Below are 56,396 nucleotides of genomic sequence, written 5' to 3'. Positions count from 1 at the left end.
AACGCTCGCAGTTCTGGAAGGACACCGCGGAGGGCTTCTTCTCCGCCAACCGGCCCGGCAACAAGGTCACACAGGGCAACAAGGACGCCTTCTGGTACATGGCCATGGCCCAGACCATCGAGGGCGGCGTACGCTGCGTGGACGCCTTCGCCTACACGAACTTCACCGACGACCTCAAGAAGTTCGACATCCCCACCCTCGTCGTCCACGGCGACGACGACCAGGTCGTCCCCATCGACGCCACCGGCCGCAAGTCCGCCGAGATCATCGCCGACGCCGAACTCAAGGTGTACGAGGGCGGCTCCCACGGCATCGCCATGGTCCCCGGCGACAAGGAGCGCTTCAACGAGGACCTGATCGAGTTCCTCCGCCGCTGACCCGGCACGGGCCAGTATGGGGGGCTGACTGCCGCGCCGGTGTGCCCGCGGGCGCGGTGAGCGCAGGCTGCGGGTCGCCGCCGTCGCAGCGCTGGCGACGGCGGCGACCACCGCCAGCCGCACGCGGCGGGCACGGGGCCACCCAGGCGGCCTAGGACTCGGTCGTGCGGGAGGGTCCGCTTGGTGGTACCGCTCTCGCCGAACTTGGGCGGACCGCGTGGGCGGGGCGCGGGGCGTGCGGGCACTGCGCATGCAGGGACCCGCCGCCTTCCTCAAGCACGGCGTACGGCTGCGTCCAACCGGTTCTGTCCAGGCTGTCCGAGAAAAAGGGGGTTACCGCGGTTTCCTCACGTGCTCACCACGCCCTCGGCCCCACCGACAGACGTCCGGTACGGCACGGGACACGACAGCCACGGCTCCGACTTCCCCGCGGGTACTCCGGTGGGTGGCTGGGCGCTGTGCGGGTGATCCCACACCCGGGCCCGCATTTCGTGACGTACGGCCCCGTAACCGCACTCGTACGGAGCTCCCCGGCAGATCAGCTCCGCCTGCTCGGCCGTGTCGACGCCGGTGAAGCCGCGCAGGCAGACGCCGGCAGCCGTGTGCAAGAGAGGGTTTCGGCGGTGGGCGTGTGGCAGCGAGGTCGCACCGCAAGTGCGCGAAGTATGCGTCCGGCGGGCGTCCCCCGTCGGTTGGCCGCAGGCTGGTGAGCAGGGGTTCACCCGACCGGGGCGTGCGGCGTTGGCGTTGTCGGTCCCGCGTGCGGGGAGGCCGGACGTCTCGGCGGTGCGTTCTGCGGCCGGCGTGCTCACTCTCGTTCGTCGACGCGGGCGAGCCAGGTCGTGAGCAGTGATTCCAGCGTCCTGGCCTCGTCCTCCGTCAGCAGATCCAGCAGGCTGCGCTCGTTGCCCATGTGGTCGCCGAACACCTGGTCGATCAGGTCGCGGCCGGCCGCGGTCAGGGCGACGATCCTGCCCCCGCTGGTCGCCGTCCGACCGTCGGCGCGTGACGAGCCCGGCCCGCTCCAGGCGGTCGATCCGCCTTCGTCATCGCGCCGGTGGTGACCATGGTGTGCGCGGCGAGTTCGCCCGGTACCCGTTCGCAGGGCTCGCCGGCGCGCCGCAGTGCGCACAGGACGCCGAACCTTCCCTCGCTCAGGCCATAGCGGTCGTAGACGCGACACAGTTCTCCGGTCAGCCGGCCGGTCAGACGGTGCATGCGGCCGATCGGGCCTTCTTCCTTCCCGCGTTCGCCGCACTCGGCGACTCGGCCTCCCGGGCCTACTACGACAAGAAGATCGCCCAAAGGAAGCACCACACCCAGGCCCCTGCTCCGCCTCGCCAGACGCCGGGCCGACATCCTCTTCGCGATGCTCCGCGACGGAACCTTCTACGAGCCCCAACCCACTGCGGCCAGGTGAGGAGTCCAGACTGCTCGATCAGTCCTCCGGCCGAAGCCGCTGACGCGCCGCCTCAAGCCGCTGGTCATAGTCAGGCGCGAACAGCTCAGGAAGCGCCTTGTCGAGCGCTCCGGCGATCCGATGGATCGGCGCCCAGACCGCCGGATCGTCGACAACCCGGCTGAAGTCCGTCATCCGGAGCTTCTCCAGCCAGTGCGACAGCACCAGCGCCTCGTCACTCGTGAGCTTGATCGTCACCTGTCCATCACTCATGCACACCCCTACGGCTCGGCCCGCCCTCGACCGCACGAACCTACTGGCCTTTGACCTTGACCAAACACATAGGGGCACCCCCCGACCGGGCTCTGCGAACGGCGGTCCGGCCCGAAGACCGGCGACCAGCCACACGACGGCACGCCGGACGCGGCGGCCCGGGCAGGGTCGGCGCGACAGCATGGGGAGCAGCGCATCATGACCAACCTCGGGGCAGCAGCGGACGCACGACGGCAGAAAACATGACGCGAGCGGCCAGCCCGGCGGCGTGCCAGGGCCAGCTGCGCGGTCCGGCACTGAGGGCCCGTCACCCCCTGGCGGAGGTGGAGGCAGGCCGCCAAGGAGCGTGGTGCCCCGGAGAGCACCGAGGGTTCCAGCAGCCGCCTGCCTGTGGGTGGCGTCGCGGTGGAGTCGCGCTGGTACGGCGGTGTCCGACGGACCGGTCGAGGGTGGTACAGCGGACGGCCCGAAGGGGTCATCGGGACCGTCAGGGTGACTGACAAAGATGTCATTAACGCTTCTAAGCTCGAAGAAGTCAAGAGCTCAGAGCATCTGGCTTGCCCTCACCCTGCCCCGAGACCGAACCCCGGTCGGTCCGGCGCGGGCAGGCACCCCCGAATCGCCCCCTGAAACCCGTCCGGGAGAACCCGTGATCAACACCCGCGGGCTCACCCGCAGCTTCCGCGCCGAAGGAGAGACCGTCGAGGCCGTGCGCGACCTGGACCTCGATGGCGAAACCGGCTCCGTGGTCGCCTTCCTCGGCCCGAACGGCGCTGGGAAGACCACCAGCCTCCGGATGCTGACCACCCTGCTCCCCCCGACCTCGGGCACCGCCGTCGTCGCTGGTCACGACATCCTGACCGACCCCTCCGGCGTCCGCCACCGCATCGGCTGCCTCGGCCAGGGCAACAGCGCCGGCAGCAATTACCGGGTCAGTGACAAGATGATCGCCCAGGGCCGCGCGTACGGCCTGAGCCGCGCGGAGTCTCGTACCCGGGCGGAGCGTCTGCTGACAGCGCTCGAACTGGAGGGCCTGGCCAAGCGGACGGTGGGCACCCTCTCGGGTGGCCGGCGCCGCCGCCTGGACATCGCCATGGCCCTGGTCCACCAGCCGGAACTCCTCTTCCTCGACGAGCCCACCACCGGGCTCGGCCCGCACAGCCGCGCCAACGTCTGGGAGCATGTGCTGCGGCTTCACAAGGAGCTCGGCACCACGATCGTCTTCACCACCCACTACTTGGAGGAGGTCGATCTCTGGGCCCGTCGGGTGATGGTGGTCGACCACGGCCGGGTGATCGCCGACGACTTCCCCGAGATGCTGAAGGCCGACCTCGCCGGCGACCGCATCACGCTGGGAACCGTCGACCGTGCCGACGCCGAGCGGGCCGTGGAGCTCGCCCGCGCCCTGCCCACCGTCCAGGAGGTCACTGCGGACGGCACCGAGGTAAGGGTCCGCCCCCACACGGCGACGACGCCGCGTTCCCTACGCAGTCCGGGCGCCGCACCGGCGGCCTCCTCAGGCTCAACGTCGATCAACTCGGGGGCCGTCACCCCTGTCGTCCCGCAGGACGGACAGCCGGCGCCGGTATTCGTCCTCGTCGATCTCGCCACGGGCGAACCGTTCGGCGAGGAGCTGGTCGGGGGAGGCACCCGGCGGTCGGGCACCGACGCGGCCGCTGTCCCCTCCCAGCCTCGCCACGGAACGGTACAGAAGGACACCGAAGGCGATGAGCAACGCCCAGAAGACGACCATGCTCACGGACATGGCCAACAGGCCCCAGCCACCGGCACCGCGGCCGTACCAGAACATAACGGCGGCTCACCTCCTGGACGGCACCGGGAGCCACAGGCTCGGTACCAGTGCTCGAAGTTCTGCCCTTCACCCTTGCCGCACGACTACCCGCAGGTCATGAGCCGATCAGGCCAACCCCAGGGGCCGTTCGGCCTTCGTCCCGGACACACGTGCTACGGGTCGCCGCAGGCCCCCTGCATGGTTGGGCGCGGTCGGAACGGGCGCAGGCCGGTCGGCGACCTGCGCCGCGCACTCGCACGGACGGCGCACCAGGCTTTGCTTCGTCCGGGCAGGAAAGGATCTGTGCCGCGTCGGTATGGGATCCTCCCGGGTTCGCCGATGGAAGCACCGCTGCCGCGAGGCCGTTCGGCCTCCTCCGTGCCCCGGTCAGCCCCTGCGCCGCCGGGGCCCGTCGCCGGACACTGGAGGCGAACCTCCCGGACGGAGAGCTCGTGATGACCGACATCCAGGAAACCCCGGTGCACGCTCTGCTGACCGACGGAACCACTGTTCGCATACGGCGGGCGGGGCCATCGGAACACGCACAGGTACAGCGGTTGTACGAAGAGATGTCACCGGAGAACCTGCGGCTGCGGTTTTTCGCGCTCAGCCCGGCCTCGGCCCGGCACGCCGCGGAACGAGTAGCCTCTGACCTCCCCGGATACTGCGCGCTGGCCGCCGAGTACGGCGGGCGACTGGTGGGACTGGCCGAGTACGAGGCCGAGCCCGGAGGCAGCACAGCGGAGATCTCAGTGGCCGTGGCGGACCAGTGGCACCACCGTGGTGTGGGCACCCTCCTTCTGGAGCACCTCGCTGACGCCGCGCGTAGCGCCGGCATCACCGCTTTCAGCGCCGACGCCCTGGCCGAGAACCACTCGGTGCTGGAGGTCTTCCGGGATCTGGGCTTGCGTGTCGTCCGCCACTTCGACGGGCCTGAAGTGCACTGCACGGTCCAGCTCGCACAGGACGAGAACTACCTGAGCGCCGTGGACGCCCGCGGCCGGGTCTGTGACGTCATCAGCCTGGAGCCGCTGCTGCGACCCGGAACGGTCGCAGTGATCGGCGCTGGCCGCAGGCCCGGGTCCGTAGGACGCGCCATCCTGCGCAACATCCACAACGGTTCTTTCACCGGGCGGCTGTTCACCGTGCACCCGGAGGCCGGCGCGATCGCCGGGGTGCACGCCTGGCGGTCGGTCACGCTCCTGCCGCGCGTGCCCGATCTAGCCGTGATCGCGGTGCCGGCCCGTGCCGTCCCCGAGGTGGCCGAGGAGTGCGGACGGGCCGGTGTGCGCTCCCTGCTGGTGGTGTCCGCCGGCCTGGACAGGGACCAGGCCGGCGCTCTTCTGGACGCGTGCCGGCGTTTTGGCATGCGGCTCGTCGGCCCGAACTGCCTGGGTCTGGCCAACACCGAGGAGGCCGTCCACCTCGACGCCACCTTCGCCGCCCGGCACCCCGGGGCCGGCACCGCCGGGGTGGCGGTGCAGTCCGGAGGCGTCGGCATCGCCCTGCTGGACGGGCTCGCCAGGCTGGGCATCGGCGTGTCGACGTTCGTCTCGCTCGGTGACAAGGTCGACGTCAGCGGCAACGACATGCTCCAGTGGTGGGAGAGCGACGGGCATACCGGCCTGGCGCTGCTGCACCTGGAGTCGTTCGGCAATCCCCGTGCCTTCTCACGCACCGCCCGCCGGGTCGCCCGTACCATGCCGGTCCTCACCGTGGACGCCGGCCGGTCGACGGCCGGACGACGGGCCGCCGCCTCGCACACCGCGGCGGCAACCACCCCGACGATGACCCGGCAGGCCCTGTTCACCCAGGCCGGGATCACGGCCGCTCGCACCATCGGGGAACTTCTCGATACGGCCGCGCTGCTGCACGCCCAGCCGCTGCCGCACGGCAGGAGGGTCGCTGTCGTCAGCAACGCGGGCGGGGTGGGTGTCCTGGCCGCCGACGCGTGTGTGGAGGCCGGACTGGTCGTTCCGCCACTGGCGGCCGGCCTGGTGGACGAAGTCCTCTCGCTGTTGCCCGACGGCGCCACCGCCGGCAATCCCGTGGACGTCACGGCAGCGGTCGGCGAGGACCAGCTGCGAAGGTGCGTCGGTCTGCTGGCCCGGCACGGCGCCGTCGACGCCGTTCTCGTGAGCCTGGTTCCCACGGCGGTCGCCGACGCCACCGGCGAGGATCTGGTGCGTGCCCTGACGGCCGCCACCGTCCCGCTCCCCCGGCCGGTCGTAGCGGTGCTGCCCGCGCGGCCCGGCCGTGTCGAGCTGCTGCCGACCGCCGACGGGAGAGCCGTCCCCGCCTATTCCGATGCCGAGGACGCCGCTCGCGCCCTGGCGCACGCCGCCGTCCGCGCGGACTGGCTCGCCCGGCCACCGGGCGTCGTCCCGGTGCTGCCGGACGTGAGCACCGGACGCGCGAAAGACCTGACCACCGCATTTCTGGGCCGCGTCCCGGACGGTGGCTGGCTCGATCCGCGGACGACGGCCGCCCTGCTCGGCTGTTACGGCATCCCGCAGATCCCCTGGGAATGGGCCCGGGACGAGGACGAGGCGGTCGCTGCGGCCGAACGGCTCGCCGGGCCGGACGGGCGCGTCGTCATCAAGGCCTACTGGCCCGGCCTGCTGCACAAGAGCGAGCAGCACGCCCTCCACCTTGATCTCCAGGGCGCCGCCCGGATCAAGGCCGCCCACCGGGATCTCGTGGCCCGGTTCGGCGACCGTATGGCAGGGGTGGTCGTCCAGCCGCTCGCCGAACGGGGTACCGAACTGCTCGCCGGTGTCGTCCAGGACGAGGTCTTCGGGCCGCTCGTGATGCTCGGTCTCGGCGGCACCGCCACCGAACTCCTGGCCGACCACGCGGCCCGGCTCGCCCCGCTCACCGACCTGGACGTGCACGACCTGCTAACCGCTCCGCGCTGCTCACCCCTGCTGTACGGCTACGCCGGGGGGCCGGCGGCCGATGTCGGCGCTCTTGAACAGCTGTTGCACCGGCTGTCCCGGATGGCCACCGACCTACCCGAACTGGTGGAGGCCGACCTCAATCCGGTCCTGGCCGGGCCGCACGGTATCACCACGCTCGACGCCCGTGTCCGACTCGTGCCGCGCCGCCCCCACAACCCCTACTTGCGCAGGCTGCGCTGACAGGCGCACGGATGCCGGGAGCCGGCCGGTCCGCGTGTGTGGCCGCAGGGCCCCGCCGCACCACGCGATATGTGCCGGACGGCCCGCGGTCGGGCCTCAGTGGCCCGTGGTGGCGCCTCCTGAAGACGCGCACGCTGGGACGGCAGTCCAAGAAGGGAGTCGGCGCGATGACCTCCCCGACCGCCATGAGCACGGTGCTGAAACCTGTGGAGCGCGAGCGACTGATGCGTCTCGCCCGCGACGTCTCCTTTCCGCCCGGGACCCGCCTGCCGCCCGCTCGCTCCGTCCGGCCGAACGGCTTCGGGACGCAGGCATGGAGAGCGGCCCGCGCCGGGTGGGTGACGTGATGACGCGTGCTGTTGTCACGGTGGGCCACGAGGCCTGTTCACGGACATCGTCGAGCGCTTGGAGGAGTGGAGGATCAGCGCCCTTCCCGTTCTGGAGGGTGACGGACGCGTCATCGGAGTGGTGTCCGAGGCCGACCTGCTGCCGAAGGAGGAGTTCCGGGACAGCGACCCGGACCCCTTCGCCCACCTGCGACGGCCGCCCGACGCGGCCAAGGCCGGGGCGTTGTCCGACGAGGAGTCAATGAGCACCCCGGCCGTCACCGTCCATGAGGACGCCGCACTCGCACAGGCGGCACGGATCAGGGCCGTACGGCATGTCAAACGGCTGCCCGTGGTGAACGCCGAGGGTGTACTCGAAGGCGGTGGTCAGCCTTCAGCCGCAGTGATCCGCTGAAGGTCTTCCTCCGTACGGACGACGACCTGACGGAAGAGATTCGGCGGAACATCGTCGACGTTCCGTTCCCGGCGCCGGTGGAGCCCGTGCGCAACGTCGTCCGCGGCGGCGCCGCGACCTTCACGGGACGCGTCACGGACGCCGCGCGGACTCCGCTCGCCGCGCATGCGGTGCAGGGGGTGGAAGGGGTCGTCGGCGTGGACTGCCGGCTCACCGCCGCCGAATCCGCCGTCCGATGACGCCCGCCCCGGTGCAGGGGCCCCGCTCCGGCGGGCGGTCGGCCGCCGTCAGGCAGGTGCAGCCGGCCGCGTTTCCGGCAGGTCAGGGTCGAGATCCGGGCGGCGGGGCGGGCCCGTGAGTGAGCAGTGCACGTCCACCACGCCGGGCACTGCCCGCGCGAGGCGGGCGGCGATCGGTACCAGGGCCGTGTCGGGCACCCGGCCGGCGAGGGTCACGACACCGTCGCGTACCCGCACCCGGACGGTGTCGGCGTGCGTGCCGAAGAGCCCCGCGACCACTTCGCGCCGCACTTCGTCTGCGATGTCCGTGTCGTCCCGGAGGAAGACCTTCAGCAGGTCGGACCGGCTGACGATGCCCTGAAGGGTGCCGTCGGGGGCGACGACCGGCAGCCGCTTGATCCTCCGGTGGGCCATGACGCGCGCGGCACGGGCGAGGGAAGCTCCTGACACCACAGTGACGGCCGGGCTGGTCATCAGCTCGGCGGCGGTCAGCGCATCGGCCTTGACGGCATCGGCGCTCCGCCCCACTCGCGCCTGCCCGCCCAGGTCGCCCCTGTACTCCTCCTTGGGCAGCAGGTCGGCCTCGGAGACGACGCCGACGACGCGTCCGTCGTCGTCCAGCACGGGGAGGGCGCTGACCCTCCAGTCCTGCATGGTTCGCACGATGTCCTTGAAGGCCGCTCCTTCCCGCAGGGCCACGACCTTGCGGGTCATCACGTCGTTCACGGTGGCGGGAGTGCCGTTCATGGCGTCCTCCAAGGGCTGGGTGTCGTGCCGCGACACCTTCAGGGTGCGCCGACGACGCTTGTCAGGACAGGGCCGAGTGGCCCGTTGCCCGGTCCCCGTGGTCCGTGCCTTCTGGCGGCCGGCCATCGGCGCCACCAGGGCTCGCCGGTGCCACGGGCCGCTCGAACGCCTATGAGGAAGGAAGGGGCACCCGCCAGCGCAGGACGGTACCGCTGCCGCCGGGTGTGGACACATCGAAGTGTCCTCCGAGTTGTCCCGCTCGCTCGGCCATGTTGCGCAGGCCGCTGCGCCGGCCGTCGGGCGGGATGCCCACACCGTTGTCGGAGACGGTCAGGGAGACCTCGCGACCGTCGGTCGTCAGGTCCACTTGTGCCCGGTCGGCGTGGGCGTGCCGGGCGACATTGGTGAGGGCTTCCGAGAGTACGGCCATGATCTGGTCGGCGATCTCGTGGGGCACGTTCGTGTCGACGAGGCCCTCCACCCGTACGCCGGGCGTGAATCCCAGCGTCGGGGTCTCCTCGCCGACCAGGCGCACGACCCGGGCCCGGAGACCGGCGTCGGCCGCTCCCGCACGCGTGCGCAGCCCGAAGATGGCGGAGCGGATGATTCTGATGGTTTCGTCCAGGTCGTCCACGGCCCGCGCCACGCGCTCGGACGCCTCCGGATGCTCGATGAAGCGGCCGGCGCTCTGCAGTGTCATGCCGGTGGCGAAGAGCCGCTGGATGGCCAGGTCGTGCAGGTCCCGGGCGATCCGGTCGCGGTCCTGGAGCACGGCGATCCGCTCGGCGTCCTCGCGCCGCTCGGCCAGTTCCATCGCGATGGCGGCCTGCGCGGCGAATCCGCCCAGCATGTCCGCCTCCCGTTCCGAGAACACCGGCCGGCCGGCTTCACGGGCCACCAGCACCGCGCCCCGGACTCCGCCTACCCCACTGCCGATCGGAACGGCCACGGCAGGGCCGAGCCCGTGGAAACGCGGGTGTTCGGGCGAGATCCGCCGGTCCCGGTGCACATCGTCGCTCATGACCGGAGCGGCGGCGCGGAACGCAAGGCCCATCAACGTTCCCGACAAGGGCAGCACCAGTCCGCGGTGCACCCGCGCGTCCGCACCCACCGCGATCTCCACCGTGAGGCATTCCGTGTCCCGTACCGGAAGCGCGACCGCCGCCAGCGCCGATCCCATGATCTCGCGGGCTCGTTCCGCGATCAGTTTCAGGGCCTCGGCAGGGTCGTTGCCGGACATCAGGCAGTGCGTGATCTCCACGTTCGCCCGCAGCCACCGCTCCCGCAGCCGGGACGCCTCGTACAGACGAGCGTTGTCGATCGCCACGCCGGCCGCCACGGCCAGCGTGGAGAGCACCACCTCGTCCTCGTCGTCGAACTGCGCGCCGTCACGCTTCTCGGTCAGGTACAGGTTGCCGAAGACCTGGCCGCGCACCCGTATGGGAACGCCCAGGAAGCTGTCCATCGGTGGGTGGTGGGGCGGGAAGCCGTACGAGGCGGGGTGCTGGGAGATCTTCTCCAGCCGCAGGGGCTCCGGACGGCGGATCACCTCACCGAGGATCCCGTGGCCCTGCGGGAACGGGCCGATCTCGGCGATTCGCTCTTCGGACACCCCGACGGTGTGGAAGGCCGACAAGGTTCTGCCGCCGGGAGCGATGACCCCGAGAGCCGCGTACTCCGCGTCGACGAGCACGGCGGCGGCCTCCACGATGGACCGCAGTACCTGCTCCAGATCCAGTTCCCGGCCGACGGAAAGCACCGCCTCCAGCAGGCTGTGCACCCGGTCCCTGGTGCCGCGGGCCTCGTCGATGCGTGCCTGCAACTCCTCCAGCAGCTCGTCGAGCCTCAGTTCTGGCAGCCGTACACGGGGCTCTTCCGCGTTCGCCACGACGCTCCTCCATGTCCCCCCGTACGCGAGACCGGACAGTGGCGGTCTTTGCCCACGGTAACCATGCTCCGCCGGGAACGGCAGCCCGGCCGTACCCAGAACAGCAGATCGGCATTCCCACGGCGGGGCCTTGCGTACCCGGGGCCGGTCGGCCCAGCCCTGAGGGCCGAGTGCACCTGCCCCGGCCCGTGGCTCTGTACCAGGCTGGGGAGGTACGGAGACGGCACGGCCGAGGAGTGGCTCATGGTCCGTTATGTGTACGACTTCGAGGACGGCGGCCGTGACCTGGCCGGCCTGCTCGGCGGCAAGGGCGCGAACCTGGCCGAGATGAGCCGGCTGGGGCTGCCGGTACCACCGGGTTTCATCGTCACCACCGAGGCGTGCCGGGCCTTCCTGGCCACCGGTGAGGAGCCGGAGGACCTGTGGGCGTACGTGTCCGGACACCTCTCGCGGCTGGAGACGGCTGCCGGGCGGCGGCTCGGGCAGGCGGACGACCCGTTGCTGGTCTCGGTCCGCTCCGGGGCCCGTTTCTCCATGCCCGGCATGATGGAGACCGTCCTGGACATCGGTCTGAACGACGCGTCCGTGCACGGCCTCGCCAGGGTGTCCGGCGACGAGCGCTTCGCCTGGGACTCCTACCGTCGGCTCCTGCAGATGTACGGCACCACGGTGATGGGAGTGCCGCAGAGCCGCTTCCACGAGGCCATGACGCGTTCGAAAAAGGCCCGCGGCGCCCCGGACGACCTTCATCTGGACGCCTCCGATCTGGCCCGGCTGGTGGAGACGTACCAGCGGCTCGTCCGCGACGAGACCGGCCGGGACTTCCCGCAATCCCCCGCCTCGCAGTTGCGGGAGGCGGTCCTCGCCGTCTTCCGGTCCTGGAACGCCGAGCGGGCGCGTCTGTACCGGCGGCGCGAGCACATCCCGGACGACCTGGGCACCGCCGTCACCGTCCAGCGGATGGTGTACGGCAACCTCGGACCGGACTCCGGCAGCGGTGTCGCCTTCACCCGGGACCCGGCCACCGGACGCCCCGGCCTGTACGGCGACTACCTGCCGAACGCCCAGGGCGAGGACGTGGTGTCGGGCGCCCGGAACGCCCTGCCGCTGGCGGAGCTGGAGCGGCTGGACCCCGACTCGTACCGGCGGCTGCGCGACCACGCGCGCACGCTGGAGCGGCACTACCGCGACCTGTGCGACATCGAGTTCACCGTCGAACGCGGCACACTGTGGATGCTGCAGAACCGGGTGGGCAAGCGCACCGCGGAAGCCGCCTTCGCCATCGCGGCCGAACTGGTACGGGAAGGACTCATCGGTCCCGACGAGGGCCTGGCACGTGTGAGCGACGACGGGCTGGCCCGGCTGATGTTCCCCCGCTTCGACGCCTCCGCCGCGGGTGCGGCACTCACCCGGGGTGTGCCCGCCTCGCCCGGCGCCGCGGTGGGCGAGGCGGTCTTCGACTCCGCCGAGGCGATGCGACGCGCGGCGGACGGTCAGGGCGTGATACTCGTCCGCGAGGAGACGACACCCGACGACCTGCCCGGGATGATGGCCGCCCAGGCCGTGCTGACCGGGCGCGGCGGCAAGACCAGCCACGCGGCCGTCGTCGCCCGCGGCATGGGGAAGGTCTGCGTGTGCGGGGCGCACGGCATCACCGTGGATGCGAGGGCACGGCGTTTCATCGCCCGGGACGGCACTGTCGTCGAGGAGGGCACCGTCATCTCGGTCGACGGCTCCACCGGTGCCGTGTATCCCGGATCGATCCCGCTGGTGGAGTCGGTGACCATGCGCTACCTGGAGGGCGGCGGCGGTGAGCAGGGCGACAGCACGGTGTCCGCAGTGGCTCACGCCCTGGAGCACGCCGACTCCGTGCGGCGGCTGGAGGTCCGCGCCAACGCCGACACCCCCGAGGACGCGCGCCGGGCCCGGCGGTTCGGAGCCCGGGGAATCGGGCTGTGCCGGACCGAGCACATGTTCCTCGGCGAACGGCGGAAGCTGGTCGAGGAGATGATCCTGGCCCGGACCGATGCCGGGCGCCGCCGGGCGCTGGCGGCCCTGCTGCCACTCCAGCGAGAGGATTTCACGGACATCCTGGAGGCGATGGACGGCCTGCCGGTCACCATTCGGCTGCTCGACCCGCCGCTGCACGAGTTCCTTCCCGACCGCACCGACCTCGCCGTCCGCATCGCCACGGCCGAGGCCACGGGCCGGCAGCCCGACGCGCACGACACCGAGCTGCTCGACGCGGTGAACCGGACACACGAGGAGAACCCGATGCTCGGACTCCGCGGCGTGCGGCTCGGCCTGGTCGTTCCCGGCCTGGTCGCCATGCAGATCCGGGCGATCGCGGAAGCGGTCGTCGCGCGCACCCGCGCGGGTGGCTCTCCACACGCGGAGATCATGGTGCCGCTCGTCGGCGCCGTCGAGGAGCTGCGGCTCACCCGCGCGGAGGTGGCGCGCGTCCTCGCCGAGGTGGCGGAGGAGACCGACGTGACCGTCCACTGCCCCGTCGGAACGATGATCGAACTGCCCCGGGCCGCGCTCACGGCCGGTCGGATCGCCGAGGAGGCGGAGTTCTTCTCCTTCGGCACCAACGACCTCACCCAGACCACCTGGGGCTTTTCCCGCGACGACGTCGAGGCCGCGTTCTTCCCGGCGTACTTGGACAAGGGCGTCTTCGCCGCCTCTCCGTTCGAGACGCTCGACCGGGACGGGGTGGGCAGGCTGGTCCGGATCGCCGTCGAGCAGGGGCGAGCGGCCCGCCCGGAACTGGAGACCGGGGTATGCGGGGAGCACGGAGGCGATCCGGAGTCGATCCACTTCTTCCACGCCGTCGGCCTGGACTACGTCTCCTGCTCGCCCTTCCGGGTCCCGGTGGCGCGCCTCGAGGCCGGCCGGGCGGCGCTGACAGGCGCGGACCCCGGTGACAGCCGGTGAGACGTTATCCGCAGGGTGATGAGGTGCAGCCATGACCCACTACCAAGAGCCGTCGCACCGGCGCGTCGACCTCGACCAGGACGAGGCACTGCGGTTGCTGGGCAGCGTGTCGCTGGGCAGGGTCGTCTTCACCCGGCAGGCACTGCCCGCCGTCCGTCCGGTCAGGCACGTCCTGGACAACGGAGATGTCGTCGTCCTCGCCCACGATGCCGCGGCCCTCGCACCGCAGGCCCTGCGGTCCGGCGACGAGGGCGTCATCGTCGCGTACGAAGCCGACGCCATCGACCCCGACACCCACCTGGGCTGGAGCGTGGTCGTCACGGGGTACGCCCAACTGGTGAGCGACCCGGCCGAACTCGGGCGCCTCTACGAGCTGTCGTGGCCCGAGGCCGCCGTGGAGGGCGGGGAGCAGGCCGTGCGCATCCATCCGGAGCTGGTCACCGGTGTGCTGGTGACGGAGTCGGGCGGCGCGGCGAGGGCCGCCCGCTGAGGTCCTGGGGAAGCGAAAGGCCGCCCGACGACCGCCGAGCGGCCTTTCCTTTTCCCACTCAGCCCGCGGGAACGGCCAGTTCCGCGTGGTGCTCACCGCCGAGGACCACCTTCAGCGCGCCCGTCTCTCCCGCGTGGGAGAAGACGTCGTACGCCTCTTCCATGCGGCCGAGCGGGAAGGTGTGGGTCACCAGTTGTCCGGTGGGCAGCCAGCCCGCGGCGGCCATCCGCAGCAGCTTCGGCGTGGAGTAGGTGTCCACCAGGCCGGTCGTGATGGTGAGGTTCTTGATCCAGAGGTCTTCCAGGTGCAGCGTGACGGGCTTGCCGTGTACGCCGACGTTGGCGACATGGCCGCCGGGCCGGACCATGCGGGTGCACAGTTCGAAGCTCTCCGGCACGCCGACCGCCTCGATCACCACGTCCGCGCCGAGCCCGTCCGTCAGATCGGCGACCAGCTCATCAGGGGCCTCCCAGAAGTCCGCTATCACGTCGGCACCGAGTCGATGGGCCGCCTCCAGCCGGGCCGGAGCCAGGTCGACGGCGATGATCCGTTCCGGCGAGACCATGCGGGCCGTGGCGATGGCCGCCAGCCCGATCGGGCCCGCACCGACGATGACGACGGTGTCGCCGGGACACACATGACCGTTGACGACGCCGACCTCGTAGGACGTCGGGAAGATGTCCGCGAGCAGGACGGCGTCCTCACCTCGCATGGCGCCGGGCAGCAGATGGACGGAGAGGTCGGCGCAGGGTACGCGGACGTATTCGGCCTGGGTGCCATCGATCAAGTGGCCGAGGATCCAACCTCCGCCACCCCGGCACTGGCCGTAGCTGTTGTCCCGGCAGAACCGGCACCGCCCGCAGGAGGTGATGCAGGAGATCAGCACCCGGTCTCCGGGACGTACCGAACCAACGTCGCCGCCGACTTCGACGATCTCCCCGACCGCCTCGTGACCGAGCACCGTTCCCGGACGCACCTCGGGCACGTCGCCCTTGAGGATGTGGAGGTCCGTCCCGCAGACGGTCACCGCGTCGACCTTGACGATGGCGTCGGTCGGTTCCTTGATGCCGGGATCCGAGACGTCCTGCCAGGACGCCTGGCCGGGTCCGTGGAAGACAAAGCCTTTCATCGCGCCGCTCACCCTGTTTCGGTCGGCTGCGGGACCGGTGTTCCGGCGCGTACGACGAGGACGCGGGCCGGGCTCCGGCACGGTACCGGGAAACGCCCCGCACCTTCAGGCTGCGCGGTACCCGGTTGCCCGCGCTTGGGCCGTCCGGCCCTCCTGCATGGCCGGTCGGCGCCGAGGGTCCGGGACAAGCGTCCTCGGGAGGGGCTACGGCCTCTGCCGACCCGGAAACCGGGCCCGAGCGGCCCTCGGACGAGGCGGTTCGGCCCCTGTGAACGCTCCCCTGACCGGAGCCACTGTCGTCATAGTCACCACGACGAGGAGGTGTTCCGCTATGAACACCACACGACGGATGTGGCGGTGGCGGAGCAATCCGCTGCGGCGGCGCGAGGACGTCGTCGAAGCCTGGGTCGTGCTGGCCGTCTGGGTGATCGCCGTGGTCGGCAGTGTCCTCGCCGGGCTGGTGACGGCACACGCCGCCGAACAGCGATTCGCGGAGCAGCGCGCCCACAGGCACGCTGTCCGGGCGGTGCTGGTCACCGATGTGCCGCACGGCGCCGCGGCGAAGTGGGCGGCGGACGGCCGTACTCAGGGCTCGGTGCGCTGGACGGCTCCCGACGGTACCTCACGCACCGGTCGGACCCTGGTGGCCGGGGGTCTGGAAACCGGAGCCCTGATCACGGTCTGGCAGGACGACCAGGGGCGTCTCATGCCTTCCGCACCGACGAGCCGGAGCGAAGGGCATGTGGTGGCCGCTCTCTTCGCCGGCGCGGCGGCCCTCGCCGTCGCGGCCCCGGTCCTCGGCGCGGGCGCCGTCGCACGGGCACGGCTCGACCGGCGCCGCATAGCCCAGTGGGGCCAGGAATGGGATCTGGTGGGACCACGGTGGGGCCCGAAGGCCGGATGAGCGGTGAGAGGCGGCCGGTGCCCAATGCTCCGCGCACAGGCCCATACGAACACGACGGCCCCGGGGGACATGCTCCCGTCGGGACATCGTCACCGCCGCCGCGCCCAACGAGCCGGTGCCCGACCTGGTGCCGCGTTGCGGACGAGCACCACACGCCGGACAGTGGGGCTCGGCGAGGGGCACCTCGTTGGCGTCCTGACCGCCGCCGTGCTCACCCTTGCCCGGCCCAGCCGACCACCCCCACCGAACCGTGCTCCCAGCGCAGGCCGGAAGTTCAGGCGGGTTCCGGCACGACGGCCACCGGGCACGGCGCGTGGTGGAGTACCCCGTGGGCGACGCGGCCGAGCTGGAGCCCGAAGTGCCCCTGACGGCGCCGCGCGCCGACGACGAGCAGATCGGCGTCACGGGAGGCGGCCAGCAGAGCATCGCGGGCGAAGCCCTCGATCGTGCGGCGTCGCACCCGCAGACTGTCCGGAACGGCCGCCAGCGCCTCCTCCACCAGCTCTGCGGCCTGCGCCTCCTGGACGTGCGCCGGCTCTCCGACGATCAACGGGTGTGCGCGCGGCTCGTGCAACGGCCGGCGCCAGGCCCGTACGGCCTCCAGTGCGGCTCCGCGTAGGAAAGCCTCCTCGGCCGCGAACCGTACGGCGGCCGAGTCCGCCGGCTTCTCCCCCACACCCACCACGATCCGGCCGGCCCGTCCCGGGCGGACCTGGTTGTCGTTGCTGCCGCGCAGGACGATCAACGGGCAGTGCGCGTGGCCGGCCACCGTGACGCTCACGGAGCCGAGCAGCGCCTCGGTCACCCCGCTGCGGCCACGGCAGCCGAGGACCATCAGCAGGGCGCTGCGACTCTCCCTGATCAGGGCGTACTCCGCTTCCTCGGGCAGGATGTCGGTGGTGACCCGCAGGTCCGGCTGCCGTCGGCGGGCGCGCCGCTCGGCGGTCGCGACGATGTCCTCGGCCATCACCTCCTCCGAGGGCTTGCCGAGCTCCCCAGTCAGGGCTGTGCCTTCGTAGCGCTCCCAGAGCGAGGCGTACACCAGCCGGAGGGACGCCCCGCGCAGGACTGCCTCGTCGGCAGCCCACTCCACGGCTCTCAGGCTCGGCTCGGAACCGTCGACACCGACGACGATCCGGAGGCGGGCGGGGCTTTCGGAAACCGGTGTGTCCGACGTCTTCATGGGCCTCTCCTCGGGGGATGGCATCTCAACTGTGCGCCACTACGGCGACAGGTGCGGCGGCGTGGTGGAGGACGGAGTGGGTCACATGGCCGATGCGGGCCCCGAAGGAACCGGTACGCACGCGCCTGCCGACGACCACGAGGCAGGCGTCGCGGGAGGCGTCGGCAAGGACCTGTGCCGCGCTGCCGGACCGGCTCCCCTCGATCACCTCGACGTCCGGGAACTTCTCCCGCCAGGGTCGCAGCACCTTGCCGAGGAGCGAAGCCTGCCCGCGCGCGAGTTCATCGTGGAATTCGGCGTCCGTGGCGAAACCGTGCAAGGAGGTCGGCGGCTCCGGCCAGACGTGGGCAGCCCGCAGGACGGCCTTCCGCCGCGCCGCCGCGTCGAAGGCGAACTCCACGAGTGTGTCGTCCGGCTCACCGGCGTCCAGGCCGAGCACGACCGGACGGAAGGGCGTCGCGGCGCAGGGCACTCCCGCCGGGTCCATCCGGTGCTCGTCGGCAGCCTGCTCGCCCGATCGCACCAGCACCACCGGACGTTCGGCCCGGGCGACCACGGCCAGACTCACGGAACCCACGACGAACCCGTGAAGTGCGCCGAGGCCCCGCGAACCCAGCACCAGCAGCTCGGCGGGCCCGGCAGCTTCGCACAGGACGTCGGCCACGGTCCCGGTGAGCTGCTCCGTGATCACCTCGACACCCGGATGACGCAGCCGGATGCCGTCCGCGGATTCGTGGGTCAGCCGCCGGGCCCAGTGCCGGTAGCTGTCCAGGTCGAGCAAGGGAGTCCGGGCCGCATATGCCGGCGTCGGCTCGTGGACGTGCACGATCTTCAGAGGCAGACCGCGCAGCGACGCTTCACGCGCCGCCCACTCGGCCGCGGCCCGGCTCTCGGACGAGTCGTCGAGTCCTACGGTGACGGTGCGGGGCATCGGCTCCACCTCCCGGCGCGAAGTCTTCGAGACCAGCGTGTCGCCTTGGCCGCGCTCGGCTCAGGGGCCATACGGCCCGGTCGGGGGCCGACCGACCCTCTGTGCGACGAACGCCGGAAGAGCCACCGGGCCACAGGTCCGCACGAGGGACGGGCGGACACGCCCGGGACGGTTACTGGGCCGGTCGGCCCTGGCGCGACCGGCGTGGAGGAACGATGATCGAGCCTTGGGGCAGCAATCGCTGTGGGCCGTCCGCGGAATGAGGTCGCCATGACCGAGACACGCACCTTCAGCGAGCGGGAACCGATCCGCGTGTTCCTGCTCGACGACCACGAGGTCGTACGGCGCGGCCTGACCGATCTCCTCGACGCGGAACCGGACATCTCGGTGGTGGGCGAGGCGGCCACCGCCGGACACGCGCTCACCCGCGGCCCCGCCCTGCGCCCGCACGTCGCCGTGCTGGACGTGCGCCTGCCCGACGGCGACGGCATCACGGTCTGCCGGGAACTGCGCGATCGCGTGCCCCGACTGGCATGTCTCATGCTGACCTCCTTCGACGACGAGGAAGCCTTGCTGGATGCCATCATGGCTGGTGCGTCCGGCTATGTGCTGAAGCAGATCAAGGGCTCCGACCTGGTGTCGGCGGTGCGGGCCGTCGCATCGGGCCAGTCGATGCTGGACCCGGCGACGACCGCCCGGCTCATGCGGTCCCTGCGGGCCGACCCGGCCGAGGCCCCCTCGCCGCCCGCGGAGCTGACCGGGCTCTCCGCCCGGGAACGCGACATCCTCGCCCTGATCGGCGACGGCCTGACCAATCGCGAGATCGGCAAGAAGCTGTACCTGTCGGAGAAGACCGTCAAGAACCACATCTCCCGGCTGCTGGCCAAACTGGGCGTGCAGCGCCGGGTCCAGGCCGCGGTGCTCGCCTCACACCTGGACCGGCACGATTCCCACGGCTCTGGACGCCCCCTCGGCTGATCGGCCGATGGCGTGCCCGAACTTCGACGGGCGGGAGACAAGACGCGACCGGTCCACCTCCCGTAGCGGCGCGACGCCCGCCGGGGCGGCTGCGGGGCCCGTTGCACGGTACCCCCGCCCGCACACCCGGCCCAACGACCAACGACCATGTACCGGCGGCGATCACCATGTCCGACGTCACGACCACCGACCTGTACGAAGTGACGATGGCCATGTCCTACCTCCGGGAGGACATGCGGTCACCGGCCACCTTCAGTCTCTTCGTCCGCGGCCTTCCGCCCGGCCGCGGTTTCCTGGTGGCCGCTGGTCTGGAGGCCGCCCTGGACTTCCTGTCCGGCTACCACGTGGAACGACAGGACGTCGAGTGCTTCGCGGATGCCCTGCGCCGGCCTGCCCGGGATCTCGAACCGCTCCTCGGCCTCTCCTTCGAGGGTGAGGTGCGCGCCGTGCCCGAGGGCCGTGTCGTGTTCGCCGGCGAGCCGCTGCTGGAGGTGACCGCCTCCCTGCCGCAGGCCCAATTGGCCGAGACGTATCTGCTCAACCAGCTTTGTCACCAGACGGCCGTGGCGTCCAAGGCGGCACGCTGCGTCCTGGCCGCGGCCGGACGGCCGGTCGTGGACTTCTCGCTGCGCCGCACGCATGGCCCCTGGGCGGGCCTGCAGGCCGCCCGGCTGGGCGCCCTGACCGGATTCGCCGGCACCAGCAACGTGGCGGCGGCGACGGCCCTCGGCGTCCCGGCCTCGGGCACCATGGCCCACTCCTACATCGAGGCGTTCCCCGGCGAGGAGGATGCCTTCCGGGCCTTCGCCCGCGCCCATTCCGGCCCGGTCACCTTCCTCGTCGACACCTACGACACCGAGGAGGGCGTCCGCGTCGCCGCCCGGGTCCTGACAGAGCTGCGGCGCGGTCTCGGCTGCGCGATCCGCCTGGACAGCGGCGACCTGGACGCGCTCTCACGACGGGCACGCGCCGTCCTGGACGCCGCCGGACTGACCGACGTAAGGATCGTGGCCAGCGGCGGCCTCGACGAGTACGGCGTCGACCGGCTGGTACGCGCCGGCGCGCCGATCGATGTGTACGCGGTGGGTACGCGCGTGGGCGTGGCCGCGGACGCGCCGTACCTGGACGCCGCGTACAAGCTCGTGGAGTACGACGGACGCCCCATGATGAAGCTGTCCTCGGCGAAGGTGACGGACCCGGGTCGCAAACAGGTCTTCCGCCGTCCGGGACAGCCCGATGTGATCGCGCTGGCCGGGGAGAGGGCTCCGGATTCCGCTCGGCCACTGCTGCGCACCGTGATGCGCGGCGGGCGGCGCACGTCGGCACCGGACACCTGGCAGGATGCGCGCGGCCGGTTCCGGGACGACCTCGCCGGCCTGCCCGCGCGAGCACGCCGCATCGAGGACCCGGAACCCGTTGTGCCGGTACGGTCGGAAGCGCTTCAGCGGTTGACCGCTTCGGTTCGCGCCGGCATCGAGGCACGGTTGCGCGCCACGTCAGCGGGTACCCCGGTGAGCTGACCGGGTCCGGGGCCGGCAGGGCCGGCCGAACCGCTGCGGGGACCAATGGCCCCTGGCCGGCCGACGGATTCGGGCCTTCCATGGAATCGGCGGCGTCTCTCCACGCCCCAGCGAGGAAGAAGCGAGGACCACGGCCGCTCCGACGCCCCGTGGCCCCCAAGTCCGGCATACCGGGCTCGTCGGTCCTCCGGCCTGACGGCCGACCGCCTTGAGCCGCTTGCGGACGGCTCGACCGGGCCCCGCCCTCACATGGCAGGCCGAAGGGAATCCACCGTGACCGCACAACCTCCCGACGTGGAAACCGTCACCGCACTCGTGGCGGACGCCTCCAGGGCTCCGTCGCTGCACAACGCACAGCCCTGGTCCTTCCGCTACCTGCGCGACATCGGCGTCCTGCGCCTGTACGCGGACCCGCGGCGCGCACTGCCGCGAACGGATCCGGACCACCGTGGTCTGCACATCGGCTGCGGCGCCGCGCTGCTCAATCTGCGCGCGTCCGCCGCTGCGGCGGGCCTGGCGCCGCTCGTGCGGCTGCTGCCCGAACCCGCCTACCCCGACCTTCTGGCCGAAGCGCATCTGTGCGCGACCGGACCACCCGATGGGGAGCTGGCCCTGCTGGGCCCTGCGGTCCGGCGCCGCCATTCCAGCCGTCTGCCCTTCCGCGACGAGCCGGTCCCCGCAGCCGCACGGGAGAGACTGTGCGAGGCGGCCGCGGTGGAAGGCGCTCAGCTGCTGTTTCCCGGTGCCTGGCACATCGACTCGATCCTGGACCTGGTGCGGGACGCCGAGGAGAGAGAGGCGGTCGACCCGGAAGTACGCGGGGAGACCGAAAGATGGACGCATCCGGAGCCGACGGGCAGCACCGGCACCGCCGACGGCATCCCCGGCGAGGCGTTCGGCCCACGGCAGCGCGGTACCTCCGTTCCGGTACGTGACTTCGCTACCCAACGCCCGGTGCAAGGGCGGGGCTGGGCACCGTTCGAGAAGAGCCCGAACATCGCTCTGCTCGGTACGGCCCACGACAAGCCGGTGGACTGGCTGTGCGCCGGCCAGGCGCTGGAGCGGGTCCTGCTCCGGGCCACCGCCGACGGTCTCGTCGCCTCGGTCACCTCGCAGCCCCTGGAATGGCCGGAGATCCGATGGGCCGTCCGCGACCCCGTGTCGGCCATGGGACACGTACAGATGGTGATCCGTCTCGGTTACGGCCCCGAGGGCCCGGCCAGTCCACGGCGACCGGTGGCTGATCTGCTCGACGTCCTCTGACTGGGACCCGCGGCACGGCAATCCGCTGATCAGGACGTGTCACTCCGGCGGGCTGATCGACGGGGGCGTGCGCGTCCGATACGCCAGGCGTGTTCGGCCAGCAGCACGGAGGAGGCGGTGGCGAGACAGATCGCCCACTGGGCGGCACTGAGCGGAGCGGTGTCGAAGACGCCCTGGGCCACGGGCACCTGCACGGCCACGCCCTGCAGGATGAACACCACGGCGAGGCAGATCCACAGGGTGGGGTTGTGCAGCTGGTGTCGGCCGAATACGGGTTCGTCCTCGCTGCGGGCGGCCAGAGCGTTGCACAGCTGGAAGAGGACGAAAGTGGTGAACGCCATGGTGGCCGCGGTCGTGGCATCGGTGAGATGCCGGGCGACAGTGAAGACGGCCACGGTGCCCGTGGCCATGACCGCGCCGACGCGGACGATGGCGGTCAGGCGGCGGGCGTTCAGAATGCGTTCGGCGGGCGGGCGGGGCGGGCGGCGCATCACGTTCTCGCGAGGTGGGTCGACGCCCAGGGCCATGGCGGGCGGACCGTCCATGATGATGTTGACCCAGAGCAGCTGGATCGCGGACATGGGGGCGGGCAGCCCGGCCACCACGGTGGCGAGCAGGGTGAGGATGGCGCCGATGTTGGTGGCCAGCTGGAAGCGGACGAAGGTGACGATGTTGTCGTAGATGGAGCGTCCCTCCCGGATCGCTCGGACGATGGTGGAGAAGTCGTCGTCGGTGAGAACCATGTCGGCGGCTTCTTTGGCCACGTCGGTTCCGGTGATGCCCATGGCGACGCCGATGTGGGCGGCGCGCAGGGCGGCGGCGTCATTGACGCCGTCGCCGGTCATGGCCACGATGTGGCCACGCTGGGCCAGGGCGCGCACGATGGTCACCTTGTGTCAGGGGCGACGCGGGCGAAGACACCGATGTCCCCGACGCGGCCCGCGAGGTCGTGCTCACTCATCCGGGCCAGTTCGGTGCCGGTGACGGTGTCGCCGGTGATGCCGAGTTCGCCGGCGATGGCGGCAGCGGTGTCGGCATGGTCTCCGGTGATCATTTTGACGGCGACGCCGGCGGTCCGGGCCAGGGTGACGGCGTCGCGGGCCTGGGGACGGGCCGGATCGGCGATCCCTGCGATCGCTGTCAGGGTCAGTCCCCGCACCTCGTCCTGGTACGGCCGGCTCCTGACCGTGGTCGCGGCGCCCAGGACACGTAGCCCCTGTCCGCCCATGCGCCGGACGACGTCCTCGACCGACTGACGGTGCCGGGCATCGAGGGGGGCAGGGCCGTCTCCGGTCAGGATGTGGGTGCAGCGGTCCAGCAGAACGTCCACGGCTCCCTTGACGTGGACACGCACCCGGCTGCCGCTGCCTTCCGGGTGGAAGGTGGCCATGAACTTGGCGGCCGGGTCGAAGGGAACCTCGCCGGTGCGCGGCGTGCCGGTGCGCAGGGCGTCGGTGTCGAGGCCGGCCTTGACGGCGAGCACGAGGAGCGCCGCTTCGGTAGGGTCACCGATGATCCCTCGGTTGTCGGGTGTGAGGCGGGCGTCATTGCACAGCGCGAACGGCAGCACCGCCTCCCAGAGGTCCGTGGACACAGCCCCCTTGTCCACAGGGCGTACGGTGCCGGCGGTGTCGTAACCCTCACCGGTCACCTCGTACGAGCGCCCAGCAGCCCAAAGGACGCGGGTGGTCATCTCGTTCAAGGTGAGGGTGCCGGTCTTGTCGCTGCACACCACGGTCGCGGAGCCGAGGGCCTCGACGGAGGCCAGGCGTTTGACGATGGCGCCACGGCAGGCCATGCGGTGGACGCCCAGGGCCAGGGTGAGGGCAAGGACGGCGGGCAACCCCTCCGGGATCGCGGCGACGGCCAGGGCCACCGCGCGCAGCATGAGGCCGGCAAGGTCATCGCCCTGTATGAAGGCGACGAGTGCGTAGACGGCGACGGCGATGCCGCTGACCACGGCCAGGCGCCGGCCCAGGCTGTCCATCTGCACCTGCAATGGGCTGGGCGGCTCCCGCCCGGTGCGCAGGGCCTCGGCTATGGCGCCGACCTCTGTGTGCATCCCGGTGGCCGTGAGGATCATTTCGGCGCGACCTCGGGTGAGCGCGGTGTTCATGAACAGCATGCTGGTGCGTTCTGCGACGGGTACCGGTTCCTCGCCTGTGGCCGCGATGGGGGCGGTCGTCTTGGCCACCGGGTGGGACTCCCCGGTCAGCGCGGCCTCGGCGGCCTCGACCGACTCGGCGATCACCAGACGTCCGTCGGCCGGGACGCGGTCGCCCGCTTCCAGCAGGACCACATCGCCGGGCACGAGGGTGCGCGCGGGCACCGCCTGGACCTGGCCGTCGCGGCGTACACGGGCGGTGGGCACCAGCATCTGGCGCAGAGCTTCCAGGCTGCGCTCGGCACGGCGTTCTTGCAGGTAGCCGATGGTGGCATTGATGAAAAGGACGACGGTGATGACGATGGCGTCCTTGATTTCGCCGATGATTCCGGCGACGACCGCGGCAACGAGCAGGATGCCGATCAGCCAGCTGCGGAACTGGTCCAGCAAGCGCAGCCAGCGCGATCGGCGGACGGGTTCGGCCAGCTCGTTCGCCCCGCAGGCGGTCGCCCGCTGCCCGGCCTCCGCCGTGGTCAGGCCCATGGCCGGGTTTACGCCAAGCAGGCTCGTGACCTCGACTGCCCCCCGCTGGTAGGCGTCTTTCAGGGGTTCCGTCCGGCTGGTTGACGCCTCGGGTCCGGTGGCAGTGGGGGGCCACGGGGGCATACTCACTGCTGGCCCCGAACGTCGGTGGCGGGACGGCGGGCGTGGTGAACGATGGCCTGGCCGACCGAGGCACGCGTCGCTACGCGGTGCGCCATCGACTCCAGGCCGTGGCCGACCAGATTCCACGGCAGCGAACCGACCGGCAGGTGCCCTGGCGCGTGGCCGAACGCCCGCACGCTCGGCGGCGCAGCCCCGCGCGGGCAGCCCTCCCCAGCCTCGACGTCGGCCGCGCCAGGGCTCGGAGCGGAACCGGGCAGCCCGAACGTCACCGGATCACACATGACACACGCTCCTTCCCACAACGGCGTCGGCGAGCAGCCGCTTCGGTTGCCGGCCTCGGTCCGCTCGCTCCTGGATGCCGGCCCCGGTCGTGTGAGGGGTCACTCGGCTCGGCCGCCGATGCCCGGGCCGTCAGGACACCGGCTGCCAACTCGTACGGGTCAGCCTGGTGTCGAGTACCCGTCGGAATGTGCCGAATATCTGTGCACAGCGGGGCTCGCCCAGGTCCCGCACGCGCGACTGACGGAGTGATGCACGTGGACGTCAACGAGGTGCTGCTGCCCGGTGTCGGGCTCCGGTACGAGTTCGTCAACCACGAAGGTGACCGGATCGGCGTGGTCGCGCAACGTTCGGGGGACTTCGAGGTGGTCGTGTATCCCGGCGGCGACCCGGACGAGGCACGCCCGGTCGTGCGACTCACCAGTCAGGAGGCCGACACCCTCGCCGAGATCCTCGGCGCCCCGCGCATCGCGGAACGCTTCGCCGACCTGACCCGCGAAGTGCCCGGCCTGAGCGCCGGGCAGGTCGAAGTGCGGCACGACAGCCCGTTCGCCGGCCGCGCCCTGGGCGACACCCGGACGAGAACCCGCACCGGCGCCTCGATCGTGGCCGTCGTCCGCGGCGACGGCGTCATCGCCTCGCCCGGTCCAGGTCAGATGCTGCAGGCCGGAGACGTCCTCGTGCTCATCGGCACCCGCGACGGCATTGCCGACGCCCGGCGCATCATCCAGGGCTGAGCCGTGCGGACCCCCATCGCCCTGCTGCTGGAACTGGGGGCCATCCTGACCGGGCTGAGCGTGCTCGGCGCCTTCTCGCGGCGCTACGCCCTCTCGCCCGTGCCGTTGTACTTGCTGGCCGGGCTGGCCCTGGGGGACGGTGGCCTCGTCCCGGTTCCGGCCGCACGCGATTTCGTCGGCATCGGCGCCTCGATCGGCGTGATCCTGCTGCTGCTGACCCTCGGCCTGGACTTCACCGTTCGGGAGTTCGCCGTCAGCCTGCGCCGCCACCGCGTCTCTGCGGCCATCGACGTGGCCCTCAACGCCACCCCGGGCGCCGTGACCGGCTGGCTGCTCGGTCTGGACGCGGGCGGGATCCTGGCACTGGCCGGCGTCACCTACGTCTCCTCCTCCGGCATCATCGCCCGCCTGCTCGGTGACCTGCGCCGGCTGGGCAACCGGGAGACCCCGGCGGTGCTGTCGGTCCTGGTGATGGAGGACTTCGCCATGGCCGCCTACCTTCCCCTGCTCGCCGTCATCACCTCCGGCGGCACCTGGTGGCAGGCACTGCTCTCCGTCCTGGCGGCCACCGCGGTCGTCGCCGGCGCGATCGCTGCCTCCGCCCGCTGGAGCCACCACGTCGGCAGGATCCTCACCCATCCCGACCCCGAGCAAGTGCTCCTGCGGATCCTCGGCATCACCCTGGTCGTCGCCGCGCTCGCCGAGACCGTTCACGTCTCCGCCGCCGTCGGTGCCTTCCTCATCGGACTCGCGCTGACCGGCACCGCCGCCGACCGGGCCCGGGCCGTGCTCCACCCGCTGCGCGACCTGTTCGCCGCCCTGTTCTTCCTCGCCATGGGCCTGTCCGTCGACCCGGGCGACCTGTTGTCGATGCTGCCTGCCGCCACCGTTCTCGCCGTGGTCACCGCGTTCACGAAGCTGATCTCCGGCTGGTACGCGGCCGGCCGGGACGGGGCGGGCTACCGCGGTCGGCTACGGGCTGGAACCGCCCTGATCGCCCGTGGCGAGTTCTCCGTCGTCATCGTCGGCCTCGCTGGTGCCGCAGACCAGCGAATCGGCGCCCTGACCACCACCTACGTGCTGCTCCTCGCCGTGTGCGGCCCCTTCCTGACGCGCTTCGCCCCCACCCGCCCCGCAGCCCCTCGAACGGCGCCTGCGACCGTCGACGAGCCGCCTCGTCTGCCCGCGTCACCGTCACCGGGCAGTACGCACGACGCGGCGAAGCCCGACTGACCGATCCCAGCAGGAGGCCGGCGAATCCGCGACGTCCTCGCGCGCATCAGTCCCCTTCACCAGCAGTGCAGCACGACTTTGAGGGCGCCCGTGCCGGTGCCGTGGGCGAACACCTCGTAGGCTTCCTCCATCCGGTCGAGACCGAGGGTGTGGGTGACCAGCGGGGAGACGGGCAGTCGACCGGACCGCATCAGCTCCAGCAGCCATGGCGTGGAGGACGTGTCGACCTGCCCCGTGCTGATGGTCAGGTTCTTGCGCCACAGGGACTCCAGATGCAGTGTCGCCGGTCTGCCGTGGGTCCCTATGTTGGCGATGTGCCCTCCCGTGCGGACGGCCCGCGTGCACAGCAGGAAGCCGTCCGGTTCCCCGGACGCCTCGATGACCACGTCCGCGCCCGGCCCCTCGGACAGCTCGGCGATCATCTTTCCCGGCGATTCGGCGGCATCCGCCCCCAGCCGGACGGCGGCCTCCAGCCGGGCGCCGGCCAGATCGACGACGATGATCCTGCGGGGAGAGTACAGTCGCGCGACGACAGCCGACGCGAGACCGACGGGCCCGGCGCCCACCACGACGACGGTGTCCCCGGGGCCGACGTGTCCGTTGCGCACCCCGACCTCGTAAGCGGTGGGCAGGAGTTCGGCGAGCAGCACGGCATCGTCCAGCGGGAGACCCGCGGGGCACCGGGTGGTGGAGTGGTCCGCGAAGGGTACGCGCACCAGCTCGGCCTGGGTGCCGTCGATCAGGTTCCCCAGGATCCACCCGCCGCCGCCCCGGCACTGCCCGTACCGGGCGTCATGGCACTCCCCGCAGTCGCCGCAGGCCGAGACGGACGACACGATCACCTGGTCACCGGGGCGCAGGTGGTGCACCTCCCCGCCGGTCTCCACGACCTCCCCGACGGCCTCGTGGCCCAGCACCCTCCCCGGCCTCACCTCGGGGAAGTCGCCCCGCCGGATGTGCAGGTCGGTACCGCAGACGGTGGTCGCGTCCACGCGTACCAGGGCGTCGGTCGCCTCCTCGATCACAGGGTCGGGGACGGTGTCCCAGGAGGTCTGTGCCGGGCCGTGATAGACGAGCGCTCGCACTTTACCCACTCCCTCGCTGCCGACGTGCCGCCGGGCGACTCAGTCCGGCTCCATGTAGGGACGTCGGAAGACCGGAGCCTGGCCGGTGCCCCACGGGCGTACAGCCGTCAGCGCCTGGGCCACCGCGGTCTCCAGCGCACCGCTGGTGTCGATGGGGACGGCCCCCGGCCATGCGGGCTCCTTGGCCGCCATGGCGGCGGCGATGTCCGGACCGGCGTCGGAGGGCCCCGGGGCGCGCGTGCGCAGGCGGGCCGTGGACACGGCGTCCGGCACGTGGCAGTGCAGGGCCACGAGGTCGGCGCTGGTGCGTTCGGCAATGCGTGCGGCGGCTTCCCGCTGCGGGGCGTCCGACCAGCTGGCGTCCAGGACGACGGACTCCCCGGAGGACAACAGGACGGCCGCACGTTCCAGCAGGGCGGTGTAGGTCCTGGCCGTCCATTCGGGTGTGTAGAGCCCTTCGCCGTAGCCTGCCGCGGCGGACTGTTCCGCGGGGATGCCCGCGAGTTCCTTGCGGATGCGGTCGCTGCTGAGCAGGGTGACGCCCAGCCGGTCGGCCAGCGCTCCGGAGAGGGTGGACTTCCCGCTTCCGGGCAGGCCGCCGACCACGGTGAGGGAAACGGCGGAGGTGCGCAGGTGGCGCAGCGTCAGGGTGGCGAGCCGTCGCGCCGCCGCTTCCGCGCCCGGCGTGCCCTGGCGCGCCTGGATCAGCGACACCTTGGCTCGGACGAAGGCACGGTAGGCGACGTAGTGGTGCCACAAGGAGGGGGGTGCGGGGTCCGCGGAGTACTCGCCGTACCGGGCGAGGAACCAGGCCGCGGCCTCCGGGGCGCCGAGCCGCTCCAGGTCCATGGCGAGGAAGGCGGCGTCGTCCAGACCGTCCACGTAGCGGAGGCGGTCGTCGAACTCCAGGCAGTCGAGGATTCTGGGCCCGTCGTCGAGGCAGAAGACGTCCTCGGCGAGCAGGTCTCCGTGGCCGTCGACCACCCTGCCCTGTTCGATCCGGGCGTCGAACAGCCGCTCGCGGCCGGCCAGATACCGTCGTACCAGCCGCTCGATCTCGGTCAGGCAGCCGGATGCGAGTCCCTGCGCGGGCATACCGTGCAGCTGCGCGAAGCTGGCCTCCCACCGCGCCGACAGCGCGTCCCGCCTGCCCTGCTCCTCGACCTCCGGGCCCCGGGGTGCCGTCGCGTGCCACGCGGCCAGACGCCGTGCCACGGTGCCGAGGACGTCGTCCACGGTGACCCCTGCCCGTACGAGGTCGGAGAGGCGGCGGTCCTCCGGCATGCGGCGCATCACCACCACCGGCTCGGCATCCTCCGCGTCGGGACTGCGGAACTCTCCCAGGCCGACATACACGTCCGGCGCGAACCGGCGGTTGAGGGCGATCTCCCGCTCGCACGCGGCCCGGCGGGCTTCGACGGCGGTGTAGTCCAGGAAACCCAGCGCCACCGGCTTCTTGCTCTTGTAGGCCCGGTCGCCGACGAAGAACAGCGTGGCGGTGTGGGTTTCGCACACCCCGGCACGCGAGGACGGCTGTGCGGCACCCGACCGGACCGGTGAGGCGTCGACTCCGGAGGGGTGAAGGCCGGTCCCGATCATGAGGCGGGACGGCGCCGGGACAGCGCCGGTGAGGCATCGTGTCCTGGGCCGCCGGCGGGCGGGCGAGCGGGCAGCGGCCGGGGTCTTTGGCGTACCGCGCAGATCGCGGTGGCAAGCAGTGGCATGGCGACTGCCTCCGTCTCGTTGGAAGCTGGAGGGGCGGCGAAGCCGTCCGGCCGGATGCTCGATCCGGAAGCCGCCCGCGGAAGGTCGCGACGGGTTCCTCCCTTCAGAGGATCCCCCGGCTTCCGCCCGGACGCATGCGGACCGTGGCGGAGTGGCTGGCGAATCCGCGGAGCCCTGCCGAAAGGAGGTGGACCAGGTGGCGATTCCCCTGGTGGTGGGGGTCGACGGATCCGAGCCGAGTCTGGAGGCGGTCTCCTGGGCCGCCGCCGAGGCGGCCCGGCACGGGCTGCCGCTGCATCTGCTGCACGCGACGTCCGCTGACCAGGAGGCGTCCGCCGCCATCCGCGCCGCCTGCACGCGCGCCGAGGCGACCGCTCCGACTGTCCCCTTGTCGAGCGAGGTCTCGCAGGAGGACGCGGCTTCCGCGTTGGTCGACAAGGGGCGCAACGCCTTCGCGCTGGTCCTCGGGTACAGGGGACGCGGGGGCCTCGTCGGCATGCTGCTGGGGTCGGTGAGCCTCGCCGTGGCCGCACGCGCCGACTGCCCGGTCATCGTGGTCCGCGGCACCCCGGAGCATCTCGACGCCCGCTTCGGGAACGTCGTCGTGGGTGTGGAGGACGGTGAGGGCAGCGAGAGCGCCGTGGACTTCGCACTGCGCGAAGCCCACGTGCGCCGGTGCCGGCTCGTGGCCGTGCACGCCTGCGGCACGACGCCCGGCGGTCGTGCGGCGTCACCGTCCACGTCGGGATTCGCGGGAACCCACCGTCGTCCACCGGCGCAGGTGCTCGACGACGCCCTGCGCCAACCTCTCCTGGGGTATCCGGACACCACGGTGAACCGGTTGTTCGTCGAGAAGCCGGGGCGCCCGGCACTGCTGGAAGCCGCGTCGACGACGGATCTGCTGATCGTCGGCGCGCGACGACGGCTCGGCCATCCGGGCCTGCAACTGGGACTGGTCAATCACGCGCTGTTGCACTACTCGCCGTGCCCCGTCGCCGTCGTCCCACAGCTGTGACGATCAGGAACCTTCGCCGGACGAGGTCCGGCGCCCCGGACGTTGACAGCCGCTGCCTCGTTCAGCCGGTGGACAGGCGCTGCGGGCCGGTAACCGGCGCACACGGGTGCGTACACCGCTCACACGGGGTCCCTCTTCTCAGGTACCGGCGGTGGTGTCCCGGGCGTCATCCGTCCGGTAGGCCAGGTGCGCGGAGACCGACACCACGCCGTCGACGCCGCGGCACAACTGCTCGACGACAGGGATGAGACTCCTGTACTCGACGGTGCCGGACAGGGTCACCCGCCCGTCGCGCACCTCCGCCGTGACATCACGTGGGTCGAGTCGCAGGGTGCGCCGCAGCAGGTCTGCGTCGATCTCCTCACGGATGGCCTCGTCACGGCGGAGGAACACCCGCAGGAGATCGCCGCGGCTGACGATGCCGAGGAGGCGGTCCGCCTCGTCCACCACAGGCAGTCGTTTCAGGTTCTGGGTCTCCATGAGGCGGGCGGCCTCGACCACGGTCCATTCCGCTCGTGCGCACACGGCGGGAGCCGACATCAGCTCCTCGGCGCGGGAGCCCTCGGCCTTGGCGCGCTCCCACGCCTCCAGATGCGGGATGGGGACCCGGCCCGTGGGATCGGCCTGCTCGGCGCACTTGCGCAGCAGATCGGCCTCGGAGACGACACCCATCGGACGGTTCAGGCCGTCCACCACGGGGAGGGCGGTGACGTCGTTCTCCTCCAGCAGCCTGACGAGTTCCTTGAACGGTGTGTCAGGCCGTGCCCGGACGACATCGCGGCTCATGAGTTCCTCGACCGTTCGGTGATGCATGTCGCCTCCCGGGTACGGGCCGTCCGCCTCGCAGGTCGGAGGGCTGCCGTCCCGTGCGGCCGTGCGGCCCGCGTGGCAGGTTGGATACAGCACCATTCTGAGGAGAGGGCGGCGATCATGCGAGCTCACCTCGGAGACCAGCTCGTCATCGAGAACGCGGCGACCGGAGCGGCCAGGCGCGACGGCGAGATCATCGGGCTCCACCACGACGACGGAACACCCCCCTACGACGTGCGCTGGTGGGACACGGGCGAGGTGACCCTGATGTTCCCCGGCCCCGACGCCCGCATCCGTCATCCGGAACATGAGCGACAGGAGCCCGCAGGCGAGGCGGAGCCGACTGCCACGACCACGGCGCGTCCGGCCGGAGCGGCCGATCCCGGCGACATCGGCCGGCGCATCGCGGCCGAGCGTCGGCGGCTTGGGCTCAGCCGGGTCGAGACGGCGCGGCGCGCCCGGATGTCCCCCGGCTACCTCGCGTATGTCGAGGAAAGGCCCGGCGACCCGACCCTCGCGACTCTCATCAGGCTGGCCGACGCGTTCGGCACCACGGTCGCCGCACTGCGGGGCGGGGGCATGGAGCTTCCGCCCGGGCAGGGCCACGCGCTGCTGCGTCCCGAGCTGCGGGACCTCGGCCAGGAGGAGTGCCGCACCCTGCTCTCCACACACGGCGTGGGCCGCGTCGCGGTGTCCGGGCCCGACGGCCGTCCCGTGGTCGTCCCCGTCAACTACGAGGTCGTCGAGGACGCCATCGTCTTGCGGACCGCGCCCGAATCCGTCGTCGCCAGGGCGGCGGAGACGGAAATCGCCTTCGAGGTCGATCACGTGGACGAAGCCCTGAGCCAGGGCTGGAGCGTCCTCGCCGTCGGCCCCGCGAGCGTGGTGACGGATCCGGAGGTCATGCGCGAACTCGGCCGGAAGGCGCACACCACACCGTGGGCCGGCGGGGAACGCGACATGTGGGTGTCGATCCGGCCCACGCGTCTCACGGGCCGCCGGATCACTCCGGCTGACGGATAGGCCCGCGTTACGCGCCGCGTCGTCCGTCACCGCGCGGCCGCGAGCGGGCCCGTACAGGGCCCTTCGCCACGGAGCCGGGAATCGACACCCACTACCCCCTCCAGCCCTCCGACAAGGCGTTCGGCGACCCAGATGAGGGAGGTGTCGTGGACGGGCCCGCGGAGGGTGACGACCCCGTTCAGTACGGACACGTGGATGGCGTGGGCGTGCCGCGGGAACAAGTAGGAGACCACCGTGCGGCGGACCTCCTCCTCGATGTCCTCGTCCGGCCGCAAGAACACCTTCAGCAGGTCACCACGGCTGACGACGCCGCACAGCCGGCCCTCGTCATCGATGACGGGCAGCCGTTTGACGTGGTGCACGGCCATGAGACGAGCCGCCCGGGCCAGGGTCTGCCCCGATCCCACCGTGATGGCGGGCGCGGTCATCACCTCCTCGGCGGTCCTGCCCTCCGCCTTGATCGCTCCCGGGCCACGTCGGCCCCGTTCGGAACCGGCGGCCTCGTGGCACCGGGACTCCTCCTTGGGCAGCAGGTCCGCCTCGGACACCACGCCGACGACCCGGCCGTCACCGTTCACGACCGGCACGGCGCTCACATGCCGCCGGACCATGACGCGCACGATCTCCTTGAACGGCGTGCCGGATCCGACGACCACGGCGGGCGCGGTCATCACGTCACTCACGATGTGCGGCGCGGCGACGGGCATGTCCTCGGCCTCTCATTGCCGTGCGGAAGGCGGCCGGCTCGCCCCTGCCTCCAGCATCACCGCGGCCGGGACCACCGCAAACCGGCCGCACCGCCGGCCCGGAAGAGCCGCGTGTCGCGGCACCGGGCGGGCGGTGCGACCGTAGTCATAAGGGCCCCGCAGCCGGACGACGAAAGCGGTGACTGCCATGAACCTCCCGTTGGTCGTGGGCGTCGACGGCTCCGACTCCAGCCTGGCGGCCGTCGACTGGGCGGTGGACGAGTCGGCACGGCACGGACTGCCTCTTCGTCTGCTCCATGCCTCCCTCTGGGAGAACTACGAGGTGACACGTCCCTCCTTCAGCACCGTCCGGCATGCCGAGAAGGTCATGGCCGACCACATCGTGGCCTCCTGCGTGGAGCGGGCCCGGCGGCGGAATCCCGAACTGCGGGTCTCGGGGGAGGCCGTGACCGAGGATGCCGTGTCCGCGTTGTTGCGCGTGGGGCCGGAGGCGTTCGCTCTGGTCACGGGCTCACGCGGGCGCGGCCAGGTCGCGGGGATGCTGCTGGGGTCCGTCAGCCTGACCGTGGCCGCTGGCGCCGTCTGCCCGGTCGTCGTGGTCCGGGGCGAGGGGCCCGGCCGACGGGAAACCGCGGGCCGGGTCGTGGTGGGTGTCGGTGACGCGCCCGGCGGTGCGGGGGCCGTGCGGTTCGCCGTCCGGGAAGCCGAGCTGCGGGGCTGTGCCCTGACCGCCGTACGCGCCTGGCGGAGCCCGTCCCAGGAGCCCGTGGACCACATGCTCATCGCCGACGACGCCGCCCGGTCACGGGAGCAGCGGGCCGCCGCCGACCTCGACGCCGCGCTGCGCGAGGCGGTACGGGAGCATCCCGGGGTCGACATCGATCTCCGGCCTGTCGAAGGCCCCGCCCACCGGGTTCTCCTGGACGCCTCGGCCGGGGCCGACCTGATCGTCGTGGGCGCCCAACGCCGCCACGGTCACTTCGGCCTGCAGCTCGGCAGGGTCGCCCACACCCTCCTCCACCATGCGCCGTGCCCCGTCGCCGTCGTCCCCCAGCGGGTCTGAACCCCGGGCCGCGGCCGTCGGCAGGAGAGGCGAGGGTGGCTGATGTCTGAATGGACATGGGAGTGGAGGGGTCACATACCCGCCGCCGAGCAGCTGCGTGAATCCCTCTGCGCTCTCGGCAACGGCTACTTCGCCACGCGCGGGGCGCTCCCGGAGTACCGCGGCGGCCTGGTGCACTACCCGGGGACCTACGCGGCCGGGTGCTACAACAGGCTGGAGTCGACCGTGTCCGGACGGCGAGTGGTCAACGAGGACCTGGTGAACCTGCCGAACTGGCTGCTCCTCCGGTTCCGCCTGCGGAGGGCCGACGTGTGGGGGCCGTGGGTCTCCCCAAACTCGTATGCCGTCCTCGATCACGGACACGTGCTCGATCTGCGCCGTGGCACGCTCACGCGCACCTCCCGCTATCGGCTCGACGGCACGGCCGTGCTCGGCGTGGAGCAGATCCGCCTGGTGCACATGGCAGACGCGCACCTGGCCGCGCTGCGCACGATCATCACGACCGACGGCTGGTCGGGGCAGATCGAGATCGAAAGCTCGATCGACGGTGGCGTCTTCAACGGCAATGTGCACCGGTACCGCGCCCTCAACCGCCACCATCTGGCACATGTGCGGACCGGCGCCCAGGAGCCGCACACGGTCTGGCTGAGCTGCCGGACCAGCACATCGGACATCTCCGTCGCCCTGGCGGCCCGGACGACGGCCGGCAGCACCGACGCTCCCTCGGTCTCGTCGGTGCTCTCCCCGGCCGGCCACCAGGCCGTTCACCGGCTGGTGGCGACCGTCGCTCCGGGACAGCCCGTGACCGTGGACAAGACCGTGGCACTCCACACCTCCCGGGACACGGCGATCGGCAACCCTGTGAGCGAGGCCGTCGACCGGGTATCGGCGGCACCCGGCTTCCCCGTCCTGCTGGACTCGCACGTGGCCGCCTGGAAAGGGCTGTGGCGGCGAGCGGACATCCGGGTCCCCGGTGAAGCCGGCCGCATACTGCGCTTCCACCTCTTCCACGTCCTGCAGACACTGTCACCGCACACGGCGGATCTCGACGTGGGTGTTCCCGCCCGTGGACTGCACGGCGAGGCGTACCGGGGCCACGTCTTCTGGGACGAGCTGTTCGTTCTGCCCTACCTCAACCTCCACCTGCCGGAAGTCTCCCGGTCCCTGCTGGACTACCGACACCGGCGACTCCCCCGGGCGTGCGGAGCGGCGGCGGCCACCGGCCGGGCCGGGGCCATGTACCCGTGGCAGAGCGGCAGCGACGGCCGCGAGGAGTCCCAGGAGTGGCACCTCAACCCTGCCTCGGGACGCTGGCTGCCGGACCACTCCCGCCTGCAGCACCATGTGGGTTCAGCCATCGCCTACAACGTGTGGCAGTACTGCGCGGCCACCGGCGACACGGAATACCTTCATACGAAGGGGGCGGAGATGCTGCTGCAGATCGCCCGCTTCTGGGCCGGCTTCGCCGTCTTCGACCCGACCTCCGACCGTTACCGGATCCGCGGCGTCGTCGGTCCCGACGAGTACCACGACGGCTACCCCGGTTCGCCCCGGCCCGGACTGGACGACAACGCCTACACCAACGTCACCGCGGCCTGGGTCCTCACCCGTGGTCTGGACCTCCTGCGGCGTCTTCCCTCGTGGCGCAGGGAGGAACTGCTGGACCGGCTCGGGCTGGGCGCCGACGAGCTGACGAGGTGGGAGGAGGTGTCCCGGCGTTTGCGCGTGCCGTTCCACCAAGGCGTCATCAGCCAGTTCGAGGGCTACGACGGCCTCGCCGAACTGGACTGGGAAGCCTACCGCGCCCGCTACACCACCATCCGCCGACTGGACCGCATCCTGGAGGCCGAGGGCGACACGGTCAACCGCTACAAGGCGTCCAAACAGGCCGACGTCCTCATGCTGGGCTACTTGTTCTCACCCCCCGAACTGCGCCACCTGTTCCAACGGCTCGGCTACGACTTGGACGACGACGTCTGGAACCGAACGGTCGACTACTACCTGCGGCGCACCAGCCACGGCTCCACACTCAGCGAACTCGTCCACGGCTTCGTCCTCGCCCGGGCCCGGCGGGCCGACGCGTGGCAGTACGTTCACGAGGCCCTGAAGGCGGACATCGCCGATATCCAGGGCGGGACGACGGGCGAGGGCATCCATCTGGGCGCCATGGCCGGGACGCTGGACCTGGTGCAGCGTGGTCTGACCGGTTTGGAGACGCGCGCGGACTCCCTCCGCCTCGACCCGGTGCCGATGCCCGCGCTCTCCGAGTACGGCTTCACGGTGCACTACCGCGGCCACTGGGGCGTCGGCGTACTCAACCGGAGCGGACAGCTCGACATCAGCGTGCCCGACTCCGACGAGTCGCCGATCCGCGTGGTGCTGGCCGACCGCGCTGTGACCATGGCGCCCGGTGAGACCTGCACCCTCGCGCTGTCTGACGGTTGAACTGTGTGGAGAGGTGAGACGCATGGGTACGGAAACTGCCCGGCCTCGTGTCGTCGTGGGCGCCGACGGTTCGCCGGACTCGCACGCCGCGCTGCGGTGGGCCGTGCGATACGCCGAGCTGATCGACGGCACCGTGGACGTGGTGGTGGCCTGGGACATGCCCGGTGCGTACGGCTGGGCGGCCCTGGCCGTGGACGCGGATTTCGACGAGGCCGTCGCCCGGCAACTGCTGAGGAATGAGCTGCGCGAGGTGCTGGGGGCGGAGCAGGGCGACTCGGTCAGGGCGCTCGTGGCCCGTGGTAACACCGTGGAGGTCCTGCTGACGGCCGCCGAGGGAGCGGCTGCGTTGGTCGTGGGCAGCAGGGGGCGCGGCGGGTTCGCCCGCGCTCTGCTGGGGTCTGTGAGCCAGCACGTCGCTCACCACGCGAAGTGCCCCGTCGTCATCGTCCGCCCCTGATCATTGCGAAGGACGGTGCCGGCAAATCTGGCGGACGCCCCCCGGGCAGCCGGCCGGTCAGCTCAGCAGATACGGGGCAGTTGTTCGCCCAGTGGCATGTCGATGAGGCGCTGGGCGCCGATGAGGGTGCGCAGGACGACGCGGCCCGCGGGGCCGTCGGTGACATCGCCGATGCGGGTGGCGTGCCGCCCTTCGGGAAGGGCACGCATCAGGCCGAGTGCCTCGTCGGCGGATTCGGGGGCGACGAAGGCGACCATGCAGCCTTCGTTGGCCACGGTGAGGGGGTCCAGACCCAGCAGGTCGCAGGCACCGGCGACGGGTTCGGGGACGGGGAGGGCGGTTTCGTCGATGCTGACGTGGACCCGGGAATCGCGAGCGATTTCGTTGAGGGAGGCGGCCAGGCCGCCACGGGTGGGGTCGCGCAGGGTGTGGACGTGTGCGCCCAGCGGGGCGAGGGCGTCGACCAGGCGGTGCAGGGGCCGGGTGTCGGAGGTGATGTCGGAGGCGAAACCCAGGTTGTCGCGGACGCTGAGGACGGCGGTGCCGTGGGCGCCGAGCGGTCCGCTGAGCAGGACGGCGTCGCCGGGCCTGGCGCGGGCGGCGGAAGGGTTCAGACCGGGCAGACGGCGGCCGATGCCCGTGGTGGTGATGAAGAGCCCGTCGGCCTGGCCACGGCCGACGACCTTCGTGTCTCCGGCCACCACCGGTACCCCCGCTTCGGCCGCCGTCTTGCCCAGGGAGGCGAGAATGGTGTCCAGCCGGGCGAAGTCCAACCCTTCCTCGATGATCAGGGCCACCGTGAGGGCGAGCGGCCGGGCTCCGCGCATCGCCAGGTCGTTGACGGTGCCGTTGACGGCGAGGGTGCCGATGTCGCCGCCGGGGAAGAACAGCGGGCTGACGACGAAGGCGTCGGTGGTCATCACCAAGGTGTCGTCGCCCGGCAGCGGGGCGGCGTCCTCCAGCGGCCCGCCGGTGGCTGCCGCGGCCGGGGCGAGGGCCGGGAGAACGTGGGCCTCCAGGAGTTCGGCCGACAGGCGTCCGCCGGCGCCGTGGCCAAGGAGGACGCGGTCGTCCCCGGTCGAGGGCAGGGGGCAGGTCGTCATGCGGGGCTCCCGGAGGACGTGTCGATGCCGGCGGAGGTGCGGCCCGCGGCGTGGAAGGCGGCGCAGGTTCCCTCGGAGGAGACCATGGGGGCCCCGAGCGGGGTGAGGGGCGTGCAGGCCGTTCCGTACGCGGTGCAGTCGGTGGGCAGCTTGGCGCCGGTGAGGATGGCACCCGAGATGCAGGCGGGCTCTTCGGCGGAGCGGAGGGAACCGACGTCATAGCGGCGGGCGGCGTCGAAGCGGGCGAACTCCTCGGCGAGGGCGAGACCGCTTCCGGGCAGCGGACCCAGGCCGCGCCATACCTGGTCGCAGACGCGGAACACGTGGGCAACGGCGGTCTGTGCGGCGGTGTTGCCCTCGCGGCGCACGGCTCGGGCGTACTGGTTCTCGACCTCGGCACGCCCCTCTTCGAGCTGGCGCACGGCCATGTGGATGCCTTCCAGCAGGTCCAGGGGCTCGAAGCCGGTGACGACGATGGGCACGCCATGGCGCGCGGCGATCGGTTCGTAGGCGGTCCAGCCCATCACCGTGCAGACGTGGCCTGCGGCGAGGAATGCCTGGACCTCGCAGTCGGGGGATTCGAGGAGTGTCGTCATCGCGGGCGGGACCATGACGTGGCTGACGAGGACACTGAAGTTGGTCAGACCCAGACGGTCGGCGTGGAGGACGGCCATGGCGTTGGCCGGTGCGGTGGTCTCGAAGCCGATGGCGAGGAAGACGACCTCGCGGCCGGGTTCGGCACGGGCGATCTCGACGGCGTCCATCGGTGAGTAGACGACGCGTACGTCCGCGCCGCGGGCCCGTGCCGACAGCAGGTCGGTGGTGGTTCCCGGTACGCGGAGCATGTCGCCGAAGCTGGTGAAGATCACGTCCGGCCGGGCGGCGATGGCCATCGCCCGGTCGAGGGTCTCCAGCGGTGTGACGCACACCGGGCAGCCGGGACCGTGGATCATCCGGATGCCGGCGGGCAGCAGTTCGTCGATGCCCTGGCGGACGAGGGTGTGGGTCTGGCCTCCGCAGACCTCCATGATCCGCCAGGGGCGGGTGGCGATGGCCCTGGTCTCTTCCAACAGGTGCCGGGCGAGTACGGGGTCCCGGTACTCGTCGAGATAGCGCACCGGCGGGTTCCTTTCACGAGCGGAGCGACGGTCTCAGAGGTGCTCGACCGTGAGGTCGAGGAAGTGCGCGGAGCAGGAGATGCACGGGTCGTGGTTGCGGATGGCGCGTTCACACAGCAGGCGCAGCTCGTCGTCGTCGAGGTCGTCCGCCCCTGGCCGGCTGTCGAGGTGGGCCTGTACGACGGAACGGAGGTGGCCCTCGATCGCATCCTGGTTCTGGGCGGTGGGCGGGACGAGGGAGGCATCGGTGACGGTGCCGTCGGCGGTGAGCCCGTAGCGGTGGTAGAGCAGGCCGCGTGGGGCCTCGGTGGCGCCTCGGCCGGTCCCGGCACGGGGTGGCACGGGCACGGCCGGAGCAGAGGGCGGCTCGTAGGCGTTGATCAGGCGCAGCGCCTCGTCCAAGGCGTAGACGACCTCGACGGCGCGCACCAGGATGCTGCGGAAGGGGTTGCGGCAGACGGCGCCGGCGCGCGGGTCGCCCAGTCCGGCGGCGTGCGCGGCCTGGAGGGCGAGGGGGGACAGCCAGCGCCCGCTGATGGCGTACCGGGCCAGGCAGCCGGTCAGGTGCGGACGGCCGTCCAGGGCGGAGTACAGGGCGGTGGAGTGCGGAAGCTGGCGTTCGACGACGTGCTGCTCGAAGTCGTGGAGGGGGAAGGTCCGGGTGGGCAGGGCGCGGATGCTGTCCGGGGTGAGGCCGGCGGAGGCAGGGGCGGGCATGACCGTCGGTGTCCCGCCCTCGATGGCGTAACGGCCGGGCTCGGCCAGCGCCAGCAGCTGCGCATCGCAGCCGGCGTCGGGGAAGTCGAAACCGGCCGCCCACTCCACGGTGTGCAGGGCGTCTTCCCGTGCCCGGCGCAGGCGTTCGGCCAGCGGCGCGAGTTCCGCGCGGGCGGGGGTGCGGTGGAAACCGCCGAGCCGGACGTTGATCGGATGGATCGACCGCCCGCCGAGCAGCGCGACGATGGCGTTGCCCGCCTGTTTGATCCGCAGGCCGCGTTCGACGTCGGCGCGGTGGCGGCGGGCCATGGTGATGGCGTCGGGGTAGCCGAGGAAGTCGGGGGCGTGCAGGAGGTGGATGTGCAGCGTCTGGCTCTCGATCCACTCCCCGCAGTACAGCAGTCGCCGCAGGGCGGCGACCGGACCGGAGACCGTCACCCCGCAGGCGTCCTCCACGGCTTTGCACGCGCTCATCTGGTAGGCCACCGGGCAGATGCCGCACACGCGGGAGGTGATGTCCGGCGGTTCGGTGTGGGCACGCCCGCGCAGGAACGCCTCGAAGAAGCGCGGGGGTTCGTAGATCCGCAGTTGGGCGACGGTGACGCGGCCCTCGTCCACGCGGAGGTGGAGGGCGCCCTCGCCCTCCACGCGGGAGAGCCCGCCGACGTGGACCACCCGGGAGCCCCGGTGCGTCACCGCTCCCCCTCAGACCGCTCGACGGTGTCCCGGCCGGGGTGCTCCAGCGCGGTGGAGGCTTCAGCGAAGTCGGGCGCGGCGGCGTTGAAGGTGCGCAGCACCCGCACCACATCGGTGTCCGTCATGCCGTCCCGGCGCAACAGCGGGACGAAGGCGGGGAGGTTGGTGGAGGCGGAGGGCCCGAAGCAGCCGTAGCAGCCGCGCCCGTACGACGGGCACAGGGCGCCGCACCCGTCGTGGGTGACCGGTCCCAGGCACGGTACGCCCTTGGCGACGGGCAGGCAGACGGTGCCGCGGCGCTTGCAAGGGAAGCACACGGAGTGGTCGGGGATGTCGGGGCGGCGGCCGGTCAGGAAGGCCGTGATGACCTCCAGCAGCTGCCCGCGGTCGATGGGACAGCCGCGCAGCTCGAAGTCGACCGGCACGTTGAGGGCGATGGCGGTGGACTCGTCGAGGGTGTCGATGTACTCGGGGCTGGCATAGACGACCGCACGGTACTCGGCGACATCGGCGAAGTTCCGCAGTGCCTGGATCCCCCCGGCGGTCGCGCACGCGCCGATGGTGACCAGGTGGCGGGAGACGGCCCGGATGTGCTGGATACGCGCGGCGTCCTGCGGGGTCGTGATGGAACCGTCGACCAGGGAGAGGTCGTACGGTCCCGGTCCGGCGGTGCTGGTGGCTTCCAGGAAGTAGGAGACCTCCAGCTGCCCGGCGAGCGGCAGTAGTTCGTCCTCGCAGTCCAGGAGGGTCAGCTGGCACCCGTCGCAGGAGGCGAACTTCCATACCGCCAGGGTCGGTCGGTGGCCGGCTCGGGGGCGGGGTTCGTGGTCGTCGGTGGTCACTCACAGCTCCCGTACGGAGAGGAGGGGTTCGGCCCGGTCCCAGGTGGCGACGGGGCCGTCCCGGCACAGCAGCAGCGGGCCGAGCTGGCACTGGCCGCAGTGCCCGGTGCCGCAGCGCATGGTGCGTTCCAGAGAGAGGAACACGTGCGTGGCGGGAACACCGCGGTGGGCGAGGTCACGGGCGGTGGCACGCATCATCACCTCGGGGCCGCACAGATAGGCGGTGGTGCGCGGGGGGTGGAAGGGCACTCGGTCCAGCAGCGCGGTGACGACGCCCACCTCCCCGTTCCAGTGTTCGTCCGGGCGGTCCACGGTGACGGCGACCCGGGCCCGCCCGCTCCAAGAGCCGTACTCGGAGCGGTAGAGCAGGTCGGCGGGGGTTCGCGCACCGATCAGAAGGGTGATGCCGGTGTGGTGCTGAGGCTCGGCGAGTGCCGCCTGGAGCAGCGGGCGCAACGGGGCCAGTCCGAGACCGCCCGCGATCAGCAGCAGCTCCCGGCCGTGGGCCGCCGTCAGGTCCCAGGGGGTGCCGTAGGGGCCGCGCACCCCCACCTGCTGTCCGGGCCGCAGGTCGTGCAGCGCCCGGCTGACGGGTCCGACGGCGCGCACGGTGTGGGTCAGGCCGGCCCCGGAGGAAGGGGTACCGGCCAGTGAGAGGGGGACCTCGCCGCAGGGGAAGGCGTAGACCATGGCGAACTGGCCGGGGCGGAAGGGGGGCAGTGCCGCCTCTCGAGATCTCAGGCCGAGGGTCGCGGTGTCGGGTGTCTCCTGATCGCGGCGCACCACCTCGTAGATCCGGGGAAGGCTCACCGCACGCCTCCGTGGGGTGGCCCGTACAGGTCGAGGAGCCGCATCCGGGTGGCCCGCAGGCGCTGGCCCACCACCGCGGCGACCGCGCGCGCCACGACGTATCCGAAGCCGGTGTCCCGCTCGCAGGCGGCACGCACGGCGGACGCGTCGAACTCCTTGGCGTCCACGGGGGCGAGGGCGCGGGCGCCCAGGTGCCAGCGGTAGGGTTCGAAGAGCCAGGACCAGCCCAACAAGTCGCCCTGCCCGAGCGTTTCGATGACGGGCGCGGGACGCCCCGGAACCTGGATGTCGAGCGCCACCGAGCCCCGGGACAGGATCCAGAACCGGTCCGCGATCTGCCCTTCGTCGAAGAGCCGGTGCCCGGGCGGGAAGGACACCGGGCGGGCCAGGGTGTGCAGTGTTTCGCGCTGGTCCGGGGTCAGGCCCTCCGCGAAGCCGACCGTGTCCGTCACGGGTTTCCCTTCCGCTCGGGCGTGTCCGCCTCGCCCTGTGCGCACGCCGTTCGCTCGGCCTGCAAGGCGTGCGCCTCCTCGGTGATGTCGATGGCGACCGGGCACCACACGATGCACCGGCCGCAGCCCACACAGCCGGACATGCCGAACTGGTCGTGCCAGGTGCCGATCTTGTGCGTGAGCCACTGCCGGTAGCGGCTGCGCCCGCTTTGCCGGACCGATCCGCCGTGCATGTGGGTGAAGTCCAGGTCGTAGCACACGTCCCAGCGCCGCCAGCGCTCGGCGTGGTCGCCGGTGAGGTCGGTGACGTTCTCGGTAGTGGTGCAGTAGCAGGTCGGGCAGACCATGGTGCAGTTTCCGCAGGTCAGGCATCGGGCAGCTACGTCGTTCCAGCGCTCGGCCTCGCGCGAGTCGCGCATCAGGTCCCGCAGGTCCACTTCGGGCATGGTGCGTCCCATGCGCCCGGCGGCCCGGTCGACCGCGTTCCGGGCCGAGTCGGCCGTGGCAGCGTCGGCGGGCAGGCGGGGCAGTTCGGCGAGCACCTCGGCTCCGGCCTCGCTGCCGGCCCGTGCCCAGAAGCGGTGCCCGCGCTCGTCGTCCACCTCCGTCAGCACCAGGTCGTAGGAGCCGTGCGCGGCCGGACCGGTGCCCATGGAGACGCAGAAACAGGTGGCCCCGGGTTCGACGCACTCGACCACGACCAGGAACGCCCCGGCGCGGCGCCGCCGGTAGACGTCATCGGTATGCGGACCACCCATCAGCACCCGGTCCTGGGTGGCGATGGCGGCCAGATCGCAGGGGCGCACGCCGAGGAACGCGTAGGACGGCGGCCGGTCAGGCTCGTGCGTCACGGTCACTGTGCCGTCCGGACCGCGGTCGGCGCTCCACTGCCGGACCCGCTGCGGATGCAGGTAGTACTTCCACGACTGCGGGCCGGCGCTGTGGGAGAAGGCCATCCGGTCGGCGCGGCGCCGGAGCCGGTAGGTGCCGGCCTCCAGCTCCACGCCCCACCCGTAGGGCAGTTCGCGGGCTGACGTCAGCTCGGCCAGCACGATGGCGTCGTCGCGTACCGTGGGGCCCACGACGACGCGCCCGCGCCGGATGAGGGTGGACACCAGTGCTTCCAGCCCCGCGGTGCCGATGACCGCCGTGTCGCCCGTCATGGCAGCGGCTCCCCCAGCTCGTCCTCCACGCCGCCCATGGCGCGCAGCACGGCGAGGGTGCGCTGCGCCTCGGCCTCGTGCACCTGGGTGATGGCGAAGCCGACGTGGACGATCACGTAGTCCCCGATGCCCGCTTCGGGGGTGTACTCCAGGCAGGCGTCCCGGCGCACGCCGCCGAAGTCGACGGTCGCCATCCGCACGCCGGCCTCGTCACGGGCGTCGATCACGCGTCCTGGGATGCCCAGACACATGGCGTCTCCCCCTTTCTCTCGCGTTCCTCCGCGAGCCGGGCGGCGGCCACCGCCGCCTGGCCGAAGCTGATACCGCCGTCGTTGACGGGCACCACGCTGCCCACGAGCACCTCCAGCCCCGCTCCGCGCAGCCGCCCGCGGATCTCGTCCAGCAGGCGGAGGTTCTGGAAGCAGCCGCCGGACAAGCACACGACGGGCGGGGCGCCGTCCGCCACGGCGCGTTCCACCAGTGCGGCGGTCGCCGCGGCGACGGTGGAGTGGAACCCCGCCGCCAGGCGCCGGATCGGCTCTCCTTCGGCCCGTCCCCGCAGCAGTCCGGTCAGGGTGGGCAACGGGTCGTACACCCACAGCGCGTCATGGCCGTCCCCGGCGCGGACCAGCCGCCACGGCAGCGGCTCCTCCTCCACGTCACCGGCTGCCGCCTCAAGGGCGACCGCTGCCTGTCCCTCGTAGCTGACGCGGTGGCACAGTCCCAGGATGCTCGCCGCCGCGTCGAACAGCCGCCCGCAGCTGGAGGCGCGGGGACAGTTCACCTCGCGGTCCACCATGGCATGCAGCGCACGAACCTCGTCGGCGGACTGCCCGGCCGTGAACGTGTCCGTCAGTTGCCGGGAGGGCGGCGGGGAGCCCAGCTCCTCCGCGCCGAACAGATAGCCCAGCGCCATACGGAAGGGCGCGCGCACGGCCGCTTCCCCGCCCGGCAGGGGCGCGGTGCCGAACCGTCCGACGCGGCGGTATCCCCTCAGGTCGGCGACGAGCACCTCCCCGCCCCACAGTGTGCCGTCATCGCCCAGCCCCAGGCCGTCGAGGGCGACGCCGGTGAACGGACCGGCCAGCCCGTGCTCGGCCGCGCAGGCCGCCACATGGGCGTGGTGGTGCTGAACGGCGATGCGCCGCTCGGCCGGCCATCGGGAGACGGCCCATCGGGTGGAAACGTATCCGGGATGCAGATCGTGGGCGACCACCTGCGGATCGATCCCGGCCAGCCGTGACAGGCCGTGGTAGGCCGCCTCGAAGGCGTCCACGGTTCTCGGATCCGCCAGGTCTCCGGTGTGCGGTCCGGTCACGGCGCGGTCGCCGGCCGCCAGAGTAAAGGTGTGCTTCAGCTGCGCTCCCACCGCGAGAGTCGGGATCGGGCCGGCCACGGGCAGCCGCATCGGCATGGGGGCGTAGCCGCGGGCACGGCGGATGGTGAGGGCCTGACGGCCCAGGGTCGTCACCACCGAGTCGTCGCAGCGGGCGTGGATGGCGCGGTCGTGCGTCAGGAAACCGTCCGCGATGTCGGCGAGGCGCGCTCGGGCCTCGGCGTCGCCGGTGGCCAGGGGCTCGTCGGCCAGGTTGCCGCTGGTGCACACCACCGGCCGGTCCACGTCGCGCGCCAGCAGATGGTGCAGCGGGCTGGCCGGCAGGAAGAGCCCGACGCGTAAGGTGCCGGGGTGGACTCCCGTCGCGAGGGGTGAGGACGGGCGTGCCGGAAGCAGCACGATGGGGCAGGCGGGCGAGTTCAGCAGCTCGCGTTCGACCGGCCCGACGTCGGCCAGCCGCCGGGCCATGGCCAGGTCCGACACCATCACGGCGAAGGGCTTGTCGGGGCGACGCTTGCGGCGACGTAGCGCGGCCACGGCGGCCGCGTCGGTGGCGTCGCACACCAGTTGATAACCGCCCACCCCTTTGACAGCAACCACGCGTCCCTCGCGGACCGCGTCCGCGGCGGCGCTCATCGCTGCCTCGCCCTCGCACGCCGCTGCCGGTGTCCACCACGAGGCCCGGGGTCCGCAGCGAGGGCAGGCCAGCGGCTCGGCGTGGAACCGCCGGTCCGCCGGGTCCGCGTATTCCCGCGCGCAGGCCGTGCACAGGGTGAAGTCGCCCATCGTGGTGCGTGCTCGGTCGTACGGGAGGCCGGTGATGACGGTGGCCCGTGGACCGCACGCGGTGCAGTTGATGAAGGGGTAGCGGTAGCGACGGTCGCCGGGTGTGAAGAGTTCGCGCAGGCAGTCGGCGCAGGCCGCCGCGTCCGCCGGGACTTGACGCACTGGCCCAGTAGCCGACCCCGCTGTGCTCTCGAGTACGACGAAGCCCGAACCAGGGGCGATTCCGTGGGGGTCGGTGGCCTCCAGGCGGCCCACGGTGACGGTGCCGACGAGGGCCAGGGGCGGCGCCTCGTCCCGGCAACGGGCCAGGAACCGCTCCAGAGCGTCCCGCGGTCCGGCCGCCTCCGCGACCACGTGACCGTCCACGTTGCGTACCCAGCCGTCCAGGCCCAGCGCGTTGGCCGTACGGTGGACGAACGGCCGGAAGCCCACGCCCTGGACGGTTCCGGAGATCTCGATGCGCCAGGTCTGCCTGACTCCGCTCATGCCGACAGGTCCCTCAGGGCCGCGCGGTGGCGGAGAATCTCTCGCCGTACGCGGTCGGCCACCGACGCGACAGCGTTCTGGACCGGCACGGAGAGACCGCGGCCCACCGAGGCGTCCTCACCCTCGATCGCGAAGACGACCAGCCGCTCCGGCAGCCATCCGAGAACGCGAGCCAGTTCCACGGCCTCGCCCAGTCCCAGGCCGTGCGAACTGGCCGCGGACGACGCGGCCAGTTCGCCTCGTGTGACCTCCAGCCGGTGCACCCGGCCGGGGCATCCGGGATGGGCGTGCGCGGCGTCGACGACGATGCCGAGCGACGCGCCCCGCCAGGTCCCGATCAGCCGCCCGGGGTCACCGTCGGAGAAGGCGAGTTCGACGCCGGTCAGAGCGGGCGCCGGGGGCTCCGGCTCGGCGAGGTGGTCCACCACCGCCCACCCCACGCCGTCGTCACGGCGGAACTCATTGCCCACGCCGATGACCACGATCCGCCCTGCGCCGTCCATGCGGGCCAGTCTTTCCGAGCAGAACACCCACTGCGGGACTGACGCGCCCCGCTGACACCCGTTCGGACTCCGTAAGGGCTGCCGACCGTCAGCCGGGGACGTCGTCGAGGTGGGCGTCGCAGTGCAGCAGAGCATGGGCGTTCATGACGGTGATGCCGGTTTTACTCGTTATCCCCATGTCAAAGGCCCGCTCGGCCGCCCCGTGACCAGCCGGTGCGTCGACATGGTGTGCACGGTCGGCTCCCGCCAGGCTCCGAACCCCGTGCTGCCGATCGTGCCGACGCCGTAGTGAGTGAAGTGGGCGCACTCCGGCCACAGCTCCAAATCCGTCTGCGACAGCGGCTCGACGAAGACCGGAGCCCCCTCCAGCAGAACCATCTCACTGTCGAACCATGTCCGTCGTTCACCAGCTCACGCGAACTGCGATCGCTGCGCAGGGCCATCGGTGGGAAGCCGGTGCCGTGGGCACTCAGCCGAGCAGCACGGCCATGTCTGGGCAGGCCGCACGAGCCGGCCTGCCCCCGTCGACCGCCACCATGATTCTGGCCGAATACGGCGAGACAGGCAGTGGGCAACGCTCGCCGTCGCGCCGAAGGACGGGACGGTCAAGACAGCTTCGAAGGGGCTCTACTGGTCTCAGGCGGCGACGGCCATCCGTCTGCCCGGTTGGGGAGCACTGGTCTCCCCAACCGCAGCCCTCTCTTCGGAGGCAGTGAGGTCCGTGGTCAACCCGCAGATCGCTGCATCGCTACAGAATTCAGGGCAGCACACCTGTGGTCATCCTCTGTGCTGACCGACAAAGGCGGCTTCGATGAGGTCGTTGGCGGCTTCCCTCGACTGCCGGAAGCAGTACGGGAAGCGCCGTACGAGCGAGGACACGCTGACACCGACGCGCTCGGCGACCACGACGACGTCCAGGGCCGTGCGGTGATCCTTCAGCCACGTCGAGATGCGGGCGTCTCGCGGGTGAACATCGCATCCTCGGGGCGAAGACCTCGGCGTGCGACCTCGGTCCTCAGACCTGGCCGATCAGGTCGGTGCCGGCGACGGAGTCCTGCACGCTCGCCGCGGTGACCAGCGCCGCGAGCAGCAGTCCGAGGGTGTCGGTGACGATGCTCCGCTTGCGGCCCACGATCTTCTTCATCGCGTCCGTGCCCTGGCCGGCGGCCGGGACGCTGGTAGAGGTCTTGACGCTCTGCGCGCCGATCACGCACGCGGACGGCTCCGCGCCCTTGCCCTCCTTCTGCCGTAACGCTTGGCGGAGCATTCCGGTGAGCTGGATGAACACGCCGTCCTTCTGCCACTTGGCGAAGTAGCGCGCCCGTGGTGTCGACGGTGACCAGCGGCCATATGACACATCACGGGTCGGCGGCGGTCCGTCAGGCTCGCGTACGGCACCGCCTGCCGATCACCGTCCGGGTGAGGCGTGGAGGTGCCCGTGCTTCGCCACGGTCCCGGCGGAGTCGATCGTCACGCACCAAGGCGACACGGAGACCGGCCCCAAGGACCGGCCTCCGGCCTGCGGCCTATGTTCAGCTGACGGAAATCTTCTGCACGATCGCTGTCCCAGCAGGGCGCTTCACAGTGAAGACCTTGCTGCTGTACTGCTGGTCAGTTCCGTCGGGATCCTCGCAGGTGACGGTGGCCGTCGCCTTGGTCCCCGCTGACGGGATGTTCCGGAACCTCAGCGCGCCGAAGGTGGCCGACTCGTTGTCGGTCTCCACGCTCTTCGACTTCGTCTCCGGGTTGGTCTGGGTGCTGACGGTCACCGCCGTGGGAACCGAATCGTCCGCGAACCTCGCACAGCTCGCGGTCACCACGAGGTTGACTCTCGGACTGTTCACGTCAGCGTGCGCCGAAACGGCTGTCATGGGGTTGACAGCTGCCACTGCTGCGAGCGTGAGCACGGTGCTCCCGATGACTTTCACTCTTCTGCGACGAGCCTGGACGGGCATTGCAGCCTCCTCCATGGTTGGCTTGGACGGCCCTGTCGAGTGCGCCAACGGCGATGTCGCACCCCTGCCGACCCACCGCGTGCAGCGTGCACGTTCGAGTGCTTCCGCGGCCAGGAACCCCATCGTGACCTGCACTTCGCGCGCTGAGCGATTCGAGCGGCCCAGTCGGCACATGACGCATCGAAGGTCCCGCCAACCAGGCTCGCACAGCGTTCTGTCGCACGCAAACGGGCACTGCGTGCGGCAGGCGACACCGCGCTCCGCGGAGTGGTCAGGGATGTCCCCTCGGCGGTATGCCCCTCGATCGCGCGGCAACGTCGCACGCACGCTCCTGGTGGACAGTCCCATCGGGCGTCCCACGACGGAGACGCCCAGAAGCCTGGCGTGGCACCCACCGGGCCCGGGGCCCTCATCGGCACGAGGGGAGGACACGTCAGGCGGCAGGAGGTGGCGGCTCCTCGTCGCACCCCGGCCAGCCCGGTGACGCGGGAGGCCTTCGCTCGGACGCCAATTCCCGCAGGGTGACCATGACTTCCGGGGAGGAGCCGTGCCCATCACCGGAAGCTACGCCGGCTCCGGAACGCTTCCGGAGACTCGGACTTCTACCGCGCCGGCGTTCCCCGGCACTGTCGCCTGCTCTGTCGCCCCGGGCGGCGTGAGCTGACTCCTTCACTGCCGTCCCGGCTCCTTGGGGCGTTGAGCAGGGCCGCCTGGCTGGAGCTGTCCCTGGCCGCCATCGACCTCCTCCGCCTGGACTCAAGTGCTCTTGTTGAACGGCGAGTTGGCCACCGCTGAGCCGAACAAGCTCCGCTACCGGCTCCTCCATGCCGCGGCCCGCATCACCTGCGGCGCCCGCCGTCTACATCTGCGGATCGCCGCCACCTGGCCCTGGCGCCAGGACCTGGCAACCGCCCTGAACCGGCTGAAGGCCCTGCCCCGGCCCACCTGACCCGGCGCCGCCGTCCCTGCCCACCCAAGAGCCCAGGACCCTTGGAGAACCCGGCCTCTGTGTCAGCCCTCTGCATGCCCGCAACCCTCACACGGCCCGGAAGACACCACCGACGCCGCAACCCATCTCAACCGGAACCAATTGCAACGCGGAGATTACTGATCTTTTCGTAAGTTCGGTGGGTGTGGTGGCCGTGTGAGTGGGAGGCTGTTGGGGTGGCATATCAACCTTCCCCTTCGGTTGTCGGCTCCTCCCTTCCTCCCTTGTCGCGGCCTCAGTTGGCGGAGGCGCGTCGTGTTCGGGCAGTCGAGTTGTTCGAGGGCGGCGTCTCGAATGCGGAGATCGCGAGGGCGGTGGGGGTATGTGCCGAGAGTGTGCGGCGCTGGCGGCGGGTGTGGGAGCAAGACGGTGCTTCGGGCCTGCGGAGACGGGCGGCCACCGGACGCCCGCCCAAGCTGGACGACACCCAGGTCGAGATGGTCCGGGCCGCGTTGGAGCAAGGTGCCCAGGCTCATGGTTTCGAGGCTGATCTGTGGACCCTGGAACGAGTGGGCGCGGTCGTCACCCGGGCAACGGGGGTGGTGTTGTCGAGGGCGTCGGTGTGGCGGCTGCTGACCGGCCGGCTCGGATGGAGCCTGCAACGGCCCGAGCGGCGGGCGGTCGAGCGGGACGAGTCGGAGATCGCCCGGTGGATCGCGCACGAGTGGCCGCGCATCAAAAAGGGGCCGTGAACACACGTGCCTGGATCGTCTTCCTCGACGAATCAGGCGTCTCCCTGCTCCCCCAGATCCGCCGCACCTACTCGCCCCGAGGGCGGACTCCGCTCCTGCGGCACCGTCTGAACTGGAAGCGCGCGTCGATGGCCGGAGCCTTGGGCTACCACTCCGCCGATCCCGATCGCGGGGCCCGCCTGTGCTTCCACCTCAAGCCCGGCAGCTACGACACCGCCGGGCTCATCGAAGTCCTGGAGCAGGTGAAGGTGTTCTATTGCGGCGAGCGAGTGGTCCTGGTCTGGGACGGCCTGTCCGCCCACTGGAGCCGGGCGATGCGGGCCTGGGTCGCCGAACAGGACTGGCTCACCCTGGAACGATTACCCGCCTACGCTCCCGAGCTGAACCCGGTGGAACTGCTGTGGTCCTCGCTCAAGAAGCGTGAACTCGCCAACCTCGCCGGCGACCACCTCGCCGATGTCGCCGACGCCACCGAGCAAGGCATCCACCGCATCACCGCCGACCCCCGACTGCCATGGTCTTTCCTCGCCCATACCGGCCTGACCATCTGCCCACCGAACTTACGAAAAGATCAGTAGAGGCCCTAGCAGAAGTTGTTGATCAAGTGACCGGCGAAGAAGCTGGACTGATCGAGGGCGGTGATCGACTCCTCCCACGTCACGGCCGCCCGCCGGGGCCCAAAAGCGGTCCCAGCCCGGTCGACCGCGCGAGACCGGGCAGCAAGCACCACGTCCTCACCGACGGCCAGGGCATCCCGCTCGCGGTGTCGCTGACCGGCGGAAACCGCAACGACGTCATCCAGCTCCTGCCCCTGCTGGGCAAGGTCCCACCGGTCGCCGGCGTCGTCGGCAGGCCACGGCGACGGCCGGACATGCTCTTCACGGACCGCGGCTACGACCACGACAAGTACCGCCGACCGCTGCGGAAACGAGGCTTCCGCCCCGTGATCGCCGAACGAGGGCAGCCGCACGGTTCCCGCCTGGGCATCTTCCGCTGGACCGTCGAACGCACCATCTCCTGGCTCCACGGCTTCCGCCGCCTGCATATCCGCTGGGAACGACGCGACGACATCCACGAAGCCTTCCTCGGCCTCGCCACCTGCCTCATCACACACCGCCAGGTCCAACGCCTTTGTCAGGTCCTCTAGGAGGCGGGGACGGCGGTCCTTCGCCGGGTTTCGTGCAGGTGGAGGTCGATGTACCTGGCCAGGGTCAATGCGTCCTGCGGCTCCTCGGCCTGCAGTCGTACGTCGTCGAGTGCGACATGCTCGCGGGTCAGGACGAAGAGGCAGGCAAGGAGCGCGCAGCGGGCGTTGCCGTCATCGAAGGGATGGAAGAAGCAGATGTCGAGGAAGGCGCGTGCGGCCCGGGCGGTCAGTGGGAGGGGCCGGGTTGTGTCCTTGGTGCTCTCGGCCAGGCAGGCGTCGAGACGGGCACGGATGTCGGGACCCGTGCCGTACCGTTCCCGGCCGGTCTTGGCGAAGGGCCGCCCGGAAGCCGACCTGCCGCACGGCGGGAACACCATCCCTGTAGCACGAGGCTGCACCACCGAAGTTTGCGACTTCCGCGATCACCACCAGGAGCTTCTCGCAGCCGGAGTGAGGCGGGTCTTAGAACTCCTAACGAAATGATCTTCGAGGTGGTTGGATCGCTCCGGGACTGATGATCCGGGGGTGCGGGGTGGCTCGGCCGAAGCCGTGGGAAGTCGATGACGAGTTGTGGGCGGTGATCGAGCCACTGCTGCCCAAGGTCGAGCGCCGGACCCGGCATCCGGGCCGCAAGCGGCATCCGGACCGGCTCGTGTTCCAGGGCATCCTGTTCGTCCTGCACACCGGAATCGCCTGGGAACACCTGCCGCAGGAACTCGGCTTCGGCTCGGGCATGACCTGCTGGCGCCGGCTGGCCGAGTGGACCGAGGCCAAGGTGTGGCCGCGATTGCACGAGGCCCTCCTCGCCAAGCTCCGCGGCGCAAACGCCCTGGACTTCTCCCGGGCGGCGGTTGACGGCTCCCACATCCGGGCGTTAAAGGGGGATCCAAGACGGGACGAAGCCCTGTCGACCGGGGCAGGACAGGCAGCAAGCACCACCTGATCACCGACGCCACCGGCATTCCGCTCGCCGCCACTCTGACCGGCGGCAACCGCAACGACGCCACCCAGCTGATCCCACTCCTCCAGGCCGTGCCGTCCGTGCGGGGCAAGCGTGGCCGCCCCCGGCGCCGCCCGGACGTGGTCCTGGCAGACCGCGGTTACGACCACGACAAGTACCGCCGCCTCGTCTGGGACCTCGGCGTGAAGCCGATGATCGCCCGCCGCGGCACCGAGCATGGCTCCGGCCTGGGCATCCAACGCTGGGTAGTGGAGCGCGCGTTCGCCCACCTGCACTGGTTCCGCCGTCTGCGGATCCGCTGGGAAATACGCGACGACATCCACGAAGCCTTCCTCACCCTCGGGTGCGCACTCATCTGCTGGCGGCGCCTGGCCGCAGTTCAGCGCCGCCACTCATAGACGCCCGGTGAGGACTTCAGTACTTCGCTCGGCCACGCCTGCAGCACCTGCCCGAGCAGCTTCCGCTGCTCGTCGATCCAGCCCTCTTCAAGGCTCATGGGAAGGAACACGGAGACACATGAACTGCCGAGATCTTCTACACGGACAGCGACAGTCTCATGCTCCTCGTTGTACGGCTGGATCTTGATCTCGGGGCTGTGGCCGTCATCCCTCCAGCAGATGTCCTGACCGGCAGCAAGCAGGTCCAGAGCACGGGACCACTCCTCCAGGTCCGAAGGGAACAGGGACATGACCAGCCGACCGCCGACGAAGCTGCTGGTCACAATGACCTCTGCGTCGAGCTGATCGTGAAGATGCAACACACCCGGCGACCTACGCCCCAGCACACGCACTTGGAAGCTGTTGTCGCCATCCGAGAGGTTGATCAGTTCCACCCTGCACCCTTTGCCCTGCCCGCTCACATCTGTCGGAGCTCAGGGTCTCCGAGCCAGATCAACGGGCACAAGCAGGTTGTCCCCGCCTCATTCCGTTAGGAGCTCTTAGGCCTGTCCAGCCAGGAGACCACCTATCAACGTGAGGTCGTCGACCGACTCCACCTGCCCTTCGCAGTGTTCTCCGGCCCTCGGCTGAACTTGGCCACGGCACTCGGGCTGCCCACGTTTCGTGGTCGACGGGCTGACTCTGTTCAAACGACTCACCCTCGTCATCCGCGACGGGGTGATCGAGCACGCCTTCTACCCGGTCTTTCCTCCCAACGTGCACGCCCAGCAGGTCCTGTCCTGGCTACGCGACAACTCCCCCGAGTGATCGAATGGTCACGGTTGAGACTCCTCGTTCGGTCCTGCGTCGCTGGCGTGAGGAAGACGTCGTGCCCATGGCCGCCGTCAACGTCGACCCCGAGGTCATACGGTGGATCCGTGACGGCAGCGTCCGTGACGAACAGCAGACTCGCGGCGGGATCCAGGCATGGGACAGCGAGTGGGAGCCACAGGGCTTCGGCTTGTTCGCAGTGGAGATCCGCTCCACTGCGAGTTGGCCGGGTTCACCGGCCTTTCGGTGCCCCACTACTTGCCGGAGGTGCTACCGGCTGTTGAGGTCGGCTGGCGGCTGGGGGACGTCCCCACTGGGGGCAGGGCCTGGTCGCCGAGGCCGTCCGGAGCCAGGAGCGTGGGGGGTCAGCAAGCAACTTCTGGTGCCGCGCCTCGTGATGGAGTGGGGCTGTCGGGCGCTGCTGGTGAAAAGGCGTGGCCGCCCGTCAGCCGTGATGCGACGATCAGTTCCGCATCTTGATCCACATCCGCATCCCGGAGGTCCGTATGGACGTCACCTCGCTGCTGCCGTTGACGACGCCCCGGTTGTCGCTGCGTCTGTTCACTCCCGGCGACGCCGACGACCTGTACGCCTACCAGAGCCTGCCGAGCGTGGCGCGCTACTTGTACCGGCCGGCGCACACGCGGGAGCGCAGTGAGCAGGTTGCGGCCGAGCGCGCCACGCACTCGGTCTGGAGCGCCGACGGGGACAAGCTGGCGCTTGCTGTGTGCCGACGCGATGAGCCCGGCCTCCTCGGCGAGGTGACGCTCACCCTGGCCAATGCCCGCGCCGCCCAGGCCGAGATCGGCTGGACTCTCCACCCACGTCGCCAGGGGAACGGCTATGCGACGGAGGCGGCCAGGGCGCTGGCCGGGTTTGCCTTCGACAAGCTGGGAGTGCACCGGCTCTACGCACGGCTGGATGTGGAGAACACCGGGTCCGCGCGGGTCTGCGAGCGCCTCGGCATGCGTCGGGAGGCGCATCTGGTCGAGAACGACCTCGACGGGGATCGCTGGGGCAGCGAGTACATCTACGCGGCCCTGGCCGCGGACATGGACAGTCGAGCGGACCGGCTGAGCCATTAGCGACCCTCGCTCCTGGACTAGGATGCCGAGGGCGATGCCCGGCCGGCAGTGGATATACGGCGGTACCCGCTGTCGCGATGGCGCCGGGGCGCGAGCGCTGTTCCAGCGCGCCGGATCCGGTCCTGCCCCAGGGCCTGTCGCCGCTCCGATGTCATGGCCTGCCCGCACCGTCGGTCACCACTGTCACGGTACCGTCGGGTTCCTCCTGGTCCAGCGGCCCGTGCCTCAGCAGTGCGGTTCGTTCCGAGTGCCGGAAGGCCGTTGTACGCAGCCGAACAGTGAAGTACCAGTGTTGACAAGGGATCACAGGGCAGTGAAGCCGGAACGCCTGGGTAATCGACCGAGCCGCGTTGTCCGCCCGCTCCCAGCACGGGTGGCGGTCTCGGCCCGGCGGTCTCGATTTCGCCATCGCGGAGGTATGCCTCGGCCTGGTAGGTGAGGAACGCCGCGCGCGTCTTGGAGCGGGTGGCCGGGAGCAAGGCGATGCCCTCGTCCATGAGCTGGTGAGCCCGTCGTCACCGGCCGAGATCCTCGAGGCATCTGCCGCTGTCTGCGGCCAGGTCCGCCATACCCGTCCAGGAGCACCAGGCGGGTGCCGGATCGCAGGAGGGGCCCGCAGCGCCTTGCACGCTCGCGCTCGGCCCGCTCCCGCCGCCGCGCGAGGTTTTGCTCGCGCAGCCGGTCCTCCAGAACCCGGCGCCGCGCACGCTCGCACGAGAACGGAAGGTCGGCCGCCACTCGGCAACGGCGCGATGCAGGTGCCACCTGCGCCCGTAGCCAGCGTTTTTGCGTGAACATCCGGCGCGGGAGGTGCCTCCCGAACTGTTGTCGAAACGCTGCCCCGCGACGGGCTCTGGCTCAACTTCTGTGACGCGGCCACTCTCCGTCACGCCAATAGGACGCGCTTGCGAAGAAGTTGGAAGCCTGCACGGCCGAACATCTGGCGCTTGAGCATCTTGATCCGGTTGACATGACCTTCGACTGCGCCCGAGCTCCAGGGCAGGGTCAAGCCGGCGGTGACGGCGTCGAGGTCGCGGTCGATGCCGGCGGCAAGGGTGTGGAGGCTGG

General features: G+C 71.2%; 51 protein-coding genes and 6 pseudogenes (2 of these 57 running past the window's edge). 27 read left to right on the top strand and 30 right to left on the bottom strand.

Annotation, left to right across the window (positions count from 1 at the left end; translation table 11 throughout):
- Positions 1-377, top strand: partial view of an alpha/beta fold hydrolase gene (locus ACSURM_RS37770; RefSeq protein WP_436960745.1) — the final stretch only. The gene continues 451 nt to the left of window position 1, outside the view; only the last 377 of its 828 coding nucleotides appear in the window; its start codon lies beyond the left edge, outside the window; its stop codon occupies positions 375-377.
- Between the two features lie 808 nt (positions 378-1,185).
- On the opposite strand, the pseudogene ACSURM_RS37765 reads toward ACSURM_RS37770, so the two are convergent.
- A pseudogene (locus tag ACSURM_RS37765) lies at positions 1,186-1,595 on the bottom strand (MarR family winged helix-turn-helix transcriptional regulator).
- A gap of 9 nt (positions 1,596-1,604) precedes the next feature.
- Between ACSURM_RS37765 and ACSURM_RS37760 the strand changes: the two are divergent.
- Positions 1,605-1,797, top strand: a pseudogene (locus tag ACSURM_RS37760) (IS110 family transposase); the annotation flags it as partial.
- An 18-nt stretch (positions 1,798-1,815) separates the two neighbouring features.
- On the opposite strand, the gene ACSURM_RS37755 reads toward ACSURM_RS37760, so the two are convergent.
- Complete coding sequence (locus tag ACSURM_RS37755; RefSeq protein WP_436960743.1) at positions 1,816-2,049, bottom strand: hypothetical protein; 234 nt, start codon at positions 2,047-2,049, stop codon at positions 1,816-1,818.
- Positions 2,050-2,698: 649 nt separating this feature from the next.
- Between ACSURM_RS37755 and ACSURM_RS37750 the strand changes: the two genes are divergently transcribed.
- The 4 genes and pseudogenes from ACSURM_RS37750 to ACSURM_RS37735 all read left to right on the top strand — a co-directional run bounded on the left by ACSURM_RS37750 (position 2,699) and on the right by ACSURM_RS37735 (position 7,961).
- Complete coding sequence (locus tag ACSURM_RS37750) at positions 2,699-4,297, top strand: ATP-binding cassette domain-containing protein (protein WP_436960741.1); 1,599 nt, start codon at positions 2,699-2,701, stop codon at positions 4,295-4,297.
- A complete protein-coding gene (locus ACSURM_RS37745) occupies positions 4,297-6,981 on the top strand; it encodes a bifunctional acetate--CoA ligase family protein/GNAT family N-acetyltransferase (RefSeq protein ID WP_436960739.1) in 2,685 nt (894 codons plus the stop codon). Before ACSURM_RS37750 ends, ACSURM_RS37745 begins: the two co-directional genes overlap by 1 nt.
- Before the next feature lie 167 nt (positions 6,982-7,148).
- Complete coding sequence (locus tag ACSURM_RS37740) at positions 7,149-7,328, top strand: hypothetical protein (RefSeq protein ID WP_436960738.1); 180 nt, start codon at positions 7,149-7,151, stop codon at positions 7,326-7,328.
- Positions 7,295-7,961 (top strand): annotated as a pseudogene (locus ACSURM_RS37735) (CBS domain-containing protein). Before ACSURM_RS37740 ends, ACSURM_RS37735 begins: the two are co-directional and overlap by 34 nt.
- A 48-nt stretch (positions 7,962-8,009) precedes the next feature.
- Here the strand turns inward: ACSURM_RS37735 and ACSURM_RS37730 are convergent.
- The gene (locus tag ACSURM_RS37730) at positions 8,010-8,708 is read right to left on the bottom strand and encodes a CBS domain-containing protein (protein ID WP_436960736.1); all 699 of its coding nucleotides are present in this window, start codon (positions 8,706-8,708) and stop codon (positions 8,010-8,012) included.
- 169 nt (positions 8,709-8,877) lie between these two features.
- On the bottom strand, positions 8,878-10,596 hold the full coding sequence (locus tag ACSURM_RS37725; RefSeq protein WP_436960734.1) for a GAF domain-containing protein: 1,719 nt from the start codon (positions 10,594-10,596) through the stop codon (positions 8,878-8,880).
- Between the two features lie 243 nt (positions 10,597-10,839).
- On the opposite strand from ACSURM_RS37725, the gene ppdK reads away from it, so the two are divergent.
- Positions 10,840-13,533, top strand: a complete 2,694-nt coding sequence (ppdK, locus tag ACSURM_RS37720; RefSeq protein ID WP_436960732.1) for a pyruvate, phosphate dikinase — start codon at positions 10,840-10,842, stop codon at positions 13,531-13,533.
- A gap of 31 nt (positions 13,534-13,564) precedes the next feature.
- Entirely contained in the window at positions 13,565-14,023 is a 459-nt protein-coding gene (locus ACSURM_RS37715; RefSeq protein WP_436960730.1) for a pyridoxamine 5'-phosphate oxidase family protein, read from the top strand.
- Positions 14,024-14,081: 58 nt separating this feature from the next.
- Here the strand turns inward: ACSURM_RS37715 and ACSURM_RS37710 are convergent, their stop codons facing one another.
- On the bottom strand, positions 14,082-15,152 hold the full coding sequence (locus ACSURM_RS37710) for a zinc-dependent alcohol dehydrogenase family protein (protein ID WP_436960728.1): 1,071 nt from the start codon (positions 15,150-15,152) through the stop codon (positions 14,082-14,084).
- A 331-nt stretch (positions 15,153-15,483) separates the two neighbouring features.
- On the opposite strand from ACSURM_RS37710, the gene ACSURM_RS37705 reads away from it, so the two are divergent.
- Entirely contained in the window at positions 15,484-16,056 is a 573-nt protein-coding gene (locus tag ACSURM_RS37705; RefSeq protein WP_436960726.1) for an Rv1733c family protein, read from the top strand.
- Between the two features lie 274 nt (positions 16,057-16,330).
- Here ACSURM_RS37705 and ACSURM_RS37700 read toward each other — a convergent pair whose 3' ends face one another.
- Positions 16,331-17,239 carry a universal stress protein gene (locus ACSURM_RS37700; protein ID WP_436960724.1) on the bottom strand — a complete coding sequence of 303 codons (909 nt, stop codon included), beginning with the start codon at positions 17,237-17,239 and terminating at the stop codon, positions 16,331-16,333.
- A gap of 25 nt (positions 17,240-17,264) precedes the next feature.
- Positions 17,265-18,170 carry a universal stress protein gene (locus ACSURM_RS37695; RefSeq protein ID WP_436960722.1) on the bottom strand — a complete coding sequence of 302 codons (906 nt, stop codon included), beginning with the start codon at positions 18,168-18,170 and terminating at the stop codon, positions 17,265-17,267.
- Between the two features lie 270 nt (positions 18,171-18,440).
- On the opposite strand from ACSURM_RS37695, the gene ACSURM_RS37690 reads away from it, so the two are divergent.
- From ACSURM_RS37690 to ACSURM_RS37680, 3 genes are all read left to right on the top strand, one after another.
- Positions 18,441-19,148 carry a response regulator gene (locus ACSURM_RS37690; protein ID WP_436960720.1) on the top strand — a complete coding sequence of 236 codons (708 nt, stop codon included), beginning with the start codon at positions 18,441-18,443 and terminating at the stop codon, positions 19,146-19,148.
- 167 nt (positions 19,149-19,315) lie between these two features.
- The gene (locus ACSURM_RS37685; protein WP_436960718.1) at positions 19,316-20,668 is read left to right on the top strand and encodes a nicotinate phosphoribosyltransferase; all 1,353 of its coding nucleotides are present in this window, start codon (positions 19,316-19,318) and stop codon (positions 20,666-20,668) included.
- 273 nt (positions 20,669-20,941) lie between these two features.
- The gene (locus ACSURM_RS37680; protein ID WP_436960716.1) at positions 20,942-21,931 is read left to right on the top strand and encodes an Acg family FMN-binding oxidoreductase; all 990 of its coding nucleotides are present in this window, start codon (positions 20,942-20,944) and stop codon (positions 21,929-21,931) included.
- Between the two features lie 29 nt (positions 21,932-21,960).
- Here ACSURM_RS37680 and ACSURM_RS37675 read toward each other — a convergent pair whose 3' ends face one another.
- The 3 genes from ACSURM_RS37675 to ACSURM_RS37665 form a co-directional block, all read right to left on the bottom strand.
- Entirely contained in the window at positions 21,961-22,812 is an 852-nt protein-coding gene (locus ACSURM_RS37675; RefSeq protein ID WP_436960714.1) for an HAD-IC family P-type ATPase, read from the bottom strand.
- 5 nt (positions 22,813-22,817) lie between these two features.
- Positions 22,818-24,578: a cation-translocating P-type ATPase gene (locus ACSURM_RS37670; protein WP_436960712.1), complete on the bottom strand. Its 1,761-nt coding sequence runs from the start codon at positions 24,576-24,578 to the stop codon at positions 22,818-22,820.
- Positions 24,579-24,703: 125 nt separating this feature from the next.
- A complete protein-coding gene (locus tag ACSURM_RS37665) occupies positions 24,704-24,982 on the bottom strand; it encodes a hypothetical protein (protein ID WP_436960711.1) in 279 nt (92 codons plus the stop codon).
- 255 nt (positions 24,983-25,237) lie between these two features.
- Between ACSURM_RS37665 and ACSURM_RS37660 the strand changes: the two genes are divergently transcribed.
- Together ACSURM_RS37660 and ACSURM_RS37655 are read left to right on the top strand one after the other, a co-directional pair.
- Positions 25,238-25,717, top strand: coding sequence for a cation:proton antiporter regulatory subunit (locus ACSURM_RS37660; protein ID WP_436960709.1), 480 nt, complete (start codon positions 25,238-25,240; stop codon positions 25,715-25,717).
- Between the two features lie 3 nt (positions 25,718-25,720).
- Positions 25,721-26,950: a cation:proton antiporter gene (locus ACSURM_RS37655; protein WP_436960707.1), complete on the top strand. Its 1,230-nt coding sequence runs from the start codon at positions 25,721-25,723 to the stop codon at positions 26,948-26,950.
- Positions 26,951-27,006: 56 nt separating this feature from the next.
- On the opposite strand, the gene ACSURM_RS37650 is transcribed toward ACSURM_RS37655, so the two are convergent.
- Together ACSURM_RS37650 and ACSURM_RS37645 are read right to left on the bottom strand one after the other, a co-directional pair.
- On the bottom strand, positions 27,007-28,035 hold the full coding sequence (locus ACSURM_RS37650) for an alcohol dehydrogenase catalytic domain-containing protein (protein ID WP_436960706.1): 1,029 nt from the start codon (positions 28,033-28,035) through the stop codon (positions 27,007-27,009).
- 39 nt (positions 28,036-28,074) lie between these two features.
- On the bottom strand, positions 28,075-29,550 hold the full coding sequence (locus tag ACSURM_RS37645) for an AAA family ATPase (RefSeq protein ID WP_436960704.1): 1,476 nt from the start codon (positions 29,548-29,550) through the stop codon (positions 28,075-28,077).
- Between the two features lie 406 nt (positions 29,551-29,956).
- Here ACSURM_RS37645 and ACSURM_RS37640 point away from each other — a divergent pair, with 406 nt between their 5' ends.
- Positions 29,957-30,775 (top strand): universal stress protein, encoded by an 819-nt coding sequence (locus ACSURM_RS37640; protein ID WP_436960703.1) that lies wholly within the window; start codon positions 29,957-29,959, stop codon positions 30,773-30,775.
- A 138-nt stretch (positions 30,776-30,913) separates the two neighbouring features.
- On the opposite strand, the gene ACSURM_RS37635 is transcribed toward ACSURM_RS37640, so the two are convergent.
- Entirely contained in the window at positions 30,914-31,588 is a 675-nt protein-coding gene (locus ACSURM_RS37635) for a CBS domain-containing protein (RefSeq protein WP_436960701.1), read from the bottom strand.
- A 117-nt stretch (positions 31,589-31,705) separates the two neighbouring features.
- Between ACSURM_RS37635 and ACSURM_RS37630 the strand changes: the two genes are divergently transcribed.
- Positions 31,706-32,608, top strand: a complete 903-nt coding sequence (locus ACSURM_RS37630) for a pyridoxamine 5'-phosphate oxidase family protein (protein WP_436960699.1) — start codon at positions 31,706-31,708, stop codon at positions 32,606-32,608.
- 26 nt (positions 32,609-32,634) lie between these two features.
- Here ACSURM_RS37630 and ACSURM_RS37625 read toward each other — a convergent pair whose 3' ends face one another.
- On the bottom strand, positions 32,635-33,315 hold the full coding sequence (locus ACSURM_RS37625; protein WP_436960697.1) for a CBS domain-containing protein: 681 nt from the start codon (positions 33,313-33,315) through the stop codon (positions 32,635-32,637).
- A gap of 187 nt (positions 33,316-33,502) precedes the next feature.
- On the opposite strand from ACSURM_RS37625, the gene ACSURM_RS37620 reads away from it, so the two are divergent.
- The 3 genes from ACSURM_RS37620 to ACSURM_RS37610 are packed head-to-tail and all read left to right on the top strand — an operon-like array spanning position 33,503 to position 37,280.
- On the top strand, positions 33,503-34,378 hold the full coding sequence (locus tag ACSURM_RS37620) for a universal stress protein (protein WP_436960695.1): 876 nt from the start codon (positions 33,503-33,505) through the stop codon (positions 34,376-34,378).
- 42 nt (positions 34,379-34,420) lie between these two features.
- Entirely contained in the window at positions 34,421-36,823 is a 2,403-nt protein-coding gene (locus ACSURM_RS37615; protein WP_436960693.1) for a glycoside hydrolase family 65 protein, read from the top strand.
- A gap of 22 nt (positions 36,824-36,845) precedes the next feature.
- Entirely contained in the window at positions 36,846-37,280 is a 435-nt protein-coding gene (locus tag ACSURM_RS37610; RefSeq protein ID WP_436960692.1) for a universal stress protein, read from the top strand.
- A gap of 62 nt (positions 37,281-37,342) precedes the next feature.
- On the opposite strand, the gene hypE is transcribed toward ACSURM_RS37610, so the two are convergent.
- From hypE to ACSURM_RS37545, 13 genes and pseudogenes are all read right to left on the bottom strand, one after another.
- The gene (gene hypE, locus ACSURM_RS37605; protein ID WP_436960690.1) at positions 37,343-38,383 is read right to left on the bottom strand and encodes a hydrogenase expression/formation protein HypE; all 1,041 of its coding nucleotides are present in this window, start codon (positions 38,381-38,383) and stop codon (positions 37,343-37,345) included.
- Positions 38,380-39,501 (bottom strand): hydrogenase formation protein HypD, encoded by a 1,122-nt coding sequence (gene hypD / locus ACSURM_RS37600; protein ID WP_436960689.1) that lies wholly within the window; start codon positions 39,499-39,501, stop codon positions 38,380-38,382. The genes hypE and hypD overlap by 4 nt, the downstream gene beginning before the upstream one ends.
- Before the next feature lie 33 nt (positions 39,502-39,534).
- Positions 39,535-40,914 carry a Ni/Fe hydrogenase subunit alpha gene (locus ACSURM_RS37595; RefSeq protein WP_436960687.1) on the bottom strand — a complete coding sequence of 460 codons (1,380 nt, stop codon included), beginning with the start codon at positions 40,912-40,914 and terminating at the stop codon, positions 39,535-39,537.
- On the bottom strand, positions 40,911-41,756 hold the full coding sequence (locus ACSURM_RS37590; RefSeq protein ID WP_436960685.1) for an oxidoreductase: 846 nt from the start codon (positions 41,754-41,756) through the stop codon (positions 40,911-40,913). The genes ACSURM_RS37595 and ACSURM_RS37590 overlap by 4 nt, the downstream gene beginning before the upstream one ends.
- Positions 41,757-42,566 (bottom strand): FAD/NAD(P)-binding protein, encoded by an 810-nt coding sequence (locus tag ACSURM_RS37585; protein ID WP_436960683.1) that lies wholly within the window; start codon positions 42,564-42,566, stop codon positions 41,757-41,759.
- Positions 42,563-43,018 (bottom strand): cyclic nucleotide-binding domain-containing protein, encoded by a 456-nt coding sequence (locus ACSURM_RS37580; protein ID WP_436960681.1) that lies wholly within the window; start codon positions 43,016-43,018, stop codon positions 42,563-42,565. The genes ACSURM_RS37585 and ACSURM_RS37580 overlap by 4 nt, the downstream gene beginning before the upstream one ends.
- Positions 43,015-44,181, bottom strand: a complete 1,167-nt coding sequence (locus tag ACSURM_RS37575) for a 4Fe-4S dicluster domain-containing protein (RefSeq protein ID WP_436960679.1) — start codon at positions 44,179-44,181, stop codon at positions 43,015-43,017. The genes ACSURM_RS37580 and ACSURM_RS37575 overlap by 4 nt, the downstream gene beginning before the upstream one ends.
- Complete coding sequence (locus tag ACSURM_RS37570) at positions 44,178-44,432, bottom strand: HypC/HybG/HupF family hydrogenase formation chaperone (protein WP_189997688.1); 255 nt, start codon at positions 44,430-44,432, stop codon at positions 44,178-44,180. The genes ACSURM_RS37575 and ACSURM_RS37570 overlap by 4 nt, the downstream gene beginning before the upstream one ends.
- On the bottom strand, positions 44,405-46,789 hold the full coding sequence (gene hypF / locus ACSURM_RS37565) for a carbamoyltransferase HypF (protein ID WP_436960678.1): 2,385 nt from the start codon (positions 46,787-46,789) through the stop codon (positions 44,405-44,407). The genes ACSURM_RS37570 and hypF overlap by 28 nt, the downstream gene beginning before the upstream one ends.
- Complete coding sequence (locus ACSURM_RS37560) at positions 46,786-47,292, bottom strand: hydrogenase maturation protease (RefSeq protein ID WP_436960676.1); 507 nt, start codon at positions 47,290-47,292, stop codon at positions 46,786-46,788. Before ACSURM_RS37560 ends, hypF begins: the two co-directional genes overlap by 4 nt.
- A 168-nt stretch (positions 47,293-47,460) precedes the next feature.
- On the bottom strand, positions 47,461-47,670 hold the full coding sequence (locus ACSURM_RS37555) for a hypothetical protein (protein ID WP_436960674.1): 210 nt from the start codon (positions 47,668-47,670) through the stop codon (positions 47,461-47,463).
- 640 nt (positions 47,671-48,310) lie between these two features.
- Positions 48,311-48,607 (bottom strand): annotated as a pseudogene (locus ACSURM_RS37550) (transposase); the annotation flags it as partial.
- Positions 48,608-48,824: 217 nt separating this feature from the next.
- Positions 48,825-49,247, bottom strand: a complete 423-nt coding sequence (locus tag ACSURM_RS37545) for a hypothetical protein (protein WP_436960672.1) — start codon at positions 49,245-49,247, stop codon at positions 48,825-48,827.
- Between the two features lie 705 nt (positions 49,248-49,952).
- On the opposite strand from ACSURM_RS37545, the pseudogene ACSURM_RS37540 reads away from it, so the two are divergent.
- The 4 genes and pseudogenes from ACSURM_RS37540 to ACSURM_RS37525 form a co-directional block, all read left to right on the top strand.
- Positions 49,953-50,196, top strand: a pseudogene (locus ACSURM_RS37540) (transposase); the annotation flags it as partial.
- Between the two features lie 182 nt (positions 50,197-50,378).
- Positions 50,379-50,927, top strand: coding sequence for a winged helix-turn-helix domain-containing protein (locus tag ACSURM_RS37535; protein WP_436960616.1), 549 nt, complete (start codon positions 50,379-50,381; stop codon positions 50,925-50,927).
- On the top strand, positions 50,924-51,505 hold the full coding sequence (locus ACSURM_RS37530) for an IS630 family transposase (protein ID WP_436955259.1): 582 nt from the start codon (positions 50,924-50,926) through the stop codon (positions 51,503-51,505). The genes ACSURM_RS37535 and ACSURM_RS37530 overlap by 4 nt, the downstream gene beginning before the upstream one ends.
- 54 nt (positions 51,506-51,559) lie before the next feature.
- Positions 51,560-52,074: pseudogene (locus ACSURM_RS37525) on the top strand (IS5 family transposase); the annotation flags it as partial.
- On the opposite strand, the gene ACSURM_RS37520 reads toward ACSURM_RS37525, so the two are convergent.
- Positions 52,071-52,451 carry a Fic family protein gene (locus tag ACSURM_RS37520; RefSeq protein ID WP_436960671.1) on the bottom strand — a complete coding sequence of 127 codons (381 nt, stop codon included), beginning with the start codon at positions 52,449-52,451 and terminating at the stop codon, positions 52,071-52,073. The pseudogene ACSURM_RS37525 and the gene ACSURM_RS37520 overlap by 4 nt on opposite strands.
- Before the next feature lie 137 nt (positions 52,452-52,588).
- On the opposite strand from ACSURM_RS37520, the gene ACSURM_RS37515 reads away from it, so the two are divergent.
- A protein-coding gene (locus ACSURM_RS37515; protein WP_436952246.1) for an IS5 family transposase occupies positions 52,589-53,433 on the top strand; the annotation gives its coding sequence in 2 pieces (ribosomal slippage) (positions 52,589-52,949 and positions 52,949-53,433; 846 coding nt in all).
- On the opposite strand, the gene ACSURM_RS37510 is transcribed toward ACSURM_RS37515, so the two are convergent.
- Complete coding sequence (locus ACSURM_RS37510) at positions 53,415-53,867, bottom strand: DUF5959 family protein (protein ID WP_436952244.1); 453 nt, start codon at positions 53,865-53,867, stop codon at positions 53,415-53,417. The genes ACSURM_RS37515 and ACSURM_RS37510 overlap by 19 nt on opposite strands.
- A 229-nt stretch (positions 53,868-54,096) precedes the next feature.
- Between ACSURM_RS37510 and ACSURM_RS37505 the strand changes: the two genes are divergently transcribed.
- Genes ACSURM_RS37505 through ACSURM_RS37495 form a run of 3 tightly spaced genes read left to right on the top strand, consistent with a single transcriptional unit; the run spans position 54,097 to position 55,328 of the window.
- On the top strand, positions 54,097-54,240 hold the full coding sequence (locus ACSURM_RS37505) for a hypothetical protein (RefSeq protein WP_436960669.1): 144 nt from the start codon (positions 54,097-54,099) through the stop codon (positions 54,238-54,240).
- 4 nt (positions 54,241-54,244) lie between these two features.
- Entirely contained in the window at positions 54,245-54,901 is a 657-nt protein-coding gene (locus ACSURM_RS37500; protein WP_436960667.1) for a GNAT family N-acetyltransferase, read from the top strand.
- On the top strand, positions 54,789-55,328 hold the full coding sequence (locus ACSURM_RS37495; RefSeq protein WP_436960665.1) for a GNAT family N-acetyltransferase: 540 nt from the start codon (positions 54,789-54,791) through the stop codon (positions 55,326-55,328). The genes ACSURM_RS37500 and ACSURM_RS37495 overlap by 113 nt, the downstream gene beginning before the upstream one ends.
- Before the next feature lie 886 nt (positions 55,329-56,214).
- On the opposite strand, the gene ACSURM_RS37490 is transcribed toward ACSURM_RS37495, so the two are convergent.
- Positions 56,215-56,396, bottom strand: partial view of a transposase gene (locus tag ACSURM_RS37490; RefSeq protein ID WP_436961266.1) — the end only. 1,129 nt of this gene lie beyond the right edge of the window; the window shows 182 of its 1,311 coding nt (coding positions 1,130-1,311); the start codon falls outside the window, past its right edge; it ends in the stop codon at positions 56,215-56,217.

Origin of the sequence: Streptomyces sp. SudanB182_2057 (assembly GCF_964272715.1) — a bacterium.
GTDB classification, from domain to species: domain Bacteria; phylum Actinomycetota; class Actinomycetes; order Streptomycetales; family Streptomycetaceae; genus Streptomyces; species Streptomyces rubradiris.
The sequence above is the reverse complement of the archived record's forward strand: the minus strand, read 5'-3'. Positions and strand labels throughout refer to the sequence as shown.

Coding starts and splice junctions, on each gene's coding strand:
- ACSURM_RS37755 (WP_436960743.1), bottom strand. CDS start 2,049: ATGAGTGATGGACAGGTGACGATCAAGCTCACGAGTGACGAGGCGCTG.
- ACSURM_RS37745 (WP_436960739.1), top strand. CDS start 4,297: ATGACCGACATCCAGGAAACCCCGGTGCACGCTCTGCTGACCGACGGA.
- ACSURM_RS37740 (WP_436960738.1), top strand. CDS start 7,149: ATGACCTCCCCGACCGCCATGAGCACGGTGCTGAAACCTGTGGAGCGC.
- ACSURM_RS37730 (WP_436960736.1), bottom strand. CDS start 8,708: ATGAACGGCACTCCCGCCACCGTGAACGACGTGATGACCCGCAAGGTC.
- ppdK (WP_436960732.1), top strand. CDS start 10,840: ATGGTCCGTTATGTGTACGACTTCGAGGACGGCGGCCGTGACCTGGCC.
- ACSURM_RS37715 (WP_436960730.1), top strand. CDS start 13,565: ATGACCCACTACCAAGAGCCGTCGCACCGGCGCGTCGACCTCGACCAG.
- ACSURM_RS37710 (WP_436960728.1), bottom strand. CDS start 15,152: ATGAAAGGCTTTGTCTTCCACGGACCCGGCCAGGCGTCCTGGCAGGAC.
- ACSURM_RS37705 (WP_436960726.1), top strand. CDS start 15,484: ATGAACACCACACGACGGATGTGGCGGTGGCGGAGCAATCCGCTGCGG.
- ACSURM_RS37700 (WP_436960724.1), bottom strand. CDS start 17,239: ATGAAGACGTCGGACACACCGGTTTCCGAAAGCCCCGCCCGCCTCCGG.
- ACSURM_RS37695 (WP_436960722.1), bottom strand. CDS start 18,170: ATGCCCCGCACCGTCACCGTAGGACTCGACGACTCGTCCGAGAGCCGG.
- ACSURM_RS37690 (WP_436960720.1), top strand. CDS start 18,441: ATGACCGAGACACGCACCTTCAGCGAGCGGGAACCGATCCGCGTGTTC.
- ACSURM_RS37685 (WP_436960718.1), top strand. CDS start 19,316: ATGTCCGACGTCACGACCACCGACCTGTACGAAGTGACGATGGCCATG.
- ACSURM_RS37670 (WP_436960712.1), bottom strand. CDS start 24,578: ATGGGCCTGACCACGGCGGAGGCCGGGCAGCGGGCGACCGCCTGCGGG.
- ACSURM_RS37665 (WP_436960711.1), bottom strand. CDS start 24,982: ATGTGTGATCCGGTGACGTTCGGGCTGCCCGGTTCCGCTCCGAGCCCT.
- ACSURM_RS37635 (WP_436960701.1), bottom strand. CDS start 31,588: ATGCATCACCGAACGGTCGAGGAACTCATGAGCCGCGATGTCGTCCGG.
- ACSURM_RS37630 (WP_436960699.1), top strand. CDS start 31,706: ATGCGAGCTCACCTCGGAGACCAGCTCGTCATCGAGAACGCGGCGACC.
- ACSURM_RS37625 (WP_436960697.1), bottom strand. CDS start 33,315: ATGCCCGTCGCCGCGCCGCACATCGTGAGTGACGTGATGACCGCGCCC.
- ACSURM_RS37620 (WP_436960695.1), top strand. CDS start 33,503: ATGAACCTCCCGTTGGTCGTGGGCGTCGACGGCTCCGACTCCAGCCTG.
- ACSURM_RS37615 (WP_436960693.1), top strand. CDS start 34,421: ATGTCTGAATGGACATGGGAGTGGAGGGGTCACATACCCGCCGCCGAG.
- ACSURM_RS37610 (WP_436960692.1), top strand. CDS start 36,846: ATGGGTACGGAAACTGCCCGGCCTCGTGTCGTCGTGGGCGCCGACGGT.
- hypE (WP_436960690.1), bottom strand. CDS start 38,383: ATGACGACCTGCCCCCTGCCCTCGACCGGGGACGACCGCGTCCTCCTT.
- ACSURM_RS37575 (WP_436960679.1), bottom strand. CDS start 44,181: ATGACGGGCGACACGGCGGTCATCGGCACCGCGGGGCTGGAAGCACTG.
- ACSURM_RS37570 (WP_189997688.1), bottom strand. CDS start 44,432: ATGTGTCTGGGCATCCCAGGACGCGTGATCGACGCCCGTGACGAGGCC.
- hypF (WP_436960678.1), bottom strand. CDS start 46,789: ATGAGCGGAGTCAGGCAGACCTGGCGCATCGAGATCTCCGGAACCGTC.
- ACSURM_RS37560 (WP_436960676.1), bottom strand. CDS start 47,292: ATGGACGGCGCAGGGCGGATCGTGGTCATCGGCGTGGGCAATGAGTTC.
- ACSURM_RS37555 (WP_436960674.1), bottom strand. CDS start 47,670: ATGGTTCTGCTGGAGGGGGCTCCGGTCTTCGTCGAGCCGCTGTCGCAG.
- ACSURM_RS37545 (WP_436960672.1), bottom strand. CDS start 49,247: ATGCCCGTCCAGGCTCGTCGCAGAAGAGTGAAAGTCATCGGGAGCACC.
- ACSURM_RS37520 (WP_436960671.1), bottom strand. CDS start 52,451: ATGGTGTTCCCGCCGTGCGGCAGGTCGGCTTCCGGGCGGCCCTTCGCC.
- ACSURM_RS37500 (WP_436960667.1), top strand. CDS start 54,245: ATGGTCACGGTTGAGACTCCTCGTTCGGTCCTGCGTCGCTGGCGTGAG.